Source organism: Janthinobacterium leeuwenhoeki (genome assembly GCF_051380795.1).
Taxonomy (GTDB): Bacteria; Pseudomonadota; Gammaproteobacteria; order Burkholderiales; family Burkholderiaceae_D; genus Janthinobacterium.
Window position 1 is genome coordinate 1 of sequence record NZ_JBNYXT010000025.1, and the last position, 57,468, is coordinate 57,468.

51 protein-coding genes (1 of these 51 only partly in view) are annotated in these 57,468 nt (G+C 61.4%); 43 read left to right on the top strand and 8 right to left on the bottom strand.

Annotated elements, in window-relative coordinates; translation table 11 throughout:
• Positions 1-133: 133 nt before the first annotated feature.
• Positions 134-796: a TetR/AcrR family transcriptional regulator gene (locus ACQ4WS_RS18065; RefSeq protein WP_436478471.1), complete on the bottom strand. Its 663-nt coding sequence runs from the start codon at positions 794-796 to the stop codon at positions 134-136.
• Positions 797-1,098: 302 nt separating this feature from the next.
• On the opposite strand from ACQ4WS_RS18065, the gene ACQ4WS_RS18070 reads away from it, so the two are divergent.
• Complete coding sequence (locus ACQ4WS_RS18070; RefSeq protein ID WP_436478473.1) at positions 1,099-2,220, top strand: M14 family metallopeptidase; 1,122 nt, start codon at positions 1,099-1,101, stop codon at positions 2,218-2,220.
• A gap of 12 nt (positions 2,221-2,232) precedes the next feature.
• A complete protein-coding gene (locus ACQ4WS_RS18075; RefSeq protein WP_436478475.1) occupies positions 2,233-2,697 on the top strand; it encodes a CYTH domain-containing protein in 465 nt (154 codons plus the stop codon).
• On the opposite strand, the gene ACQ4WS_RS18080 is transcribed toward ACQ4WS_RS18075, so the two are convergent.
• The 6 genes from ACQ4WS_RS18080 to ACQ4WS_RS18105 all read right to left on the bottom strand — a co-directional run bounded on the left by ACQ4WS_RS18080 (position 2,686) and on the right by ACQ4WS_RS18105 (position 10,466).
• Positions 2,686-3,453, bottom strand: coding sequence for a CPBP family intramembrane glutamic endopeptidase (locus ACQ4WS_RS18080; protein ID WP_436478477.1), 768 nt, complete (start codon positions 3,451-3,453; stop codon positions 2,686-2,688). The two genes, ACQ4WS_RS18075 and ACQ4WS_RS18080, sit on opposite strands and share 12 nt — an antisense overlap.
• Positions 3,454-3,509: 56 nt before the next feature.
• A complete protein-coding gene (locus ACQ4WS_RS18085; RefSeq protein WP_436478479.1) occupies positions 3,510-4,763 on the bottom strand; it encodes a DUF2863 family protein in 1,254 nt (417 codons plus the stop codon).
• Positions 4,764-4,976: 213 nt separating this feature from the next.
• Positions 4,977-7,697, bottom strand: coding sequence for an aconitate hydratase AcnA (gene acnA, locus ACQ4WS_RS18090; protein ID WP_436478481.1), 2,721 nt, complete (start codon positions 7,695-7,697; stop codon positions 4,977-4,979).
• An 88-nt stretch (positions 7,698-7,785) separates the two neighbouring features.
• Entirely contained in the window at positions 7,786-8,340 is a 555-nt protein-coding gene (locus ACQ4WS_RS18095; protein ID WP_436478483.1) for a hypothetical protein, read from the bottom strand.
• Between the two features lie 13 nt (positions 8,341-8,353).
• Complete coding sequence (locus tag ACQ4WS_RS18100) at positions 8,354-9,352, bottom strand: HpcH/HpaI aldolase/citrate lyase family protein (RefSeq protein ID WP_436478485.1); 999 nt, start codon at positions 9,350-9,352, stop codon at positions 8,354-8,356.
• A 124-nt stretch (positions 9,353-9,476) separates the two neighbouring features.
• A complete protein-coding gene (locus ACQ4WS_RS18105; protein WP_034789110.1) occupies positions 9,477-10,466 on the bottom strand; it encodes a malate dehydrogenase in 990 nt (329 codons plus the stop codon).
• Positions 10,467-10,770: 304 nt separating this feature from the next.
• On the opposite strand from ACQ4WS_RS18105, the gene ACQ4WS_RS18110 reads away from it, so the two are divergent.
• The 27 genes from ACQ4WS_RS18110 (at position 10,771) to ACQ4WS_RS18240 (ending at position 42,251) form a co-directional block, all read left to right on the top strand.
• Positions 10,771-11,679: a GntR family transcriptional regulator gene (locus ACQ4WS_RS18110; RefSeq protein ID WP_436478486.1), complete on the top strand. Its 909-nt coding sequence runs from the start codon at positions 10,771-10,773 to the stop codon at positions 11,677-11,679.
• 306 nt (positions 11,680-11,985) lie between these two features.
• Positions 11,986-12,408 (top strand): succinate dehydrogenase, cytochrome b556 subunit, encoded by a 423-nt coding sequence (gene sdhC / locus ACQ4WS_RS18115; RefSeq protein WP_034752080.1) that lies wholly within the window; start codon positions 11,986-11,988, stop codon positions 12,406-12,408.
• Between the two features lie 2 nt (positions 12,409-12,410).
• Positions 12,411-12,776 carry a succinate dehydrogenase, hydrophobic membrane anchor protein gene (sdhD, locus tag ACQ4WS_RS18120; protein WP_071076254.1) on the top strand — a complete coding sequence of 122 codons (366 nt, stop codon included), beginning with the start codon at positions 12,411-12,413 and terminating at the stop codon, positions 12,774-12,776.
• 2 nt (positions 12,777-12,778) lie between these two features.
• The gene (gene sdhA / locus ACQ4WS_RS18125) at positions 12,779-14,560 is read left to right on the top strand and encodes a succinate dehydrogenase flavoprotein subunit (protein WP_436478487.1); all 1,782 of its coding nucleotides are present in this window, start codon (positions 12,779-12,781) and stop codon (positions 14,558-14,560) included.
• A gap of 9 nt (positions 14,561-14,569) precedes the next feature.
• Positions 14,570-15,280, top strand: a complete 711-nt coding sequence (locus tag ACQ4WS_RS18130) for a succinate dehydrogenase iron-sulfur subunit (RefSeq protein ID WP_034752075.1) — start codon at positions 14,570-14,572, stop codon at positions 15,278-15,280.
• Between the two features lie 115 nt (positions 15,281-15,395).
• Positions 15,396-15,677 (top strand): FAD assembly factor SdhE, encoded by a 282-nt coding sequence (locus tag ACQ4WS_RS18135; RefSeq protein ID WP_034752073.1) that lies wholly within the window; start codon positions 15,396-15,398, stop codon positions 15,675-15,677.
• 121 nt (positions 15,678-15,798) lie between these two features.
• Positions 15,799-17,100, top strand: a complete 1,302-nt coding sequence (gene gltA / locus ACQ4WS_RS18140; RefSeq protein WP_071076256.1) for a citrate synthase — start codon at positions 15,799-15,801, stop codon at positions 17,098-17,100.
• A 98-nt stretch (positions 17,101-17,198) separates the two neighbouring features.
• Positions 17,199-17,540: a winged helix-turn-helix transcriptional regulator gene (locus ACQ4WS_RS18145; protein ID WP_436478488.1), complete on the top strand. Its 342-nt coding sequence runs from the start codon at positions 17,199-17,201 to the stop codon at positions 17,538-17,540.
• Positions 17,541-17,755: 215 nt separating this feature from the next.
• Entirely contained in the window at positions 17,756-18,298 is a 543-nt protein-coding gene (locus ACQ4WS_RS18150; protein WP_436478489.1) for an NAD(P)H-dependent oxidoreductase, read from the top strand.
• A gap of 208 nt (positions 18,299-18,506) precedes the next feature.
• The gene (locus ACQ4WS_RS18155) at positions 18,507-19,481 is read left to right on the top strand and encodes a LysR family transcriptional regulator (protein ID WP_436478490.1); all 975 of its coding nucleotides are present in this window, start codon (positions 18,507-18,509) and stop codon (positions 19,479-19,481) included.
• Between the two features lie 257 nt (positions 19,482-19,738).
• Positions 19,739-22,591 carry a 2-oxoglutarate dehydrogenase E1 component gene (locus ACQ4WS_RS18160; RefSeq protein WP_436478491.1) on the top strand — a complete coding sequence of 951 codons (2,853 nt, stop codon included), beginning with the start codon at positions 19,739-19,741 and terminating at the stop codon, positions 22,589-22,591.
• An 87-nt stretch (positions 22,592-22,678) separates the two neighbouring features.
• Entirely contained in the window at positions 22,679-23,935 is a 1,257-nt protein-coding gene (gene odhB / locus ACQ4WS_RS18165; RefSeq protein ID WP_436478492.1) for a 2-oxoglutarate dehydrogenase complex dihydrolipoyllysine-residue succinyltransferase, read from the top strand.
• 94 nt (positions 23,936-24,029) lie between these two features.
• Complete coding sequence (locus ACQ4WS_RS18170) at positions 24,030-24,401, top strand: PspC domain-containing protein (RefSeq protein WP_436478493.1); 372 nt, start codon at positions 24,030-24,032, stop codon at positions 24,399-24,401.
• Positions 24,391-25,821: a dihydrolipoyl dehydrogenase gene (gene lpdA, locus ACQ4WS_RS18175; RefSeq protein ID WP_436478494.1), complete on the top strand. Its 1,431-nt coding sequence runs from the start codon at positions 24,391-24,393 to the stop codon at positions 25,819-25,821. Before ACQ4WS_RS18170 ends, lpdA begins: the two co-directional genes overlap by 11 nt.
• A gap of 70 nt (positions 25,822-25,891) precedes the next feature.
• Positions 25,892-26,989 carry a cell division protein ZapE gene (zapE, locus tag ACQ4WS_RS18180; protein WP_436478495.1) on the top strand — a complete coding sequence of 366 codons (1,098 nt, stop codon included), beginning with the start codon at positions 25,892-25,894 and terminating at the stop codon, positions 26,987-26,989.
• A gap of 16 nt (positions 26,990-27,005) precedes the next feature.
• Positions 27,006-27,725 (top strand): hypothetical protein, encoded by a 720-nt coding sequence (locus ACQ4WS_RS18185; RefSeq protein ID WP_436478496.1) that lies wholly within the window; start codon positions 27,006-27,008, stop codon positions 27,723-27,725.
• Between the two features lie 136 nt (positions 27,726-27,861).
• A complete protein-coding gene (locus ACQ4WS_RS18190; protein WP_034752051.1) occupies positions 27,862-28,062 on the top strand; it encodes a YdcH family protein in 201 nt (66 codons plus the stop codon).
• Positions 28,063-28,105: 43 nt separating this feature from the next.
• A complete protein-coding gene (yoaA, locus tag ACQ4WS_RS18195) occupies positions 28,106-30,148 on the top strand; it encodes a DNA repair helicase YoaA (RefSeq protein WP_436478497.1) in 2,043 nt (680 codons plus the stop codon).
• A 271-nt stretch (positions 30,149-30,419) separates the two neighbouring features.
• Entirely contained in the window at positions 30,420-31,025 is a 606-nt protein-coding gene (locus tag ACQ4WS_RS18200) for a toll/interleukin-1 receptor domain-containing protein (protein WP_436478498.1), read from the top strand.
• A 19-nt stretch (positions 31,026-31,044) separates the two neighbouring features.
• Positions 31,045-33,525: a tetratricopeptide repeat protein gene (locus ACQ4WS_RS18205; RefSeq protein ID WP_436478499.1), complete on the top strand. Its 2,481-nt coding sequence runs from the start codon at positions 31,045-31,047 to the stop codon at positions 33,523-33,525.
• 94 nt (positions 33,526-33,619) lie between these two features.
• Positions 33,620-34,357, top strand: coding sequence for a 5'/3'-nucleotidase SurE (surE, locus tag ACQ4WS_RS18210; RefSeq protein WP_436478500.1), 738 nt, complete (start codon positions 33,620-33,622; stop codon positions 34,355-34,357).
• A gap of 9 nt (positions 34,358-34,366) precedes the next feature.
• Positions 34,367-35,257: a protein-L-isoaspartate(D-aspartate) O-methyltransferase gene (locus ACQ4WS_RS18215; RefSeq protein WP_436478501.1), complete on the top strand. Its 891-nt coding sequence runs from the start codon at positions 34,367-34,369 to the stop codon at positions 35,255-35,257.
• 42 nt (positions 35,258-35,299) lie between these two features.
• The gene (locus tag ACQ4WS_RS18220; RefSeq protein WP_436478536.1) at positions 35,300-36,211 is read left to right on the top strand and encodes a peptidoglycan DD-metalloendopeptidase family protein; all 912 of its coding nucleotides are present in this window, start codon (positions 35,300-35,302) and stop codon (positions 36,209-36,211) included.
• 8 nt (positions 36,212-36,219) lie between these two features.
• Positions 36,220-37,251 carry an RNA polymerase sigma factor RpoS gene (gene rpoS / locus ACQ4WS_RS18225; protein ID WP_436478502.1) on the top strand — a complete coding sequence of 344 codons (1,032 nt, stop codon included), beginning with the start codon at positions 36,220-36,222 and terminating at the stop codon, positions 37,249-37,251.
• A gap of 131 nt (positions 37,252-37,382) precedes the next feature.
• Positions 37,383-38,723: a 23S rRNA (uracil(1939)-C(5))-methyltransferase RlmD gene (rlmD, locus tag ACQ4WS_RS18230; protein WP_436478503.1), complete on the top strand. Its 1,341-nt coding sequence runs from the start codon at positions 37,383-37,385 to the stop codon at positions 38,721-38,723.
• Positions 38,724-39,205: 482 nt separating this feature from the next.
• Positions 39,206-41,128: a glycosyl hydrolase family 18 protein gene (locus tag ACQ4WS_RS18235; protein ID WP_436478504.1), complete on the top strand. Its 1,923-nt coding sequence runs from the start codon at positions 39,206-39,208 to the stop codon at positions 41,126-41,128.
• Between the two features lie 76 nt (positions 41,129-41,204).
• On the top strand, positions 41,205-42,251 hold the full coding sequence (locus ACQ4WS_RS18240) for a cupin-like domain-containing protein (protein ID WP_436478505.1): 1,047 nt from the start codon (positions 41,205-41,207) through the stop codon (positions 42,249-42,251).
• A 111-nt stretch (positions 42,252-42,362) separates the two neighbouring features.
• Here the strand turns inward: ACQ4WS_RS18240 and ACQ4WS_RS18245 are convergent, their stop codons facing one another.
• The gene (locus tag ACQ4WS_RS18245; protein ID WP_411268305.1) at positions 42,363-43,037 is read right to left on the bottom strand and encodes a Bax inhibitor-1/YccA family protein; all 675 of its coding nucleotides are present in this window, start codon (positions 43,035-43,037) and stop codon (positions 42,363-42,365) included.
• A gap of 233 nt (positions 43,038-43,270) precedes the next feature.
• On the opposite strand from ACQ4WS_RS18245, the gene ndk reads away from it, so the two are divergent.
• From ndk to ACQ4WS_RS18315, 14 genes are all read left to right on the top strand, one after another.
• On the top strand, positions 43,271-43,687 hold the full coding sequence (gene ndk / locus ACQ4WS_RS18250) for a nucleoside-diphosphate kinase (protein WP_034752036.1): 417 nt from the start codon (positions 43,271-43,273) through the stop codon (positions 43,685-43,687).
• A 125-nt stretch (positions 43,688-43,812) separates the two neighbouring features.
• Entirely contained in the window at positions 43,813-44,988 is a 1,176-nt protein-coding gene (gene rlmN, locus ACQ4WS_RS18255) for a dual-specificity RNA methyltransferase RlmN (protein ID WP_436478506.1), read from the top strand.
• Positions 44,989-45,044: 56 nt separating this feature from the next.
• Complete coding sequence (gene pilW / locus ACQ4WS_RS18260; protein ID WP_436478507.1) at positions 45,045-45,776, top strand: type IV pilus biogenesis/stability protein PilW; 732 nt, start codon at positions 45,045-45,047, stop codon at positions 45,774-45,776.
• A 13-nt stretch (positions 45,777-45,789) separates the two neighbouring features.
• Complete coding sequence (locus ACQ4WS_RS18265; protein WP_436478508.1) at positions 45,790-46,758, top strand: helix-turn-helix domain-containing protein; 969 nt, start codon at positions 45,790-45,792, stop codon at positions 46,756-46,758.
• Positions 46,759-46,796: 38 nt separating this feature from the next.
• On the top strand, positions 46,797-48,059 hold the full coding sequence (gene ispG / locus ACQ4WS_RS18270; RefSeq protein ID WP_436478509.1) for a flavodoxin-dependent (E)-4-hydroxy-3-methylbut-2-enyl-diphosphate synthase: 1,263 nt from the start codon (positions 46,797-46,799) through the stop codon (positions 48,057-48,059).
• Between the two features lie 51 nt (positions 48,060-48,110).
• The gene (gene hisS, locus ACQ4WS_RS18275) at positions 48,111-49,472 is read left to right on the top strand and encodes a histidine--tRNA ligase (protein WP_436478510.1); all 1,362 of its coding nucleotides are present in this window, start codon (positions 48,111-48,113) and stop codon (positions 49,470-49,472) included.
• Between the two features lie 54 nt (positions 49,473-49,526).
• Entirely contained in the window at positions 49,527-50,195 is a 669-nt protein-coding gene (locus ACQ4WS_RS18280; RefSeq protein ID WP_436478511.1) for a YfgM family protein, read from the top strand.
• Between the two features lie 85 nt (positions 50,196-50,280).
• On the top strand, positions 50,281-51,426 hold the full coding sequence (bamB, locus tag ACQ4WS_RS18285; protein ID WP_436478512.1) for an outer membrane protein assembly factor BamB: 1,146 nt from the start codon (positions 50,281-50,283) through the stop codon (positions 51,424-51,426).
• A gap of 4 nt (positions 51,427-51,430) precedes the next feature.
• A complete protein-coding gene (der, locus tag ACQ4WS_RS18290) occupies positions 51,431-52,777 on the top strand; it encodes a ribosome biogenesis GTPase Der (RefSeq protein WP_034752028.1) in 1,347 nt (448 codons plus the stop codon).
• 241 nt (positions 52,778-53,018) lie between these two features.
• Positions 53,019-53,255 (top strand): RNA chaperone Hfq, encoded by a 237-nt coding sequence (gene hfq / locus ACQ4WS_RS18295; protein ID WP_008450615.1) that lies wholly within the window; start codon positions 53,019-53,021, stop codon positions 53,253-53,255.
• 114 nt (positions 53,256-53,369) lie between these two features.
• Positions 53,370-54,593, top strand: a complete 1,224-nt coding sequence (gene hflX, locus ACQ4WS_RS18300; protein ID WP_436478513.1) for a GTPase HflX — start codon at positions 53,370-53,372, stop codon at positions 54,591-54,593.
• Positions 54,594-54,595: 2 nt separating this feature from the next.
• Positions 54,596-55,888, top strand: a complete 1,293-nt coding sequence (gene hflK, locus ACQ4WS_RS18305) for an FtsH protease activity modulator HflK (protein ID WP_436478514.1) — start codon at positions 54,596-54,598, stop codon at positions 55,886-55,888.
• The gene (gene hflC / locus ACQ4WS_RS18310) at positions 55,888-56,775 is read left to right on the top strand and encodes a protease modulator HflC (protein WP_436478515.1); all 888 of its coding nucleotides are present in this window, start codon (positions 55,888-55,890) and stop codon (positions 56,773-56,775) included. The genes hflK and hflC overlap by 1 nt, the downstream gene beginning before the upstream one ends.
• A gap of 271 nt (positions 56,776-57,046) precedes the next feature.
• A protein-coding gene (locus ACQ4WS_RS18315; RefSeq protein WP_436478516.1) for an ATP phosphoribosyltransferase regulatory subunit crosses the window boundary here: on the top strand, positions 57,047-57,468 show its beginning. Its footprint extends 751 nt past the window's final position; 422 of the gene's 1,173 nt are visible here — the first part of the coding sequence; the start codon lies at positions 57,047-57,049; its stop codon lies off the right edge, out of view.

Below are 57,468 nucleotides of genomic sequence, written 5' to 3' on the forward strand. Positions count from 1 at the left end.
TTCGCTGCTGGACACCCAGCAGCGCTTCCAGCTTGTGAAATGAACCGCCGTATGCGGAACCGCACGTACGGTGGTGTGAGAGGGCGGCTGAGGTAACTCAGCCCCCTACTCGATTCGGTTTCGAATGGTGTTGTCAGGCGCCCGGCGCAAAGCGCAGGCGGATGCCTGCCGTGACGACGGCCAGCAAGTCGTCGATATGCGCGTGCATTTCCGGCTGCGGCGTCCATGGGTCGCCCGCATCCATGACGATGCGCAGCGACACGAGGCCGTGCAGCGATTGCCAGAAGATTTGCGTCATCGTGTGCAGCGCCAGCTCATCCTGGCGCACCTGGCCCGCCTGTGCCAGTTCGCCGAACAGGTGCAGCGCGTAGGCGTATGGGTCTTGCTCGATATTGCCGTGTTCCACTGCGACGGCGTCGATTTCCGCATGCGGACGCAGCTCCATGAAGATCAGCGAATACTCGTCGGGATGCTGGAAGCCGTATTCGATGTAGGCGCGGCCGGCCAGCGCGATGCGCTGCCACGGATCGTCGCTGGTGGCGCAGGCCGTGCGCATGGCGCGCACCAGCTCCAGCAAGTCCTTGTCCATGGCCTGGGCGATCAGGGTGGCCTTGTCGCGGAACAGGGCGTACACGACGGTGGTGGAAAAGCCGGCCGCCTCGGCCACCTTGCGGATGGAGACGGCGCGCGCGCCGCCTTTCTTGATGAGCTCTTTGACGACGTCGATGATGTGCTCGCGCCGCGCCTGAGCCTCGCGTAACTTTCTTTCCTGGATATTAGTTAACTTCTTGTCCACGACTCTTTCCTGGCGACTCTATGAAAGCAGGAATTATAGGGGGGCGGCCGGGCGCCAATGTGTCAGCGGCTGTTACAAATCAGTTTTTTGTCCGGCAGAAGCAACAGCTGACCGATTTTTCGCGCTTTTGCCCGGCACTTTTCCATCGATGCCACGCATTGGTGCATAAATCGCCGGGCCAGGCTTTGCGAACGGGGCCAAAGGGCGGAAAATAGCGGGATAGCTTACACTGCGTTTTTTAGCGCAACGGCGCTAGCCCACGAGGCAACGCCGGAACACTTACATTCGGACGGGATCACTACATGACCATTAAAATCAGCCAGAACTTCGACTCGGGCGCCATCGACGTGGTGAGCGCCACCAGTGCCGGCGCCATCGACCTGAACTTGCGCAAGGATAGCCACGCCGACATCCACCAGTGGTTCCATTTCCGCCTGCAGGGCGCGCGCGACCAGGCATGCACGCTGCGCATCCTGAACGCGGGCCAGGCCACCTATCCGGCCGGCTATGAAGATTACCAGGCCGTGGCCAGCTACGACAGCGAAAACTGGTTCCGCGTGCCGACCTCGTTCGATGGCCAGGTCATGACGATTTCGCACACGCCGGAACTCGACAGCGTGTACTACGCCTACTTCGAGCCGTATTCGTGGGAACGCCATCTGCGCCTGCTGGGCGAAGTGGCCGAGCACCCGCTGGCGCGCGTGTCCGACCTGGGCAGCACGGTCGATGGCCGCGACATGAACATGGTGACCATCGGCAACCCGCAGGCGGAAAAGAAAATCTGGGTCATCGCGCGCCAGCATCCGGGCGAATCGATGGCCGAATGGTTCGTCGAAGGTCTGATCGATTCCCTGCTGGACGACGCCAACCCGATCGCGCGCAAACTGCTGCAGCGCGCCGTGTTCCACATCGTGCCGAACATGAATCCGGACGGCTCCATCCGCGGCAACTTGCGCACGAATGCGGCAGGCGCCAACCTGAACCGCGAATGGATGACGCCATCGCTGGAGTCCAGCCCGGAAGTGCTGTGCGTGAAAAACAAGATCCACGAAACGGGCGTCGACATGTTCTTCGACATCCACGGCGATGAAGCGCTGCCGTACAACTTTGTGGCCGGCAATGAAATGCTGGAAAACTTTACGCCGGCGCAAGCGGCGCACCAGAAGGCTTTCATCGAGCGCTACAAGCAGGCCAGCCCCGACTTCCAGGACAAGTTCGGCTATGCGGCCAGCAAGTACAAGTCGGACATGCTGACCCTGGCGTCGAAATACATCGGCCACCACTTCGGTTGCCTGGCGCTGACCCTGGAAATGCCGTTCAAGGAAAACGCCGACTTGCCCGATCCGGCCGTAGGCTGGAACGGCGCGCGCAGCGCGGCGCTGGGCGCGGCCATGCTGCAGCCTATCCTGCTGTCGCTGGATTGAACGGCGTTGTTCATGGGTATCGAGATCGAGCGTAAATTTTTGCTTGCCGGCGACGCCTGGCGCGGCCTGGGCCAGCCGGTCCTGCTGCGCCAGGGCTATCTGTCGTCTGCGCGCGAGCGCGTGGTGCGCGTGCGCATCGAGGGTGAACAGGCGATGCTGACCATCAAGGGCGCGAACGTGGGCGCGACGCGCGGCGAGTGGGAGTATCCGATCCCGCTGGCCGACGCTGCCGAACTGCTGGACGGCCTGTGCGAACAGCCGCTGATCGAAAAGTATCGCCACCGCATCGAACACGCGGGCATGGTATGGGAAGTCGACGAGTTCCTAGGCGCCAATGCGGGCCTGGTGGTGGCCGAGATTGAACTGGCCTCGGAAGACCAGCCCTTCGATAAGCCCGACTGGATAGGCGCGGAAGTGTCGGGCGATGCGCGCTACTACAATGCGAACCTGATCCGCCACCCGTTTTCACAGTGGTGATGTTGGCCACAGGAACTGGAAAATCACGGCATTCATCGTCAGATTGAATGCCGCGTGCGCCGCCATTGCTGGCCAGAGCGAAGCATGGCGGCGCCGTAACCACGCGAACAGGCAGGCTGTCGCAAACATCAGCGCCACCCACACTGCCGCCGGGACCACATTCAGCGATACGTCGGTAGCCGTCACGCTCAAGCCATGATGGCACAGGTGTACCAGGCCGAACAGCCCTGCTTCCACGCAGGTGCTGCTGCGCACAGACAGTTTTTCCTCCAGTGCATTTTGCAGCACGCCCCGAAAAAATATTTCCTCACCGATAGGACTGAAGATGCAGGCCGGCACGGTGATCATCAGGTGCAGCATCCAGATGCTCAGCCCGGCCGTGGGCGCCGTGCGGCGAAAGCTGGTCGCTATGCTGACAAACCAGTTGTCCATCGTGGCGCCATACAGCAGCATGCCCAGCGTAAAGCACAGGAGTGCGGCTGCCACACCGCAGGTCAAGGCCAAGGCATAGGGCGCTTTGCCAGAGGGTACTTGCAGGCCGATGCTGCGCCGTCCGTACGGCGACAGTAATATCCATGGCAAGGCGGCCATCATGCTGAAGCTCAGTGGCAGCATCCAGAACAAACTCAAGGGCCCCAGCGTGCCCATGACGCGCATGGCGATGAATGCGCACGCCAGCAACAGTGCCAGCATGGGGAATGACAGCGCCTGCAATGCTGGTCGCAGGGGAGAGGGCGAGGCGGGGCTGGAGTGCATCGGCGGTCGGGGCGAAAAAAAGGCCGGAAGAAACTTCCGGCCCTATGCGGCATCAATTAATGAAAGTGTTCGGTACCCTGTGGCGTATCCTCGGGCATTTCCGCATGCGCCAGCTCACCGACCGGATCGGCAAACAAAGGGGCGCCGCAATCGTCGCAGTACTCACCGACAAAGCGTTCCGCGTGGCGCTTGATCTGCGTCACGCCGGCCGCGTTCAGGTGCTCGATGATTTCATCAACGGGCGTCTTTTGCTTGTCCAGCGCGGCGATGCCGACCTGGATCAGGCCTTCGATCGGCGTGCCATCCTCGTCTTCCTGGCCATATAAAGGCCAGACGATGCCGTAGATGACGTCCGGCGCCTGGCGCAGGGTGAAGGCGATGCGGTATTCGTCCACCTGGCCATCGGCCGCTTCTTCGCCGAAACCGGCGATGACGGCGCGCAGTTCCGACGGCTCGATGGCCAGCGTGTGCGTCAGGTAGTGCACGGCGGCGCGCACGGAGACGGGACGGATCAGCTTGTCCGCCTCGCGGCAGGCCACGTAATACGCTTCCGGCAGCAGCAACTCCAGGCCGCAGCCGGGCAGCAGGCGGGTGATCGTTGGCGTCGCCTGCTCGCGCCATTGTTCCAGGGCGGCGCTGCGCTCGGCGATGAAGTCGAGCTGGTTCGACGGCGTCTGCCAGCGGAACAGCGGCGCGCCAGCAGGGGCCACCACGGCCACCAGCAGGTAGCGCGTGTCGGCCAGGAAGGGCGCCGTTTCCGCCTCTTTGCTTGAGGGCTTGACGGCGGTGCCTTTCAGGGCGGCCAGTGCCAGCTTTTGTGTCTTGGCATAGGTCTCGACGTGGCTGCGCGGCAGCTGGTCGATCGAGTACAGGGTCGGCGCCATGGCCACCTTGGTGCCATCGGCCAGCAGGTGGGCGGCAAAATGCGCCGACAGCACACCGTGCGCATCGCCGGCCATGGGGCCGGAAGCGATGGAAAAGCGCGTCCACGCGAGGATGGGCACGGCGACCAGCAGCGCGTCGTAGCGCACTTCTTCATGCGTGATGACGGTCGATTCACTGACGGCTTCAACGCAGTCCATCAGCACGTCGTAGGCGTTCAAGTCTTCCTTGAACAGGCTGCCCAGGGTGTTGTCGATGGTGTCCTGGTGGCCGGTTTTGAGTAATTTCTGGAGCTGCGTATCCAGGCTGTGTTCCCAGGACCGCTCTTCGAGACGGCTGGCTGCCTGTACGATCGCCTGGGCAAAGGTGACCAGGCGCTGGCTGTCGGCAGTCAGTTTATGGGATGAATCTTTGGAAGGACGACGCATAGCGGGATAAGAGTCTCGGAAAGTGAAAAAAATGGATCAGGCTAACAATGATAAACCCTTATAACCGTATTGTAGAGGATTCAGCCGCACGCAATACGTAAGCTCTCCCCATATCATGCCAATAGTCGAAATTTCAAGGAAAAACGGGTGCCAGGGACGAAAAAAAGCGCCGGTCGAAGCCGGCGCTTTTATCTTACATCACAGCTGGGCTGATTACTCGGCCAGCAGTTGACGCAGCACGAATGGCAGGATACCGCCATGTTTGTAGTAATCGACTTCGATAGGCGTATCGATGCGCAGCAGCACTTTCACGTCGACGCTGCTGCCATCGGCGCGGTGGATCACCAGGGTGGCCAGTTGCTGTGGCTTGATTTCGCCTTCGAGGCCTTTCAGGTCGAAGGTTTCATTGCCGGTGATGCCCAGGGTTTGCACGCTGTCGTCGCCGATGAATTGCAGTGGCAGCACGCCCATGCCCACCAGGTTCGAGCGGTGGATGCGCTCGAACGAACGGGTGATCACGGCTTTTACGCCCAGCAGTTGCGTACCTTTTGCTGCCCAGTCGCGCGACGAGCCCGTACCGTACTCTTCGCCGCCGAAGACCATGGTTGGCGTGCCTTCAGCAACATATTTCATCGCTGCGTCGTAGATCGACATTTCTTCGCCGGAAGGCTGGTGTATCGTGATGCCGCCTTCGACTGCCGAACCATCTGCCTTGGCAGGGATCATGCGGTTTTTGATACGCACGTTGGCGAACGTGCCGCGCATCATGATTTCATGGTTGCCGCGACGCGAGCCGTAGGAGTTGAAGTCCGCTTTCAGGACGCCGTTTTCCTTCAGCCATTTGCCTGCAGGACCGTTTTCCTGGATCGAGCCGGCTGGCGAGATGTGGTCGGTGGTGATGGAATCGCCGAACACGCCCAGTGCGCGCGCGCCTTCGATGCCGGTGGCCACTGCCGCTGGCGTCATCGAGAAGTTGTCGAAGAACGGTGGTTCCGCGATGTAGGTCGATTTCGGCCAGTTGTAGACTTGACCGGAGACGGTCGTGACTTTTTCCCACAGCTTGCCGGGTGCGCCCTTGACGTCGGCGTAGTTGTCCTTGAACACCTTGGCGTTCATGGCGAACTTCATCATGGCCGAGACTTCAGCCGAGGTCGGCCAGATGTCGCCCAGGTAGACGTCCTTGCCGCCCTTGCCCTTGCCGACAGGTTCCGTCATCAGGTCGCGCGTCATGTTGCCGGCGATGGCGTAGGCGACGACCAGCGGTGGCGAAGCGAGGAAGTTCGAGCGGATGTTCGGGTGAATACGCGCTTCGAAGTTACGGTTGCCCGACAGTACGGCCGAGGCGACGATGTCGTGCGTGGCGATGGCTGCGTTCAGCTCAGGCGTCAGGTCGCCCGCATTGCCGATACAGGTGGTGCAGCCGTAGGCGGTCACGCCGAAGCCCAGTTTTTCCAGATACGGCAGCAGGCCGGCAGCGGTCAGGTACTCGGTCACGACGCGCGAGCCGGGAGCCAGCGAGGTCTTGATATGTGGTGCCACTTTCAGGCCGGCTTCCACGGCTTTCTTGGCCAGCAGGCCGGCAGCCAGCATCACGCTCGGGTTCGAGGTGTTGGTGCACGAGGTGATCGCGGCGATCAGCACGTCGCCGTTCGACACTTTCACGCCATTCGTCGTTTCGTACACGGCGTTCAGGTCGGCTGGATTCTTGTTGAAGCCGTTTTCCGAGGTTGGCTTGGCGAACAGCTCGGCGAAGTTCGCCTTGACGTTGCCGATTTCGATACGGTCTTGCGGGCGTTTCGGGCCGGCCAGCGACGGAGCAACCGATGCCAGGTCCAGTTCCACCACGCGGGTGTAGTCGATGTCGCCGGCCTTTGGCACGCCGAACAGGTTCTGCGCCTTGAAGTAGCCTTCGAACGCGGCGATTTCAGCTTTGCTGCGGCCGGTGCCCTTGAAGTAATCGATGGTTGCTTCGTCGACTGGGAAGAAGCCCATGGTCGCGCCGTATTCCGGTGCCATGTTGGCGATCGTCGCGCGGTCGGTCAGGGTCAAGGACTCGGTGCCTTCACCGAAGAACTCGACGAATTTGCCGACGACTTTCTCTTTGCGCAGCAGTTCGGTGATGGTCAGGACCAGATCGGTGGCGGTGCAGCCTTCGCGCAGTGCGCCCGACAGGTTCACGCCGATGACGTCTGGCGTCAGGAAGTAGACCGGCTGGCCCAGCATGCCGGCTTCCGCCTCGATGCCGCCCACGCCCCAGCCGACCACGCCGATGCCGTTGATCATGGTGGTGTGCGAGTCGGTGCCGACCAGGGTGTCAGGGTAGTACACGTCGCCGGCTTTCTTGCCTGCGTGGTGCACGCCGCGCGCCAGGTATTCCAGGTTGACCTGGTGGACGATGCCGAAGCCCGGTGGTACGACGCCGAAGGTGTCGAAGGCTTGCATGCCCCATTTCATGAACTGGTAACGCTCGTTGTTACGCGAGAATTCCAGTTTCATGTTCAGGTCCAGCGCTTTCTTTTCACGGTAGTGATCGATGGTGACCGAGTGGTCGACCACCAGGTCGACCGGTACCAGCGGTTCGATCTTCTTGGCGTTGATGCCCATCTTGGCGGCCACGTTGCGCATCGCTGCCAGGTCGGCCAGCAGAGGTACGCCGGTGAAGTCTTGCAGCACGACGCGCGCCACTACGAACGGGATCTCGTCGGTGCGCTCGGCGGTCGGGCCCCAGCTCGCCAATTGCTTGACGTGTTCTTCGGTGACTTTTTTGCCGTCGCAGTTGCGCAATACCGATTCGAGCACGATACGAATCGACACTGGCAGGCGGGAGACATTGATGCCCAGGCTTTTTTCCAGCGCAGGCAGGGAATACAGCTTGCCCTTCTTGCTATCCGAAATATTAAAGTCCTTGAGCGTGTTCAGAGTGTTGCGGGACATGACCTCTCCTTGTTGGGTATCGTCTATTTATTGATTATTCAAATTACAAAACATGACTGAGCCCCCGAAGAGGCCCTTGCTGCTCACATCAGCCGCCGGTCGCCGGCAGCACGCCCAGCGATGGCGCGGCTTCCACCATTGCTGCCGGCTTGGCTTGCTCTGCATCCTTGCATTCATTGGCCAGCTGGCGGCCCTGCTTGGAATCGAGCAGCATGCCTTTGGCCGGGATGCCGATCCAGACGAGACCATACAAACGGTTCTCGAAGCGGTTGGCGCCGGTGGTGGTGCCAACGCGGCTCAGGCGGTGCAGGCGCTTCTTCCAGCGCAGGGCGATGTGTTTGTCGTCAGTAGCATTGGTGTAGATGGTAATTTTATTACCAAGTTCGCAATTGAAATCGGTGGAGGCCGAGCCTGCGGTGTCCGGCTCATCGGATTCTTCCTTGTCGACCACCGACATGGCGAGCGGATGCGCTTCCTTGGCGGAAGCCTTGGCCTTGGTGGCCTTGGCTTTCGGCTTGGCCTTGACAGCCTTGGCTTTTGCCGGCTCCTTGGTATCCGTGGCGGCGAAGCTGGCTGGCGCCAGCGTGAGGGTCATGGCGCCCAGCGCGACGCTGCAGGCAATGGCTAATTTGGAGAGGGACATCGTGTAATTCCTGTCAGTTTTCAGTGGTGCTGGAAGAGGGGGTGTTGAGTAATGCCGCGGCCGCCTCGGGCAGGCCCAGGCCTGCCAGTTTGGCGCGTTGCAAAACGGTCCAATAATATCGGTAGCTGGCGCGGTCGTGCAAGCGGCCATTTTGCGCAATCGGTCCCCAGTTGGCGCGCAGCGCCTCATTCAGGATGTTGCTGGCCTCGTTGACTTCGGACAGGCGTGGCGTGAACGCCTTGATGATGGGCTTGATCTGGTCCGGGTGGATGCTCCACATGCGCGTGTAGCCGAACTCGGCTGTCGCGCGCTGGGCGTCATTCGCCACCACGGCCGAATCGCGCACGTCCGTCGTCACGTTATGCGATGGCACCTTGCCGTGCGCGTGGCAGGCGGCCGCCACTTCCAGCTTGGCGCGCACCACCAGCGGGTGCGTGAACTGGCCCGGCGTGCGCATGGCGGCGGCGGGAATGGCGCCGTAGTGGGCCGAGACGAAATCCATGATGCCGAAGGACAGGCATTCGACCTGAGGCAGGGCGGCGATGGCGTAGGCGTCGCGCAGCGCGCCATGCGTCTCGATCAGGATGTGCACGGGCAGGTTGTCGCGGCCTGCGCGGCGCGCGTGCAGGTTGATCAGGTCGATGGCCAGCATGGCATCCTGCACGCCGCCCACCTTGGGTACGGCGATGTAGGCCAGGCGGGACGCGGCGCTGCAGATGATTTCCACGTCGCGCGCGAAAAACGGGCTGTCGACGTCGTGCACGCGCACGCCGATGCGGTTGAACTGGTTCTCGTCGCTGGCCAGCAGGCCGGCGATCATGTGCGCGTGCGCCTCTTCATTGCCGGCGCTGGCGCCGTCTTCGCAGTCGAACGTGATATCGAACAGGGGGCCAAGCTCTTGTTGCAAAGCAATCGATTTACGCATCAGCTTTTCAGAGCCGGCGTAGTGGTCGCAAGCGGCGAGCAACAGCGGCTGGCGTTTGCCTTGGAATAAAACCTCGGAAGGGTGCATGCTTAAGGCATTTCTGCAGGTAAAAACTACTTGATAAACAGTCGGGCCGCGCAGGCCGCGCCGCGAATCTCGCGGGACGGCCTTCTTTGGCAGGCGGCGCATTGCCGCGCCGCCAAAACTGGACTTAGGCCAGCAGGTGTTTCACGCCTTCGCGCTCTTCGGTCAGCTCTTTCAGGGTCAGGTTGATGCGCTCTTGCGAGAATGCATCGATTTCCAGACCTTGAACGATGGTGTACTCACCGTTGTCGGTGGTGACAGGGAAGCCGAACACGGTGCCTTCAGGGATGCCATACGAGCCATCGGAAGGCACGCCCATGGTGGTCCACTTGCCGGCGGTGCCCAGCATCCAGTCATGGATGTGGTCGATGGCGGCGTTCGCTGCCGATGCTGCCGACGACAGGCCGCGCGCTTCGATGATGGCGGCGCCGCGCTTGCCGACGGTTGGCAGGAAGGTGTTGGCGTTCCATTCCTGGTCGTTGATCAGGTCTTTCACGGCCTTGCCGTTCACGGTGGCGAAACGGTAGTCCGCGTACATGGTGGGCGAGTGGTTGCCCCAGACGGTCAGCTTCTCGATGTCTTTCACGGCGGTGCCGGTCTTGGCAGCGACTTGCGACAGCGCGCGGTTGTGGTCCAGGCGCAGCATGGCGGTGAAGTTTTTCGCTGGCAGCGACGGTGCCGATTTCATGGCGATGTAGGCGTTGGTGTTGGCCGGGTTGCCGACCACCAGCACTTTGACATTGCGCGAAGCGACGGCGTCGAGCGCCTTGCCTTGCACCGTGAAGATCTGGGCGTTCGCTTCCAGCAGGTCCTTGCGTTCCATGCCTGGGCCGCGTGGACGCGCGCCAACCAGTACGGCCACGTCAACATCCTTGAATGCGGTCAGCGGATCGGAGTGGGCGGTCATTTCCGTCAGCAGCGGGAAGGCGCAGTCGTCGATTTCCATCATCACGCCCTTGAGCGCTTTCTGGGCTTTTTCGTCCGGGATTTCAAGCAGTTGCAAGATGACAGGCTGGTCTTTGCCGAGCATGTCGCCATTGGCGATGCGGAACAACAGGGCGTAGCCGATCTGGCCGGCGGCGCCGGTCACTGCAACACGCATTGGGGTTTTAGCCATGATGAATCTCCAAAGTGGGAAAGAAAACGGGCTTGAAGCTGGGCTTACGCTTATCCGGAAAAACTATAATGATACCAAAACCGGCCCGCGCCACCGAATTGCTGGTGTACGCTGCCGTCACGCTTGTGCTGTACGAGGCCAGAGTGGCTGGCCGACAACATAAAACGCTGGCTCACAAGTTTTATCGAGGGCAGTTTAGGCCTCCGATCTGTATCTGTCAATCATATCTTATGTCTTATATAAGACAGATAACTACGAGTCTTTTACTGGACGCGGGCAGTGATTTGTGTTGAAATGTCGGACTATGAATTCCGCCTCGTCCAATCTGACCAACAATGCCACTGCTGCAAGCGGGGCGGTCAGTCCGACCGCGGGCGCCCCGGCTACGCCCGTTGCCGCAGTGGCTAGCGCCGCGGTCATGCCGGCGGCCAACGCCAATACCACTGCAGCGACCAGCGCGCCGGCCATGGCCGTCAGCACGCCTGTCGTCACGGCATCGCCCACCTTCAGTCCCCTGTACCAGCAGATCAAGGCGCTCATCACGCAGAGCCTGCAATCGGGTGAATGGAAGCCGGGCGAACTGATTCCCAGCGAAGTCGAGCTGGCAGGGCGCTTCAAGGTCAGCCAGGGCACGGTGCGCAAGGCCATCGATGAACTGGCTGCCGAGAATCTCGTCATGCGCCGCCAGGGCAAGGGCACCTTCGTTTCCACCCACCATGAGGCGCGCGCGCATTTCCGCTTCCTGCGCCTGGTGCCGGACGAAGGCGTGCCGCATTATCCCGAAAGCAAGTTTATCGAAGTCAAGCGCGTGCGTGCGCCGGCCGACGTGGCGCGCCTGATGGACCTGAAGTCCGGCGACGCCGTCATCTTCATCAAGCGCGTGCAGTATTTCGACGGCGTGCCGACCATCGTCGAGGAGCTGTGGCTGCCCGGCCTGATCTTCAAAGGCCTGACGGCCGAGCGCCTGGTGGAATACAAGGGTCCCATGTATGGCCTGTTCGAAACGGAATTTGGCACGCGCATGATACGCGCGTCCGAGCAGATCCGCGCCGTCTGCGCCGATGCGGGCGCCGCGCAACTGTTGAATATCGACCTCGGCACGCCCTTGCTCAGTTCTGAGCGCGTGTCGTTTACCTACGGCGACAAGCCGGTCGAACTGCGCCGGGGCTTGTACCTGACCAGTCGCCATCATTATCAGAATGAACTCAGCTGAAGCGGCGGGGCGCCCTTGGGTGCCCGAACAAGCAGCAAGGCCGAAGTACATCGCTTGCAAGATGCCTGCCGCAAGGCGGGCAACGGAGACAACGGAAAGCGCAGCGACAGCATGGCCCGCCCCGGCGGGCCGTGTTTTGCCGGTGATTCTGTAATTAAATTACGTGAACTACGGAAAGTAGCGCGGTATTTTGTAGTAAAAAACCATTTTGGTTATATGTAACAATAGATATTGGTATGGGTTGCGAAAATCGGCGAAAATCGCGGCTTCAATATTTAGTTGAAATTCAAAGGGGAGGTTTTTGTTATGTCTGAAGCCGTAAGAGAAGTACCAAAAAAAGAACGGCCGCAATTCCGTAACATTCATGTTACCGAATTGTCGAACTACCGCATGGCTGTCGGCGCCATCGTCTCGATCCTGCATCGCATCAGCGGTTTCATCATTTTCGCCTTGCTGCCATGTATCCTGTACATGCTGGAACTGAGCCTGCGTTCCGAAATGTCCTATGCCTACTTCCAGGGCATCGCCTCGCACTGGTTCGTCAAGCTGATCACCCTGGGTCTGGTCTGGGCTTTCCTGCACCACTTCTGCGCCGGTATCCGCCACCTGTTCATGGATGTGCACGTTGCCATCGAGAAAGATTCGGCACGCAAGACCGCGTCGTCCGTGCTGGTCGTGAGCCTGGTGTTGACGGCCCTGGTCGCTTTGAAACTGTTTGGAGTATTTTAAACATGGCAGACAATAATATCGGACCGAAGCGCCTCGTCGTCGGTGCCCACTACGGCTTGCGCGATTGGCTGGCGCAACGCGTTACCGCCATCGTCATGGTGGCCTATGTTGCCATCCTGCTTATTTCTTTCCTGACCGGCAGCAACTTCAGCTATGAAGGCTGGGCTGGTCTGTTCGCACAGCAGTGGTTTAAATTGTTCAGCCTGGTGACTTTCGTCGCCCTGTTCTACCACGCATGGGTCGGCGTACGCGACATCTGGATGGACTACGTGAAAAGCGCTGGCCTCCGTTTGACGCTGCAAATTGCCACCATGCTGTGGTTGATCGCTTGTGCCGCTTGGACGGTACAGATACTCTGGAGTGTGTAATCGTGGCAGCATATAAATCCGCAATCCCTACCCGCCGCTTTGATGCGGTAATCGTTGGCGCCGGCGGTTCCGGCATGCGCGCGTCGTTGCAACTGGCTGAAGCCGGCCTGAACGTCGCAGTTCTGTCGAAGGTATTCCCGACCCGCTCGCACACCGTGGCGGCGCAGGGTGGTATCGGCGCGTCGCTCGGCAACATGGCCGAAGACAACTGGTTCTGGCACATGTTCGACACCGTCAAGGGTGGCGACTATCTGGGCGACCAGGATGCCATCGAATTCATGTGCCGCGAAGCGCCGAAGGTCGTGTACGAACTGGAACACTTCGGCATGCCATTCGACCGCAACCCTGACGGCACCATCTATCAGCGTCCATTCGGCGGCCACACGGCCCACTTCGGCGAAAAGCCGGTGCAGCGCGCTTGCGCGGCAGCCGACCGTACCGGTCACGCCCTGTTGCACACCCTGTACCAGCGCAACGTGCGTGCGCGTACGCACTTCTTCGTCGAATGGATGGCAATCGACCTGATCCGTGACGCCGAAGGCGACGTGGTCGGTGTTGTTGCGCTGGAAATGGAAACCGGCGAATGCATGATCCTGGAAGCAAAAACGACGGTCATGGCAACGGGCGGCGCAGGCCGCATCTTCGCCGCGTCGACGAATGCCTTCATCAACACGGGCGACGGCATGGGCATGGCGGCACGCGCCGGCTTGCCGCTGCAAGACATGGAATTCTGGCAGTTCCACCCGACCGGCGTGGCCGGCGCGGGCGTCTTGATCACCGAAGGCGTGCGTGGCGAAGGCGGCATCCTGATCAATAGCGAAGGCGAACGCTTCATGGAGCGCTATGCGCCTACCCTGAAGGATCTGGCGCCGCGCGACTTCGTGTCGCGCTCGATGGACCAGGAAATCAAGGAAGGCCGCGGCTGCGGTCCGAACAAGGACCACGTGATGCTGGACCTGCGCCATATCGGTGCCGACACCATCGCCAAGCGCCTGCCGTCGATTCTGGAAATCGGCCACAAGTTCGCCAACGTCGATGCCACCAAGGAACCGATTCCTGTCGTGCCGACGATTCACTACCAGATGGGCGGCATTCCAACGAACATCCACGGCCAGGTCGTCACCCCGACCGGTCCGGATAATTCGGCGAAAGTCGTCAACGGCCTGTACGCGATCGGCGAATGCGCCTGCGTGTCCGTGCACGGCGCCAACCGCCTGGGCACGAACTCGCTGCTCGACCTGGTGGTCTTCGGCCGCGCGGCCGGTAACCACATCGTGGGCAGCGGCCTGAAAGCCAAGGAAAACAAGCCTTTGCCAGCCGATGCGGCCGATTTTGCCATGGGCCGCCTGGCGCGCCTGGAAAACTCGACCGGTACGGAAACCGTGCAGGGCGTGGCGAACGACATCCGCGCAACGATGCAGAAGTACTGCGGCGTGTTCCGTACCGACGAGATGCTGAACAAGGGCGTCGAAGAAATCATGAAGCTCGACGAGCGCCGCAAGCACGTCTCCTTCAAGGATAAATCGATGGTCTTCAACACGGCCCGCGTGGAAGCGCTGGAACTGGACAACCTGATCGAAACGGCGAAAGCGACCATCGTTTCGGCAGCAGCCCGCAAGGAATCGCGCGGCGCCCACGCCCAGGATGACTATCCGCTGCGTGACGACGACAACTGGATGAAGCACACTCTGTGGTATTCGGAAGGCAACCGACTGGAATACAAGCCAGTCGTGACCAAGCCGCTGACGGTTGATACCTTCAAACCGAAACCACGTACTTTCTAAGGCTATACCATGGCACGCACTCTTAAATTCAAAATCTACCGCTACGATCCTGACCAGGATGCCAAGCCGTACATGCAAGACCTGACGGTCGAACTGAAAGACACCGACAAGATGCTGCTCGATGCGCTGCAGCGTATCAAGGCGGACGTCGATGACTCGCTGGCCCTGCGCCGCTCGTGCCGCGAAGGCGTGTGCGGTTCGGACGCGATGAACATCAACGGCAAGAACGGCCTGGCATGCACCACCAACCTGAACGAACTGAGCGAGCCTATCGTGCTGCGTCCGTTGCCAGGTTTGCCGGTCATCCGCGACCTGATCGTCGACATGACGCAATTTTTCAAGCAGTACGATTCGATCAAGCCTTTCCTGATCAACGATTCGATCCCGCCTGAAAAAGAGCGCCTGCAGTCGCCGGAACAGCGCGAAGAACTCGATGGCCTGTACGAGTGCATCCTGTGCGCATGCTGCTCCACGTCGTGCCCGTCGTTCTGGTGGAATCCGGACAAATTCGTCGGCCCGGCCGGCCTGCTGCAAGCCTACCGCTTCATCGCCGATTCGCGCGACGAAGCCACCGGCGCGCGTCTGGACAACCTGGAAGACCCGTACCGCCTGTTCCGCTGCCATTCGATCATGAACTGCGTCGACGTCTGCCCGAAAGGGTTGAACCCGAACAAGGCGATCGGCAAGATCAAGGAATTGATGGTCCGCCGCGCGATCTGATCCTCCTGAACGCGTCCGCCGGGCGCCGTTTGCGGGAAGAGGGTATCCTCTCGCCTGCAGGCGGCGCCTGCATAGCAGCACCGTGCCGCAAGGCACACGTAAAGTGGTAAACCAAATGACAGAATCAATTTTGTCCTCGCATCAGGCCGACCCGGCAAACCGCGCCCGCCTGCGCTGGCGTTCACGCCGTGGCCTGCTGGAAAACGACATTATCCTGACCCGTTTTCTCGATGCGTATGAAACCGAATTGACCGATGAAGAAGTTGACGCGCTGACGCGTTTGCTGGATTTATCGGACAATGCGTTAATGGATCTGGTACTGGCCCGTAAAGAGCCGGAAGGCGAAGTCGATCTGCCGCATGTGCGCGCACTGCTGCAACGACTGCGCATTGCCTAGACGCCTGGGCGATATATTGCAAACGGTGCGAGTGGCGCGCTGTAGCACTGCCGAGTGCGGTGCGAATTGCAGCCAGAATTTTTGATTTTAATTTCGACTCACTCCCGAGAAGGAAGAGCCCATGAATATCTCTGACACAAAAGCTACCCTGTCGTTCTCCGATGGCAGCCCATCGCTTGAATTTCCAATCTACAAAGGCACGGTTGGCCCGGACGTCATCGACATCCGCAAACTGTACGCCGGTAGCGGCAAGTTCACCTACGACCCAGGCTTTATGTCGACGGCCGCCTGCAACTCGTCGATCACCTACATCGACGGCGACAAGGGCGAGCTGCTGTACCGTGGTTACCCGATCGAACAGTTGGCCGTCAACGCCGACTTCATGGAATCGTGCTACCTGCTGCTGAACGGCGAACTGCCGAACGCGGCGCAAAAAGCCAAGTTCGTCGACACCGTCACCAAGCACACGATGGTGCACGAACAGATGCAATTCTTCTTCCGTGGCTTCCGCCGCGACGCGCATCCGATGTCGGTCCTGGTGGGCACCGTCGGCGCGCTGGCATCGTTCTACCATGACTCGCTGGACATCAACGACCCGCATCACCGCGAAGTATCGGCCATCCGCCTGATCGCCAAGATGCCAACCCTGGTCGCCATGACCTACAAGTACTCGGTCGGCCAGCCGTTCGTGTACCCACGCAACGACCTGTCGTACAGCGCCAACTTCATGCACATGATGTTCGCCAATCCGTGCGAAGAGTACAAGGTCAACGACGTGCTGGTGCGCGCTCTGGACCGTATCCTGATCCTGCATGCGGACCACGAGCAAAACGCATCGACATCGACCGTCCGTCTGGCCGGTTCGTCGGGCGCCAACCCGTTCGCCTGTATCGCTGCCGGTATCGCCTGCCTGTGGGGCCCTGCCCACGGCGGCGCCAACGAGGCGGCACTCAATATGCTGAAAGAAATCGGCACCGTCGAGAACATCCCTGCCTTCATCGAGCAAGTCAAGGACAAGAACTCCGGCGTCAAGCTGATGGGCTTTGGCCACCGCGTGTACAAGAACTTCGATCCACGCGCCAAGCTGATGCGTGAAACCTGCTACGAAGTGCTGCAAGAACTGGGTCTGCAAGACGACCCGCTGTTCAAGCTGGCGATGGAACTGGAAAAGATTGCACTGAACGACGACTACTTCGTTTCGCGCAAACTGTACCCGAACGTCGACTTCTACTCGGGCATCGTGCAATCGGCGCTGGGCATCCCGGTATCGCTGTTCACCGGTATCTTCGCCATGGCCCGTACGATCGGCTGGATCGCCCAGTGGAACGAAATGATCGCCGATCCGGAACAGAAAATTGGCCGTCCGCGCCAGCTGTTCGTCGGTTCGACCACGCGCGAAGTACTGCCACTGGACAAGCGTTAATCCAGAGCGGTATCGCGCAAACAAAAAACGGGCTTCGGCCCGTTTTTTTACGCCATGCTGTTATGCTCGGAGCCTGGTTCAACAGCAAGCACAACGCGATGAATGAAGAAACCTGCGCCCCCGGCGGCGTGGCCCTGGGCGACACGGCATTTGGCTACACCTTGTCGCTGATCGGCGGCAAGTACAAGATGCTGATCCTGTATGCGCTGGCGGAAAACACCGTGCTGCGGCATAACGAACTCAAGCGCCATCTCGGTGGCATCGCCTTCAAGACCCTCAGTGTCGTCCTGAAGGAACTGGAAGCCGATGCGCTGATCATCCGCAAGGAATATGCGCAAGTGCCGCCCAAGGTCGAATATTCGCTTTCAGGCAAGGGCGCCTCGCTGATCCCCGTCCTGCATACCCTGTGCGAGTGGGGCGAACGGCACCAGCCAGTCTGATCCGAAAGTGCATGGCAAGGAGGCTTTCTGTGGTCGAGTAGCTTACTTTTAATATGGTATGGGTAGTCAATGTGCGTACTTGTGAAAAATACTCGTGATGGCTATGCTGTTTCTGCCTCTGGGGTCGCGGCCACGCGCCACGGGGCAGGGTACCGGCTTGCCTGCTTTTCTGTGCATGCGGGCCGGTGCATCCATCCCACTCTCAGGAATGCAGCATGAAGAAAACCCTCGTTATCGTCTTCCATCCCTCCATCGCCACCTCGGTGGCCAACAAGCGCTGGCTGCAGGAACTGGCGTGGTATCCCGACCGCTACACTATCCACGACGTGCAGCAGGCTTATCCTGATGGCAACATTGATGTGGCGCGTGAGCAGGCGCTGGTGGAGGCGCATGGCAATGTGGTGTTGCAGTTCCCTGTCTACTGGTTCAACTGCCCACCCTTGCTGAAGCGGTGGCTCGACGAGGTGCTTGCATATGGCTGGGCTTACGGTGCGGGCGGCGATGCCTTCAGGGGGAGGAAGGTGGCGCTGGCCGTCACGGCGGGCATACGCGAGGAAGACTTCACGCCGCAAGGCAGGTGGAACGTCACCCTGGCGCAGCTGCTGGCACCGTTCGATGTCACCCTGGCGTATATCGGCGCCGACAACCGCCGCTTCTTTGCCTTCTATGGTGCGGAAGACGGGCCGAAAGAAACTGGCTATGCCGAGCGGCTGGCGCGCAGCGCACAAGAGTATGCGCGCTTCCTGGCCGCCCTGTAGGGCGAGCTGTGTCGGCGCTTGCCGCTGGCAGCGATGGTGTGCGCTAACTGCGCCGCATCGCCCCGCAGCAACTTGGGTGTTGATACGGGTGGCGAGGGCGGCGCGTGCAAGCATATTGTTGGACGCTTTCGTCGCATATTGCCCTTTCGACCAGGCGCGAGAAATAGGGTAGATTGCAATAATCGAACGAATCAATGGAGAGTCGCAGATGGACCGCATCACCGCCGCACAAGTCTTCGTCGCCATCGCCGAGCGTGGCAGCATGGTGGCCGCCAGCGAGGCGCTCGATATGTCGCGCGCCATGGTGACGCGCTATCTGGCCGAAATGGAGCAGTGGGCGGGGGCGCGCCTGCTGCATCGCACCACGCGCCGTTTGAGCCTGACGGATGCGGGCGAGGCCACCCTGGCGCGCTGCCGGCAGATGCTGGAAGTGGCCGGCGCCATGGCCTTCACCTCGCCCGAGGGCCTCGACACGCCACACGGCTTGTTGCGCATCACCTGTTCGCAATCTCTGGCGCAGACAGCGCTCGCTGGCGCAGTAACCGCTTACCTGCGGCGCTATCCGCGCGCCGCCGTCGACCTGCAGATGGAGAACCGCGCCGTCAACCTGGTGGAGCAGCGCATCGACCTGGCGATCCGCATCACCAACGCGCTCGAACCGAACCTGATCGCGCGCCAGCTGGCCAGCTGCGCGTCGGTGGTGTGCGCCGCACCATCGTACCTGGCGGCGCACGGCACGCCGCGCCGGGCGGAAGACCTGGCCCTGCACAACTGCCTGACGTACACGTATTTCGGCAAGAGCCTGTGGCAGTTTACGCATGACGGGGAAGCGCTCACTGTCCCCGTCAGCGGCCGCCTGTCGGCGAATGAGTCGCTGGTCCTGCTGGTGGCGACGGTGGCGGGGGCGGGCATCGCCATGCAGCCGCGCTTTTCGGCCGCGCCGCTGATCGCCAGCGGCCAGCTGGTGGAGCTGCTGCCTGAATACGTGCCGCAGGATATGGGCATCTATGGCGTCTACACCTCGCGCCAGCACATGTCGCCCCTGCTGCGCACCATGCTCGACTTCCTGGTGGAGTGGTTTGCCGGCGATGCCGACTGGCTGGCAGCCATCGCCGCGCCAGCGTTGCCGGGCAGACCAGTTGCGCGCAAGCGGCACGCCGGCAGGGCCGCCGATGTGTTGTAAGCATAACAGTGACAGGCTTGCAAGCCCGGGAAAATCAACAACACAGCTTACATTTGCTTGCCAAATAAAATTCAACTTGCAGTTGTTGCGTTACAATACCGCGTGCTATTCTAAATGACGGTATGCAGAATGCTGGTGCAATAAAAAAGCCCTTCCCCACAACTTGATGTGCAATCCGCTAACCGGTCAGGCCGTGTCGCGGAAGGTTAGATTAACCCGCTAATTCCTCGCGAAGCGCGAAGAAAGGTGAGCAATATATGCAGCAATTAACGACCAACTCCTACCTGTTTGGTGGGAATGCTCCGTACGTGGAAGACCTGTACGAGGCCTATCTGAACAATCCAGGCTCGGTACCCGATAACTGGCGTTCCTACTTCGACGCGATGCAGCACGTGCCTGCCGTCGATGGCACCAACAAGCCTGACGTGGCGCATGCCTCCGTCGTCGCCTCGTTCGCCGAGCGCGCAAAAGCTGGTCCGATCCGCACAGTGACCGCTTCCTTCGATGCTGAAATGGGCCGCAAGCGCGTCGCCGCCACGCAGCTGATCGCCGCTTACCGTTACCTCGGTTCGCACTGGGCCAACCTGGATCCGCTGCAACGCCAGGAACGTCCGATGATCCCTGAACTTGAGCCGAGCTTCTACGGTTTCAGCGATGCGGACATGGATACCGTGTTCAACATCAGCAATACCTATTTTGGCCCCGAGACCGCCACCCTGCGCGATCTGCTGAACTATCTGCGCGATACCTACACGCGTTCGATCGGCGCCGAATTCATGTACATCTCCGACCCGGCCGAAAAGCGCTGGTTGCAAGAGAAACTGGAATCGATCCGCTCCACCCCGAATTTCACCCCAGAGAAAAAAATCCACATCCTCGACCGCCTGACCGCGGCTGAAGGCCTGGAACGCTATCTGCACACCCGTTACGTGGGCCAGAAGCGCTTCTCCCTGGAAGGCGGCGAAACCTTCATCGCCTCGATGGATGAAACCATCCAGCGCGCCGGCGAAAAAGGCGTGCAGGAAATCGTGATCGGCATGGCCCACCGCGGCCGCCTGAACGTGCTGGTCAACACCCTGGGCAAGGCGCCGCAGGAACTGTTCGAAGAATTCGAAGGCAAGCATGGCGACGACCTGCCTGCCGGCGACGTGAAGTACCATCAAGGCTTCTCGTCGGACATCTCCACCGCAGGCGGCCCGGTCCACCTGTCGCTGGCGTTCAACCCGTCGCACCTGGAAATCGTCAACCCTGTGGTCGAAGGTTCCGTCAAGGCCCGCATGGATCGCCGCGGCGACGCGCAGGGCGCGCAAGTGCTGCCTATCCTGGTGCACGGCGATGCCGCTTTCGCCGGCCAGGGCGTGGTCATGGAAACGCTGAATCTGGCGCAAACCCGTGGCTACCATACGGGCGGCACGGTGCATATCGTGATCAACAATCAGATCGGTTTCACCACCTCGGACCCGCGCGATGCCCGCTCGACCCTGTACTGCTCGGACGTCGTCAAGATGATCGAAGCACCGGTCCTGCACATCAACGCCGATGATCCGGAAGCCGTGGTACTGGCGACGCAGATCGCGCTCGACTACCGCATGGAATTCAAGAAGGACATCGTCCTCGACATCATCTGCTACCGTAAACTTGGCCACAACGAGCAAGATACGCCGGCACTGACGCAGCCACTGATGTACAAGAAGATCGGCCAGCATCCAGGCACCCGCAAGCTGTACGCGGACAAGCTGGTAGCGCAAGGCGTGATCCCTGCCGATGGCGGCGACAAGATGGTGGCCGCTTTCCGCGACGCCATGGACGCCGGCAAGCATACCGTCGATCCGGTCATCTCGAACTTCAAGAACAAGTACGCCGTCGACTGGCTGCCGTTCCTGAACAAGAAATGGACCGATTCGGCCGACACTGCCGTGCCGATGACCGAACTGAAACGCCTGGCCACCCGCATCACCACTGTGCCGGAAGACTTCAAGGTCCACTCGCTGGTGGAAAAAGTACTGGGCGACCGCGGCACCATGGGTCGTGGCGAAATGAACCTGGACTGGGGCATGGGCGAACACCTGGCCTACGCTTCGCTGGTATCGTCCGGCTACGCCATCCGCCTGACGGGCCAGGACGCCGGCCGCGGCACCTTCGTGCACCGCCACGCCGTCTTGCATGACCAGAACCGCGAGCGTTGGGATGCAGGTACCTACATTCCGCTGCAAAACGTCTCGGACAACCAGGCGCCGTTCACCGTCATCGACTCGGTGCTGTCCGAAGAAGCCGTACTGGCCTTCGAATACGGCTACTCGACCGCTGAACCGAACACCCTGACGATCTGGGAAGCCCAGTTCGGCGACTTCGCCAACGGCGCGCAAGTGGTGATTGACCAATTCATCAGCTCCGGCGAAGTGAAGTGGGGCCGCGCTTCGGGCCTGGTCATGATGCTGCCGCACGGTTACGAAGGCCAGGGTCCTGAGCACTCGTCCGCGCGTCCTGAGCGTTTCCTGCAGCTGTGCGCAGACAACAACATGCAAGTGGTGCAGCCGACGACGGCTTCGCAGATCTTCCATTTGCTGCGCCGCCAGATGGTGCGCCAGTTCCGCAAGCCGCTGGTCATCCTGACGCCGAAGTCGCTGTTGCGCAACAAGGATGCCGGTTCGCCGCTGACCGACCTGGCCAAGGGTGGTTTCCAGACCGTCATCGGCGAAGTCGACGACAAAATCGACGCCAAGAAAGTCAAGCGCGTGGTCGCCTGCTCGGGCAAGGTCTATTACGACCTGGTCAACGCACGCAAGACCCGTGGCCAGACCGACACGGCCATCGTGCGCCTGGAACAGCTGTATCCGTTCCCGCACAAGTCGTTCGCTGCTGAACTGAAGAAGTTCCCGAACCTGGTCGAAGTCGTCTGGACGCAGGACGAGCCGCAAAACCAGGGCGCCTGGTTCCAGATCCAGCACAACATCTTCGAAGGCCTGGAATCGGGTCAACGTCTGGCCTACGCCGGCCGTCCTGCTTCGGCGTCGCCTGCTGTCGGTTACTATGACAAGCACTACGCCCAGCAAAAAGATCTGCTGGAAACGGCATTCTCGAAGCTGAAGGGTTTTATCCTGACCAAGTAAGTGGCAGGAGCTCGCATACATCATGACGGAGCGCCGCCCTTGCTACGCAGGGGCGGCGCCGCAATAACAAAATAAACGGAGTTTTACATGGCACAAATCGAAGTCAAAGTTCCCCAGTTGTCGGAATCGGTTGCAGAAGCGACCCTGCTCGCATGGCACAAGAAAGTCGGCGAGCCAGTCGCGCGCGACGAAAACATGATCGATATCGAAACCGATAAAGTAGTGCTGGAACTGCCGGCACCTGCCGCTGGCGTGATCGTGCAAATCATCAAGGCTGACGGCGCCACCGTCGTCGCCGGCGAAGTCATCGCCATCATCGACACCGACGGTTCGGCCAAGGTCAGCCCGATGGAAGTGTCCGCTGTTCCTGCGCCAGCCCTGGCGGCCGCTGCGCAAGACACCGCTAACGCTACGGCGCCTGCCGCTGCGACCAAAGGCGATGTCGCCATGCCTGCCGCTGCCAAGATACTGTCCGAAAAAGGTCTGTCCGCTGGCGACGTCGCCGGTTCCGGCAAAGATGGCCGCGTGACCAAGGGCGACGCCCTGGCTGCTTCCGCCAAGCCAGCTGTCGCGCCACTGGCGCCAGCCGCTGCCAAGCCAGCGCTGCAACAAGTTGCCACGCCGTCGGCCGCCAGCCTGGGTGACCGCCCTGAAGAGCGCGTGCCGATGAGCCGCCTGCGCGCACGTATCGCCGAGCGCCTGCTGCAATCGCAATCGACGAACGCCATCCTGACCACGTTCAATGAAGTGAACATGCAGCCGGTCATCGATCTGCGCAACAAGTACAAGGACAAGTTCGAGAAAGAGCACGGCGTCAAGCTGGGCTTCATGTCCTTCTTCGTCAAGGCAGCCGTCGCCGCCCTGAAAAAGTACCCGATCATCAATGCCTCCGTTGATGGCAACGACATCGTCTACCACGGCTACTTCGACATCGGCATCGCTGTCGGTTCGCCACGCGGCCTGGTCGTGCCTATCATCCGCAACGCGGACCAGCTGTCGATCGCCGACATCGAGAAAAAAATCGGTGAATTCGGCGCCAAAGCCAAGGAAGGCAAGCTGACCCTGGACGACCTGACGGGCGGCACGTTCTCGATCTCGAACGGCGGTACCTTCGGCTCCATGCTGTCGACCCCGATCATCAACCCGCCGCAATCGGCCATCCTGGGCGTGCATGCGACCAAGGACCGCGCTGTCGTGGAAAACGGCCAGATCGTGGTGCGTCCGATGAACTACCTGGCCATGTCCTACGACCACCGCATCATCGACGGCCGCGAAGCCGTCCTGGGCCTGGTGGCGATGAAAGAAGCGCTGGAAGATCCTGCACGCCTGCTGCTGGACCTGTAAGCACCGTAGTCCCCCGGCGTTGCCGCCGGGGCAATGTAGCTGATACCCCTTGCCAGAAGACGCAGCTGGCTGATCTCAATGAAAGAGGATTCCCATGAACATCTCTGAAGAAATCAAGCGTCTGCACGAGTTGCACCTGGCGGGCGCCCTGAGCGACGCGGAATTCGCGCAAGCGAAAGCCAAGCTCCTGAGCAATATCAACCTGGACAAATCGGACAGTCCATCCGACTCCGGCCCGGCGAACGACCTGGTGCAGGAATTCAGCCGCCTGCGCCGTTCGCGCAACGACCGCTGGCTCGGTGGCGTGTGTGGCGGCCTGGGCCGCGCTTCCGGCATGGAAGCGTGGATCTGGCGCCTCGTCTTCGTCCTGTTTACATTGACCTTCGGCTTCGGCGTGGTGATTTACCTTCTATTGTGGATTTTCGTACCAGACGAAGAGATTGGAATAACAAAACATGAGTACTAAACAATTTGACGTAGTTGTCATCGGTGCGGGCCCTGGCGGCTACATCGCCGCCATCCGCGCAGCGCAGCTGGGCTTTTCCGTCGCTTGCGTCGACGAGTGGTCGAATGCCAAGGGCGGCGCCGCGCCTGGCGGTACCTGCACCAACGTCGGCTGCATCCCGTCGAAAGCACTGCTGCAATCGTCCGAGCATTTCGAACACGCGGGCCACAGCTTCGCCGAGCACGGTATCGACGTCGCCGGCCTGAAGCTGAACCTGGGCCAGATGCTCAAGCGCAAAGACACCGTCGTCAAGCAAAACAACGACGGCATCCTGTACCTGTTCAAGAAGAACAAGATCGCCTTCTTCCACGGCCGCGCCGCTTTCGCTGCTGCCGCCGCTGGCGCGTATGAGATCAGCGTGACGGGCGAAGCCAACGAAACCTTGACGGCCAAGCACGTGGTCATCGCCACGGGTTCGAACGCACGCGAACTGCCGGGCGCACCTTTCGACGAGAAACTGATCCTGTCGAACACGGGCGCACTGGCCATCGACGCCGTACCAGCCAAGCTGGGCGTCATCGGTGCCGGCGTGATCGGTCTGGAAATGGGCAGCGTCTGGCGCCGTCTGGGTTCCGACGTCACCGTGCTGGAAGGCCTGCCGGTCTTCCTGGGCGCCGTCGACGAGCAGATCGCCAAGGAAGCGTCGAAGCTGTTCACCAAGCAAGGCTTGAAGATCAACCTCGGTTGCAAGATCGGTGCGATCACGCCAGGCAAGAAAGACGTCACCGTGGAATACGTGGACGCCAAGGGCGAAGCGCAAAAAGCCGTGTTCGACAAACTGATCATTTCGATCGGCCGTACGCCGAACACGAATGGCCTGGGTGCCGATAAAGTCGGCCTGCAGCTGGACGAACGCGGCTTCATCGCCGTCGACGGCGACTGCAAGACCAACCTGCCGAACGTGTGGGCAGTGGGCGACGTCGTGCGCGGCCCGATGCTGGCGCACAAGGCGGAAGAAGAAGGCGTTGCCGTGGCCGAGCGTATCGCTGGCCAGCACGGTCACACCAACTTCAACACGATTCCCTGGGTGATCTACACCTCGCCGGAAATCGCGTGGGTCGGCAAGACCGAGCAAACCCTGAAGGCCGAAGGCATCGCCTACAAGGCAGGCACCTTCCCGTTCATGGCCAACGGCCGTGCGCGCGCGCTGGGCGACACTTCGGGCATGGTGAAATTCCTGGCCGATGCGACGACCGATGAAATCCTCGGCGTGCATATCGTCGGCCCTATGGCGTCCGAACTGATTTCCGAAGCCGTCGTGGCGATGGAATTCAAGGCCTCGGCCGAAGACATCGCGCGCATCTGCCACGCTCACCCATCCCTGTCGGAAGCGACCAAGGAAGCGGCACTGGCTGTTGACAAGCGCACGTTGAACTTTTAATTGTAGTTAGTCCTACAGGGGCGCTCGCGGATTTTTTCCGCCGGCGCCCTTGTGCGTTAAAGCGAATCCCATGAACGTAGAAGAGTTTTACCAGCACGCGTTGCAGAAGCGTGATTTCAAGGCCGATGCCGCCCAACGGCGCGCGGTCGACCGCCTGCAGCTGTGCTATGACGAGTGGGTGGCCTACAAGGGCCAGCGCTCGAGCACCTTCAAGCGCCTGCTGAACCGTCCCGCCGTGCCGAAAGGCGTGTACATGTGGGGCGGGGTGGGGCGCGGCAAATCGTTCCTGATGGACAGTTTTTACTCGGTCGTGCCCCTGGTGCGCAAGACGCGATTGCACTTCCACGAATTCATGCGCGGCGTGCACCAGCAGCTCGATGAATTGAAAGGCGTGGCCGACCCGCTCGACGAGGTGGCCAAGCGCATCGCGAAGAAATACCGCCTCATCTGTTTCGATGAATTCCACGTCTCCGACATCGCCGACGCGATGATCCTGTACAACCTGCTGTCGGCCCTGTTCGCCAATGGCGTGTCTTTCATCATGACCTCGAATTACGATCCGGACCTGCTGTACCCGGACGGCCTGCACCGTGACCGCATGCTGCCGACCATCGCGCTGCTCAAGGACAAGCTCGACGTGATGAACGTCGACGCGGGCGTCGATTACCGGGGCCGCGCGCTGGAACAGGTGGAAAGTTACTACACGCCGCTGGGCGCCGCCACCGACAAAGCCTTGCGCGACGCTTACACGCGCATCGCCGAGACGGCGGACGAAGACGCGCGCATCCGCATCGAGAGCCGCGAAATCCACTGCCTGCGCCGCGCCGGCGGCATCATCTGGTTCGATTTCGCCACCTTGTGCGGCGGTCCCCGCTCGCAAAATGATTACCTGGAAATCGCCAGCCGCTTCCATACGGTGATATTGTCCGGCATACCGGCCATGTCGGCGGCGCAGTCGTCCGAGGCGCGCCGCTTTACCTGGCTGATCGACGTGTTTTATGACCAGAAGGTTAAGCTGATCATGTCGGCCGAAGTGGCGCCTGATGAGTTGTACACGAACGGCATGCTGGCCAACGAGTTTCACCGCACCGTTTCGCGTATCATCGAGATGCAATCGCGCGAATACATGGAAAAAGAACAGCGCGGCGCGGCCGATGCAATCGTTTGAGGCAGGGATAATGAACATGATGGCAAATACACTATATAAGCTGGGCGCGGCGCTGGGCCTGGTCCTGGCGTTGTCCGCCTGCGCGCACCAGGGTGCCGCGGCATTGGATGAGGTCGGAGCGCCGCAGGTGCCCGCCACCTTGTCGGTGGAAGAAGCGGACGCCAAGCTGAAGCAGTCGGCCCGCGAGCGCGAGGCGGCGGAAAACGAGTTTGCCGCGCGCGAACTTGCGTGTTACGACAAGTTTTTCGTGAATAACTGCCTGGATCAGGCCAAGGAAAAGCGCCGCGTGATCCTCGTGCGCCTGCGCGCCGTCGACGCGGAAGCGAACTACTTCAAGCGGGCCGAGTCCGTGCGCCTGCGCGATATCGACCTGGCCCGGACGCAGGAAAGTGCGCGCCTGGACGCCGAGCAGCGGGCCGCGGCCTTGCCCAAGCCCGTGAAAGTGGTCGCGCCCGAGCCGGCGCCGCCCAAGCCGGAAGGCAAGAGCGTTGCCGAGCGCGAGGCTGCGCAAGCGGCGAAGGTGGCGAAACAGGCTGCCGCCGATGCCGCCGAAGCCCCGCGCCGCGCGGCCCGTGAAGCGGCCTATGCGCGCAAGCAGGCGGACGCCGTGGCGCGCCAGAAACGCGTGGCGCAACGCCTGGCCGAGCGCCAGGCCGAAGCGCAGGCCAAGGCGGCCAAGGCGGCCGCTGCTGCCAGCACGCCGGCCGTTGCTGTGCCTGCGCCGCCTGCGAAATAACACCGCCGCGCAGGGGCAGGCCGGAAATGGCGTGCCCTAAGGCGCGCGGCAGGTTAAACTACGCCAATGGCTGCCTGCGTACGCTGCGCGCGCCGGTTTACCAACACTGTTACCAACACTGCCTGGAACGCAATACATGAGCGATGCACAGCAAATAGAGCGGCGCCTGATTGAACTCAACGTGGAACACCGCGACCTTGATGCCGTCATCGAGTTGCTGATACTCGATGGCCACCATGACGAGCTGCAACTGCGGCGCCTGAAAAAGCGCAAATTGCAATTGAAGGATCACATCACCTTGCTGAAAATGCAGTTGGTGCCCGACGTTCCCGCCTGAGGGGCGCCAGTAGCGTCCAGTCCAGCCTTCACCTAAGTATATTTTGACCGATCACAATTTATTGCCAGTAAACCCAGATGGCCAGCCTGCCGATCTGCCAGCCGAACCGCAGGCGGCGCCTGGCAAGCACGATGCCGACATCGAACGCCTGTTCGGCGCCGGCGGCCCGCTCGGCCCGGCCGTGGGCAGCTACAAGCCGCGCCGTTCGCAAACGGAAATGGCGAAAGCCATCGCCAGCGCCATCGACAGCCAGACGACCTTGATCGCCGAGGCGGGTACGGGCACCGGCAAGACCTTCGCCTATCTGGTGCCGGCCCTGATGTGGGGCGGCAAGACCATTGTATCTACCGGCACGAAGAACTTGCAGGACCAATTGTTCCTGCGCGATATACCCACCGTGCGCGCCGCGCTGCAGGCGCCGGTTTCCGTCGCCTTGCTCAAAGGCCGCTCGAACTACGTCTGTCATTACCACCTGGAACGCACCCTGCAGAACGGGCGCATGACGTCGCGCGACGACGTGGGCCATTTGCGCGAAATCTCGCGCTTCATCAAGATGACCAGCTCGGGCGACAAGGCCGAGCTGACCAAGGTGCCGGAAAACGCCATGATCTGGAACCTGGTGACGTCCACGCGCGACACCTGCATGGGCGCCGAATGCCAGTATTACCAGGATTGCTTCGTCATGAAGGCCCGCAAGGAAGCCCAGCAGGCCGACGTGGTGGTGGTCAACCACCATTTGTTCTTTGCCGACGTGGCCCTGAAGGACACGGGCGTGGCGGAATTGCTGCCTTCGGCCAACACCATCATCTTCGATGAGGCGCACCAGCTGCCCGATACGGCGACCTTGTTCTTTGGTAATACGGTGTCCACCTCGCAAATCCTGGAACTGTGCCGCGACGTGCTGGCCGAGGGCCTGGCGCACGCGCGCGGCATCGACTGGGCCAAGACGGTGACGGTGGTGGAAAAGGCGGCGCGCGACCTGCGTTTGACCTTCCCGCAGGATATCGTGCGCCTGTCCTTGCCGCAGATCGCCCCGTCGAGCGACTTTTTCCCCGCACTCGACACCCTCAAGGATGAGCTCGACGGCATGGTCGCCGTGCTGGAAACCCAGGCGGAACGGGCAGAAACCCTGGAGCAGTGCAGGGTGCGCGGCGTCGAGCTGGCGCAGCAGCTGAGCGGCTGGAAGTTCGATCCGAAGGCGAAAGTGGCGGCTGGCGAAGAAGCCGTGTTCTGGGTGGAAGCGTTTTCCAGTTCCTTGCAGTTGCATAAAACGCCATTGTCGATCGCGCCGATCTTCAATAACCAGCGCGAAGGCACGCCGCGCAGCTGGATTTTCACGTCGGCCACCCTGGCCGTGAAAAACGACTTCAAGCATTTTTCCGAACAGATGGGCTTGACGGGCGAACCGTCGCATACGTGGCCGAGTCCGTTTGACTATGGCCAGCAAGGCTTGCTGTTCGTACCGCAAAACCTGCCGCAGCCCAATTCGCTGGGCTATACGGATGCCGTCATCGACTGCGCCCTGCCCATCATCGAGGCGGCGGGCGGGCGCACCTTCTTCCTGTGCACCACCTTGCGCGCCGTGAAGCGCGCCGCCGAGCGCCTGGCCGACGAGTTCAAGCAGCGGGGCCTGAACTTCCCCCTGTTCGTGCAGGGGGAAAAGGGTCGCACGGAATTGCTGGACCAGTTCCGCGCGGCCGGCAATGGCGTGCTGATCGGTAGCCAGAGCTTCTGGGAAGGCGTCGACGTGCGCGGCGATGCCTTGTCTCTGGTGATCATCGACAAGCTGCCGTTTGCGCCGCCCGACGACCCGGTGCTGGCGGCGCGCATCGAAGTGATGGAAAAACAGGGCAAGAATGGTTTCATGCACCATTCGCTGCCGGAAGCCATCATTAACCTGAAGCAGGGCGCGGGCAGGCTGATCCGCGATGAGGGCGACCGGGGCGTGCTGATGATCTGCGATCCGCGCCTCATTTCCAAGCCGTACGGCAAGCGCATCTGGCAAAGCCTGCCACCGTTCAAGCGCACGCGCGATACAAACGAAGTGGTGGAGTTCTTCCGCAACCTGCCCGCCAAGGGCGCTTAAGTCTTCGTTGCCGGCGCCATCCGCGCGCCGGCTTATTTTCCTTTGTTATCAAGCGAGTAGCGCTTTTTGCGCGGCGCCGGCTTGCGCACCTGACATGCCAAAAAGCGGCATGAACGCGCCAGTTTCTGGCATTGTGACGCATGTCCAGGACGCCAGACACATCTTTGCGCCAGCGCAAACAGGGCTGTTGCCGAGCGGTCTACAGTGAGCTCATGCCTTGCAGGATCAAGGCGCGGCGATGGCAGGGCCGCACGGGGACCAGGGGGATGCCATGGAGATCCGCTACGGCTGTTTCTTGAGCTATGCACACGGCCAATATGCGTTCATGAACAAGTTCAAGAATGACCTCATCGAGGCGCTTGCTTGCTATCTGGAACCGCATCTTGACCGCGAGGAAGTCCTGTTCATCGATAGCGAACAGCTGGGCGGCGGCGACGATATCGACCTGCGCGTGGCGCGCGCCATGTGCCAGAGCGTTTGCATGATCGTGCTGTACACGCCCAAATATGAAGCACATGGCTATACGCGGCGCGAATTTGCCGCCATGCAGCTGATCGAGCAGGAGCGGCGCGCCTGGTATGCGCTGCCCAGCCACCTGATCATCCCCATCATCATGACGCGCCATCCGGACGGCTTGCCGCCGCAAATCACGGAGTCGGGCCTGTACGTCGATTTTTCCGGCTATACCCTGGCCAGCGGCGACCTGAAATCGAATCCGCAATACCTGCCCGATATTGAACGCATCGTGCAGCGCATCGCCACGCATTACCACTTGCTCAAGCGCTCAACACCGCCCGGCCACGATTGCAGCCGTTTCGTGTTGCCCGCCATCCCGCCGGAATGGCGCGCCGTTCCGCCTCCCCACTTTCCCCGTTAATCACGTAAAAGGTCCCGTCATGGAATGCCAACGCCTCTCCCTGCCGCCTTTGAGCGCCCCTGGCGAAGTCGTCACCTTCTATTCCTACAAGGGCGGCACCGGCCGCAGCATGGCGCTGTCGAACATCGCCGTGCTGCTGGCGCGCCGTGAAAACGCCAGCGTGCCCGTGCTGATGCTGGACTGGGACATGGAAGCGCCGGGCCTGCACCATTATTTCGAGCAGCACGAGGAGCGGCCGGGCGTGCTCGAGTTCTTCGAGGCGTGCCGCCAGCAGATCGAGCGCATCAGCCTGGAAACGGCGGGCGCGCGCGCCGGCGGGCAGGCCAGGGGGCGCGAAGATGGGGGGCGCGAGGACGCGGCGCTGGCCCAGCGGGTGCTCGACGCCATCGACTGGCAGCAGTACGTGGTGCGCGTCGATCAGGGCAGCCCGCTGTACCTGATGCGCGCCGGGCGCTTCGACGCCAGCTACAGCGAGCGCCTGGCGCAAATGCGCTGGGATCAGCTGTTCGACACTTGCCCGGCCCTGTTCCGCTGCTTCGCCGATACCCTGGCCCAGCACTTCCGCTACGTGCTGGTCGATTCGCGCACGGGCCGCACGGACAGCGCCGGCATCTGCGCCACTTTGCTGCCGAGAAAGCTGGTGGTGGTCTTCACGCCGAACCGGCAAAGCCTGGAAGGCGTCGATGCGCTCGTCAGGCGGGCCATCGAGTACCGCCGCAGCCATGAAGACGAACAGCGTCCGCTGCTCGTGTACCCCTTGCCTTCGCGCATAGAAATGGGCGACGGCGCGCAGCGCGCCGAGTGGCGCCGCGGCGATGCGCACAAGGGCATCGCCGGCTTCCAGCCCATGTTCGAGCGCCTGCTGCGCACTTCCTACGGCTTGCCGCAGATCGCCCTCGACAGCTATTTCGACGAAGTCCAGCTGCAGCAGACGAAAACCTTTGCCTATGGCGAACAATTGGCCGTGCGCATAGACCAGGGCGGCGACCGCTTTTCCCTCACGCGCACCTTTGAAGCGTTTTTGCACTGGCTGACGGGCGGCTATTTTCCATGGCAATCGAGCCTTGAAATCGCCTTGCTGGGCGCTATCGGCGAAGCGCGCCAGGCCTTGCTGCTCGAACCGGGCCGTGCCGTGGCCCTGCCGCTGGCGCGCGACCTGGCCCGCTTGGGCGAGCTGTACCGCAAGGACGGGCGCAGCGCGCAGGCGCTCGATGCCTACCGCCAGAGCGTCGAGATCCGCGTGCGCCTGCTGGGCGAGGAACATCCCGACAGCCTGGCCTGCAAGAGCGGCATGGCGCGCCTGCTGCGCCAGCTGGGCAAGCTCGATGAAGCCCGCTTCCTGGAAGAAGACGTGCTCGACGTGCGCGAGCGCGTGCAGGGCAGCGAACATCCCGACACCCTGGCCGCCGGGGCTTGCCTGGCGAAAACCCTGTTGCTGCAGGGGGAACTGGCGGCGGCGCTGCTGCTGCAGGATGCGGTGCTGGCAAGTTACGCGCGCCAGCTGGGCGGCGAGCATCCGCTGACCCTGGAAGCGATGGATGGCCGCGCCGCCACCTTGCTGCGCATGGGCCGGCTGGCGCAGGCGCAGCAAGTGCTGGCCACGGTGGTGGCGGCGCGCGAGCGCCTGTTCGGCGCCGAGCATGGCGATACTTTGCGCAGCAAGCTGGCCCTGGCGCAGGCGCTGGGGCACGAAGGCGACCTGGAAGGCGCGCGGCGCATGTTCGTTGCCGTGCTGCAGGCGCAGGAGCGGCGCCTGGGCAACGACCATGCGGCCACCCTGGCCACGCGCGACTTGCTGGCCGATGTCGTGGCCGGGCAGGGCGACTGGGCCGGCGCGCGCCAGTTGCATGAAGATCAGGTGGCGGCGCGCGAGCGCACGCGCGGGCTCGACCATCCGGAAACCCTGATGAGCCAGCGCAAGCTGGCCGAGGCGCTGCTGCGGCGCGGTGAGCTCGATGCGGCGCGCAGCGTGCAGGAACAGGTGCTGGAAGTGCATGCGCGCCTGCTGGGCGAAGACCACCTCGATACCTTGCACAGCAAGACGCAATTGGCCAGCACCTTGCAGCAGCAGGGCGACAGCGCGGCGGCACGCCTGCTGGAAGACGCCGTGCTCAGCGGCAGCGATCGGCTCTTGAATGCGCCCGTCACGGGACATGCGGACAGCGTGCTGGACGGCGCGCGGCATTTGCAGGCAACCATCCTTGCCGGCCGCGTCAACGAACACGAAGGGGCCGAACCGGACACCCTGGTCAGCATGATCTCGATGTTGCAAGGCATGATAGAGCGCGAACAGTATGCGCAGACGGGTGAACTGGCTGAGCATTTGAAGTCTTGCCTGCTGCGCCCGGGCGTGCCGGGCAAGCTGCGCAGGCGCGGCATGGCGCAGCTGAAAAGAATGTACAAGTTGCAAGGCAACCTGAACGCCTTGCTGGCCTTGCAAGAGGATGAAGTGCAGGCGCTGGAAGGGGCATTGTCGGAGGCGCGCATCGAACAGCGCTGACGCCGCGCGCCATGTCCGCGTGGCGGCACAAATAATGCTGACTATCGGCGCGCGGTACGCGCAGTGTTGGCATTGCTTCGGGTAAAATCTCGATATGAGAATTCTTATCAGTAACGACGACGGTTACCTGGCGCCTGGCCTGGCGGCCCTGGCCGACGCGCTCGCACCCATTGCCGAGATCGTCGTGGTGGCGCCCGACAGCAACCGATCGGGCGCGTCCAATTCGCTGTCCCTGGACCGGCCCTTGTCCGTGCACAAGGCCGCCAACGGCTTTTATTTTGTCAACGGCACGCCCACCGACTGCGTGCACGTGGCGCTGACGGGCATGCTCATCGAGCGTCCTGACCTGGTGGTGTCCGGCATCAATAATGGCCCCAACATGGGCGACGATACCCTGTATTCGGGCACCGTGGCGGCCGCCACGGAAGGCTATCTGTTCGGCATTCCCGCCATCGCCTTTTCCCAGTCGCAGTTCGGCTGGGCCAACCTGGATGCGGCCGCCCGCGTGGCCAGGGAAATCGTCGAGCGCCAGTTTGACGCCCTGCAGAAACCGTATCTGCTGAATGTGAATATCCCCGCCATTCCTTACGCGCAATTGCAAGGCGTGGTGGCCACGCGCCTGGGCAAGCGCCATTCGGCCGAGCCCGTGATTCGCGCGCTCGACCCCCGCGGCCGTGAAATCTTCTGGATCGGGCCGGCCGGCGCTGCCAAGGAAGGCGGCCCGGGCACGGACTTCCATGCCGTTGAACATGGACAAGTATCGATCACGCCGCTGCAGATCGACCTGACGCATACCACCCAACTCGATGCACTGGCAAAAGGCCTGGCATGACCGCTCACGATGACCGATAAGCCGCGTACCTTCCCCCTTACCCTCGATTCGCTGGCCGGCAAGCCCGCCAGGCAGGGCGGGGGGCAGTCGCTGGCCCAGTCCAGGATCGCCACGCCGCAGACGGCCACGCAGAATGCGGCGCAAAACGCGGCGCGCGGTGTTGCGCAGCCGTACGGCGCGCACGCGGCCATTGCGCCGTCGCGCGCCCAGGCCATTGCCAATGAGCGGGCGCAGCCGGCGGTGATCTCGCCGCCACGCCAAAACCCGCTCGTTTCGGAGGCCGTGCGCCGGGCCATGGTGGCCCGCGTGGCGAAGCAGGGCGTCAAGGACCAGGTGGTGCTGGACGCCATGCAAGCCGTGCCGCGCCACCTGTTCATGGACGAGGCACTGGCGTCGCAGGCGTATATCGATGCCTCCTTGCCCATCGGCCACCACCAGACCATTTCGCAGCCGTACATCGTGGCGCGCATGATCGAAGTGATGCGCCAGGGTGGCAGCTTGCAGCGCGTGCTGGAAATCGGCACGGGTTGTGGCTACCAGGCGGCAGTGCTGTCGCTGGTGGCGAAAGAGGTGTATTCGATCGAGCGCATCCGGCCCTTGCACGAGCTGGCGAAGGCCAATCTGCGTCCGCTGCGCGTGTCAAATCTGCGCTTGCAGTATGGAGATGGTATGCTTGGCCTGCCGCAGGCGGCGCCCTTCGACGGGATCATCCTTGCCGCAGCCGGCCTGGAAGTCCCGCAAGCCTTGCTGGAACAGCTGGCGCCCGGCGGGCGTCTGGTTGCGCCAGTGGGAGCTAAATTGCAACATTTACAACTCATTACCCGGGTGGGGAAAATGGAATGGACCAGCCAGACCCTGGAAGATTGCCATTTCGTGCCTTTGCGCCCGGGCACCATATGATCCCCGGATCAGCTAGCAAGCAGGACATACAATTACATGCGAATGATTAAGAAAAGTAACATACTTCTATGTAGCATCACCTTGGCCGCACTGTTGAGCGGTTGCGGCACCACGGGCGTCCAGGCGCCCGTGGTGGAGCGTCACCCATCGAGCAGCAGCGCCGCCGCCAGCGATCCGCGCGACCGCGACCCGGCTTATTACACGGTCAAGCGTGGCGATACCCTGTTGCGCATCGCCCTCGAACACGGCCAGAATTACCGCGACCTGGTGGTCTGGAATGATTTGAGCAACCCGAATGACATCAAGGTCGACCAGGTGCTGCGCGTGTTGCCGCCAAATGGCGACACGGGCGGCGCGCAAACGTCGGCTATCGTCATGCCGCCGGTGACGGAAGTCAAGCCGGCCGCGCCTGTCGTGCCGAAGAAAACGGGCCCGCGCGGCGAAAAGCGCGCGTATTCCGACGCCACCCTGGCCGAGCTGCGCGCCGATGGCGGCAGCGGCGACGTCAAGCCAGCTCCGGCAGCAGCCGTCGCCACCGCACCGGCCGCCGCCGCGGCAGCCCCAGCGGCATCGGCGCCTGGCGACGAGAAAATCAGCTGGATGTGGCCTTCTGAAGGCAAGGTCATCGGCACTTTCGACGAAGGCAAGAACAAGGGCGTCGATATCGCCGGCAAGGCGGGCCAGCAAGTGGTGGCCGCCGGTGCGGGAAAAGTCATGTATGCCGGGAGCGGAATCCGTGGTTATGGTAATCTTGTTATCGTGAAGCACAGTAATAGCTTATTGTCGGCTTATGCGCATAACCGCAGCATTCTGGTGAAGGAAGGGCAGAACGTCAACAAAGGCCAGGCCATCGCCGAAATGGGCGATTCCGATGCCGACCGCGTGAAGCTGCACTTTGAAATCCGCCAGCAGGGCAAGCCTGTCGACCCTTCGAAATTCCTGCCTAACCGTTAGGTAAAGCAATGACACACGCGCCGCACGACCAGCTGGACGATGACCCGGAACTGCCGGAAGATGGGGCAGACGAAGTCGTGATGGACGATGCCGGCGAACTCGACGGTATTGACGCCGTCGATGCGGTCGAGGGCGTCGAGGTGGCCAGCGTCAGCGTGCTGGTCGAAAGTGTCGATGAACTGAAAAAAGTGCTGGCGGCCGAGCTGTCGACCGATACCACACAGCACTATCTGAACCAGATCGGCACGCGGCCACTGCTGACGGCGGCGCAAGAGGTGCATTACGCCACCCTCGCCAAGCAGGGCAATTTCGAAGCCCGGCAAACCATGATCGAGCACAACCTGCGCCTGGTCGTGTCGATCGCCAAGCATTACATCAACCGTGGCGTGGTCTTGCTCGACATGATCGAAGAGGGCAACATCGGCCTGATGCGGGCCATCGACAAGTTCGAGCCCGAGCGCGGTTTCCGCTTTTCCACCTACGCCACCTGGTGGATACGCCAGAGCATCGAGCGCGCCATCATGAACCAGGCGCGCACGGTGCGCCTGCCCGTGCACATGGTGCGCGAACTGAACCAGATCCTGCGCGGCAAATACCACCTGGAAGCCCAGCACCACGATGGCAAGGATGCCACTGCGGAAGACATCGCCCACCTGGTGGGGCGTCCTGTGGAAGAGGTGCAGGATATCCTGGCCCTGTCCGAGCACGCCACTTCGCTCGACGCACCGCTCGACAACGACCCGCAATCGTCGCTGATGGACATGCTGCCCGGCGCCAGCGAAGACAGCCCCGACGCGCGCGCCGAACACCATGAAATGACGGTGCTGGTGCGCGACTGGCTGACCAAGCTGCCCGACAAGCAGCGCGTGGTGATCATGCGCCGTTTCGGCCTCGACAATGACGACCCGGCCACCCTGGAAACCCTGGCCGAGGAAATGGGCGTGACGCGCGAGCGCGTGCGCCAGATCCAGCAGGAAGCGCTAATTAAACTGAAGCGCGCCATGGCCGCACGCGGCGTCGTGCGCGATTCCCTGCTTTAGGGCACCCGGTCCCGCTATCTCCGGGGCCGCATCTGCTATCATACGCCCCGCTCGCGGCGCCTGACCTTTCCCCATTCTTTCAAGTTCCAGCGCGGCCCTGCGTCCTGGCCCACTCTTACCTATTGATCGCTATGCAAGAAAATATCATCGAAATCAAATCGCTCGACATGGACGCCCGTGGCGTTGGCCATATTGAAAACGAAGACGGCTCGCCGGGCAAGGTCGTGTTTGTCGAAGGCGCGTTGCCGGGTGAGCGCGTCAGCTTTGTGACCTACAAGAAGAAGAAGAACTGGGAAATGGCCCGCATGACGGCGCTGCACCGCGAATCATCGATGCGCGTGACGCCCAAGTGCAAGCATTTCGACAATTGCGGCGGCTGCTCGATGCAGCATCTGGAACCATCGGCGCAGGTGGCGATCAAGCAGCGCGTGCTGGAAGACAACCTGTGGCATATCGGTAAGGTGCGTCCGCAAAGCATCATGCGCCCCATGTATGGACCGACGTGGGGTTACCGCTACCGCGCGCGCCTGTCCGTGCGCCACGTCAAGAAGAAGGACGCCGTGCTGGTGGGTTTCCATGAAAAGAAATCGGCTTTCGTTGCCGACATGGATAGCTGCGAGATCTTGCCGCCACACGTGTCAAACATGCTGCTGCCCCTGCGTGCGCTGATCGGTTCGCTGTCCATTTTCGACCAGATGCCGCAGATCGAGCTGGCCGTGGGTGAAGACGTGACTGCCATGGTCTTGCGCATCATGGTGCCGTTGACGGCGGACGACGAAACGAAATTGAAGGTTTTTGCCGACGAATACGGCGTGCAATGGTGGTTGCAAGTCAAGGGGCCGGAAACGGCTGTGCCGTTCTATCCGCTGGACAAGCAACTGCACTACCTGCTGCCGGAATTCGGTGTCAAGATGCCGTTCAAGCCCGTCGATTTTACGCAGGTGAACCACCACATCAACCGCGTGCTGGTGTCGAAAGCCCTGCGCCTGCTGGAAGTGCAGCCGACGGACCGCGTGGCCGACCTGTTCTGCGGCCTGGGCAATTTCACCTTGCCGCTGGCCACGCAAGGCAGCGCAGTGGTGGGTATCGAAGGCAGTACCACCCTGACGGAGCGGGCGCTGGAAAACGCGCTGGCCAATGGTCTGGCGGAAAAAACATCGTTCTCGACGCGCAACCTGTTCGAAGTGACGACGGACGACCTGATCGCGCTGGGCAAGTTCGACCGCATCCTCGTCGACCCGCCGCGCGATGGCGCCATGGCCCTGTGCCAGGCACTGGTCGGCCTGTCGCAAGTGCGTCCGGACCTGCTGCCGAAACGCATCGTGTACGTTTCGTGCAGCCCGTCGACTCTGGCGCGCGACGCCGGCATCCTGGCGCTGGAAGCGGGTTATGTGCTGAGCAAGGCGGGCGTGGTGAATATGTTCCCGCACACTTCGCACGTCGAATCTATGGCAGTGTTTGATTTGGTCTGAGGGCACACCTGAGAAAACGTCCATAGCTGCGTTGCCTTGCCTAGCCGTACTATTCGTACTGTCTTCGGCAAGGCGCCTTGCTCTGAACGTTTTTCAGGCGCGCTGAGGCTATCCATGGGCTGGCGCAGATTCGGCCTTTTCGCATGGATCCATCCTAATACCACTTACACCGTATTATAAAATTGGTCTGTTTTTTCTTGATCAATCTCTTCTGTTTGCCCTCCCTTTGCTGTTTTTTCATTGCCCAGTAGGACAACACGCCACCTGCATATGCTGCCGTGCTTTTTGCACGAAGTGGTATTGCCCACTTTGAGGCCACTTCAAAACCACTTGACCGCCTATTTTTTCAGCAGCATGCTGTTCTTGCAACTGCAAAAAAACAAAATCACAGGGTAGCTTTTTATTGAAGCAGAGTGGTATTTCCGCAAACCTGAACAGGAGACAGCGTGGAAAATTTAATACTCAAAAAAACGATCAGGAACATGATGGTATGTCTGGCCAGCGGTGGCGTGCTGGCGGCATGCGGTGGTGGCGGCGACGCCGGCGCGCCGGCTGGCGCGCAATTGCTGGCGGCCAGCACGGTGGTCGCCTGCGTGCCATGGCAAGAGGGCGGCACCTACAACGCGGGCACGGTGGTCACTTACCTGGGCGCCAATTACACGGCCCTGGTGACGCAGACCGATCACGTGGGCTCTGGCTGGAATCCCGTTTCCACGCCGAGCCTGTGGAGCGCCGGCGGCACCTGCGATGGCGGCACGACGCCGACACCGACTCCCACCCCAACGCCAACGCCAACGCCGAATCCAACCCCGACACCCACTCCGACCCCGACACCGACGCCCACCGGCGGCACCTGCGCACTGGCGTGGGTGGCCGGGACGGCTTACAGCGCGGGCGCCACCGTCAGCTATGCAGGCACGAATTACCGCGCCAACTATTGGACGCAGGGCGACAACCCATCGACCAGTAGCGGCGCCGCCGGCACGGGCAAGCCGTGGACCAGCCTGGAAATCTGCAGCACCACGCCGACGCCAACGCCGACGCCTACTCCAACACCGACGCCAACACCGACGCCTACTCCAACACCGACGCCGACACCGACACCGACACCTACTCCGACCCCAACGCCAACGCCAACGGGCCGCGAAGTCGGTTCCTATTTCGCGCAGTGGGGCGTGTATGGTCGCGACTATGAAGTGGCGAACGTGCACACCAGCGGCGTGGCCGACAAGCTGACCTTCATCAACTACGCCTTCGGCAATATCTATCCGAAAAATGGCGGCTACGAATGCGCCATGATCACCAAGGCGGAGCCGGGCGCGACGAATCCGAATTCGCCGGATGCGGGTACGGGCGGCGATGCCGAGGCCGACTACATCCGCACGCCGAAGCGCACCGTCGATGGCCAGGCCATCCCGTGGGACGCTCCCCTGTCGGGCAACTTCCTGCAGCTGAGAAAGCTGAAGGCGGCGCACCCGAACCTGAAACTGTTCATCTCGCTGGGCGGCTGGAGCTGGTCGAAGAATTTCTCCGTCGGTTCCGCCACGGACGCCCTGCGCAAGCAGATGGTGCGCTCCTGCATCGATATCTACATCAAGGGCAACTTGCCGGTGCAGGGCGGGCGCGGTGGCGTGGGCGCGGCGGCCAACATCTTTGACGGTATCGACATCGATTGGGAATATCCGGTCGGCGGAGGCCAGCCTTACAACACGGTCAGCCCGAACGACAAGCGCAACTTCACCTTGCTGATGGCGGAATTCCGCAGTCAGCTCGATGCGCTGGGTGCCGCCAACGGCAAACGCTACCTGTTGACGGCCGCTGTCGGCGCCGGCAAGGACAAGATCGACAATACGGAACCGGCCCTGTACTCGCAGTACATGGACTGGATCAACCTGATGACCTACGACTTCCACGGCGGCTGGGAAGCGAGCACCAACTTCAACGCCCAGCTGTTTGCCGACCCTGCCGATCCGTCGACAGGCATGGTGCGCGAATACGTGGGCGACAAGGCGGTGCAGTACATGATTGCCGCCGGCGTGCCGCGCGACAAGCTGCTGCTGGGCATCCCGTTCTATGGCCGCGGATGGACGGGCGTGGCGCCGGGGCCGAATGGCGATGGCCTGTACCAGGCGGCCACGGGCACGGCGCCAGGCACGTACGAATCGGGCATCGAGGACTATAAAATCCTTGTGGCCAAGGCCGGCACGCGCTACTACCATCCCGTGACCAAGCAACTGTACCTGTACACGGGCGCGGGCGGCCAGTGGTGGAGCTATGACGATCCGACCGTCATCGGCACCAAGGTGAAATACGTCAAGGACCAGGGCTTGCGCGGCGCGTTCTCGTGGGAGCTCGATGGCGACGCGAATGGTGTGCTGGCGACCGAGGTGTGGAAGGTGCGGTAATGTTGATGTAGCGTAAGACGCGGCCGGATAGCCATGCTGTCCGGCCGCTTGTTCACATAAAAACAGGAGACGGGCGATGGCGGCGGTATCGACATTCGGAGTCAAGCAGCAGAAGCAGCAGCCGGAACAGGAGCTGAGCCGCGAATGGCGCAGCTGGATCGCGGAAAACCTCATGCTGGGCAGCCATCCGTCGGCCTTGATGCCCGTGCTGCAACAGGCTGGCATCGCGGAGAGCCTGGCGCGCCGCGAAGTGGGGTTGGCGCTGCACAGCCCGTATCTTGCCGGTGCCGTGCGCCTGTCGAACCGCCTGGCCAAGCGCGACTGGGTGATCGATATCCAGCGCAAGCTGAACCAGCTGCGTCCGCCCGAGATTCCCCGTCGCGAGAGGCTTTCCGCGCAAGCGTTTCTGGACGAATACTATTCCACCAACCAGCCCGTCATCATCACGGGCATGATGGACGACTGGCCCGCCATGGCCAAGTGGAGTCCGGCCTACTTCCGCGAGCATTACGCGCAGCGCGAGGTGGAAGTGCAGTTTGGCCGCGAAGCGGACGCGCAATACGAGATGAACAGCGTGGCACACAAGCGCAAGATGGCCTTTGGCGAGTACGCCAGCCTGGTCGAGGGCAGTGGCGCGAGCAACGACTTCTATATGACGGCGAACAACAATTCGCAGAACCGGCAAGCCTTGCGCGAGCTGTGGGACGATATCGGCCAGCTGCCCGAATACCTGGAGCAGGAGGGCGGCCGCACGGGCTTTTTATGGTTCGGCCCGGCCGGCACGGTGACGCCGTTCCACCATGATCTGACGAACAACTTCATGGCGCAGGTACAAGGGCGCAAGCGCCTGCGCATCATGGCTGCCTGCGAGGTGGCGCGCGTGTATAACCAGCGCCACTGTTTTACCCCCGTCGACGGGCGCGCCATCGACCTGCAGCGCTACCCGCTGATGGCTGACGTGCAGGTGCGCGAATGCATACTGGCGCCGGGCGAGATATTGTTCCTGCCCGTCGGCTGCTGGCATTTCGTCGAAGCGCTCGACATATCGATGACGGTGGCGTTTACCAACTTCAAATGGGATAACGATTTTTATAGCAAGTATCCGCCGAATCACGACTTTTGATCGCGGTGCCGCATGGCGTGAACTTGCCGCGAACAGCCGCCGTGCAGGCGGCTTTTTTCACAGACGTAAAAAAGCCGACCCGAGGGTCGGCTTTTTGTTTAAGCGCCATGCTTAGTCGCGGCTGCCGCCGGCGAAGCCCAGCAAAGACAACAGGCTGGTGAAGATGTTGTACACGTCCAGGTAGATGCGCAGGGTGGCCGAGATGTAGTTGGTCTCGCCACCGTTGATGATTTGCTGCACGTCATACAGGATGTAGGCCGAGAAGATGGCGATGGCGACCATGGAGATCACGATCGACAGCGCCGACAGGCCCAGGAAGATGTTCGCCACCGATGCCAGGATCAGCACGATCACGCCGGCGAACAGCCATTTTCCCATGGCCGAGAAGTCGCGCTTCGAGACCGTGGCGATGGTTGCCATCACGGCCAGGATGGTGGCCGTGCCGCCGAATGCCGTCATGATCAGCATGCCGCCGTTCGAGTAGCCGAGCGTGCGCGTCAGCAGTGGCGTGAGCATCAGGCCCATGAAGAAGGTAAAGCCCAGCAGGACGGCGACGCCGAGGCCCGAGTTCTTGGTTTTTTCAATCGCGTACATGAAGCCGAATGCGACGGCCATGAAGATGATGAAACCCATGCCGCCGGTCAACATCGGCAAATGCATTTGCACGCCGATGAAGGCGCCCAGCACGGTCGGGATCATGGACAGCGCCAGCAGCCAGTAAGTGTTGCGCAAGACCTGATGGCGGACTTGCTGCATGCCCCCCGACAGATCAAAGGTGCGTTGCATGTTCTGATTCATAGTGCCTCCGTGTTGTCAATTCAAATTACTGCTTTACCTAAGGATAGCATGAGGGCCGGAATTTGCCAAAAAAGCAGCTTAAGATTTCATTAAACGGGGGCAGGGCCGCAAGATGCCCCCTGCCTGTCTGGGTGATATGGGGTGGAGTATGGTAAAATCAAAGGTTGATTGAGTTATCAATTTACCGTTTTAAACCTTACTTTTTATTGGAGTTTTCACACATGGCAATCGAACGCACCCTGTCGATCATCAAACCAGACGCAGTTGCAAAAAACGTAATCGGTCAAATCTACTCCCGTTTTGAAAACGCTGGCCTGAAAATCGTTGCAGCACGCATGACCCAGCTGTCGCGCGAACAAGCTGAAGGCTTCTACGCAGCGCACAAAGAACGCGGCTTCTTCAAGGATCTGGTCGACTTCATGGTTTCCGGTCCAGTCATGATCCAGGCCCTGGAAGGCGAAAACGCCGTTCTGGCCCACCGTGACCTGATGGGCGCGACCGATCCGAAGAAAGCAGAAAAAGGCACGATCCGCGCCGATTTCGCCGATTCGATCGACGCCAACGCCGTACACGGTTCCGACGCTGTCGAAGCTGCTAAAGTGGAAATCGCTTACTTCTTCCCAGAACTGAAGGCTTAATTGCCTTAGATAACGTTATTTCCTGGCGTTATCTGTGAAATAACTTATCACCCCCTGTTCCCGCTGCGCTGTGGAGTTTTCGCTCCTGATGCGCGCGGGGACGGATTTTTAGAATAGACATGATCATGAATACGACGACCCTCACCAACTTGCTGGACCTCGATCCCGCGCAACTCATCGCCTACTGCGCCGAGTTGGGAGAGAAACCGTTTCGTGCGAAACAATTGCAACGTTGGATACACCAGTTCGGCGCCTCCGATTTCGACGCCATGACGGACCTGGCCAAGTCGCTGCGCGACAAGCTGGCTACACGCGCCGAAGTGCGCGCCCCGGCCATCATTAGCGACCACACGTCGACGGATGGCACGCGCAAGTGGCTGGTCGACGTGGGCAATGGCAATGCCGTGGAAACCGTGTTCATTCCGGAAGAAAACCGCGGCACCCTGTGCATCTCGACCCAGGCCGGCTGCGCCGTGAACTGCCGTTTCTGTTCGACGGGCAAGCAAGGCTTCAACCGCAACCTCAGCGTTGGCGAAATCATCGGCCAGTTATGGATGGCCGAATTCGAATTGCGCCGCACCAAGGGTATCGAGCCGGGCCCGAAAGGCGAGCGCCAGATCACCAACGTGGTGATGATGGGCATGGGCGAACCCCTGCTGAACTTTGAACCGACCGTCACGGCCTTGAAATTGATGCTCGACGACAACGCCTACGGCTTGTCGCGCCGCCGCGTGACCCTGTCGACCTCGGGTGTGGTGCCGATGATGGACAAGCTGTCGCAGGAAGTGCCGGTGGCCCTGGCCGTCTCGCTGCACGCCTCGAACGACGCCTTGCGCGATGGTTTGATTCCACTGAACAAGAAATATCCGCTGAAGGAATTGATGGCGGCCTGCAAACGTTACCTGGAATTCGCCCCACGCGATTTCATCACGTTTGAATACTGCATGCTCGACGGCGTCAACGACAGCGACGAGCACGCGCGCGAACTGCTGGCGCTGGTGCAAGACCGCGAGTTCGGCGTGAACTGCAAGTTCAACCTGATTCCTTTCAATCCCTTCCCCGAGTCGGGCCTGTTCCGCTCGAAAAACCCGCGTATCAAGGCGTTTGCCCAGGTGCTCATGGATGGCGGCATCGTCACCACCGTACGCAAGACGCGCGGCGACGATATCGATGCTGCCTGTGGCCAGCTGGCCGGCGAAGTGAAAGACCGCACGCGGGTGCAGGAACGCATGGAAAAGATGACTGAGTATCAACAGAAATTTGGCGCCAATTTCGGCAAGATCGTGGAGATACGCTCCTGATGCGGGGAAGCATGGCTTATTCTGGCGCACTTGCCGTGGCTGTTGTCAGCCTGGGCGTGCTGCTGGCCGGCTGTGCTTCCACCGCAGACAAGGAGCAAGCTGCATCTGTCGAGCAGCGCGCCGCCTTGCGCTTGCAGCTGGCCAGCGCCTATTATATGCAAGACCAGTTTGTGGTGGCTTTGGCCGAAGCGGAGCAGGCGGTGCAACTGGTGCCGGGCAACGCCCAGGTACGCGGCATGCGCGCCCTGATTTTTGCTGCCCTGCGCCAACCTGCGGCTGCTGAAAAAGATTTTCTTTACGCATTGCGCCTCGCGCCCCACAATCCCGAGTTGAGCAATAATTATGGCCTGTTTCTGTGCCAGACCGGGCGCGAGGCGCAGTCGTTGGCGTATTTTGATGCCGCTGTGCAAGATGTCGCCTATGGCACGCCTGAACTTGCGCTGCACAATGCGGCGGCATGCAGCCTGGTCATGAAAGATTACCCGCGCGCCGCCGGCTACTGGCTCAAGGCGGAGCGCATCGCACCTGGCGCGGCAATTACCTATGCCGGCCTGGTGCGCGTGTATTACCAACAGCAAGACTACCGGCAAGCGGCTCATTACCTTGAGCGGCTCGGTAAAGTAGCGACAATGGAGAGCCAGACGGCCGATGTGCTGTGGCTCGGGATCAAGGTGCAGCATAAGCTCGGGGATGCGGGTGCGGAAGCTGGCCTGGGGGCGCTTTTGCGCCACCACCATTCCGGCTCCCCCGAATATGCTGCTTATCAAAATGGGGCGTTTGATGAGTGAGACAGGAATACCAATGAATTCAGAGCGGGCAGAAACGCCTCAGCAGCAGCCCCAGGGCAATCTTGCGTTGGCAGGCGCACAGTTGAAGGCGCAGCGCGAAGCGCTGGGCTGGCCGGTGGAACAGGTGGCCGACCAGCTCAAGCTGGCGCCGCGCCAGGTGATCGCGCTGGAAGAGGGTGACATGGCGGCCTTGCCGAACGTGGCCGTGGTGCGCGGTTTCGTGCGCGCCTACGCCAAGGTGGTGCGTCTCGACGCGGCGCCGCTGGTGGCCATGATCGAAGTCCACCCGGCGCCAGCGCAAGACCAGGCCGCGCCCGTGCGGCGTGAAATTTCCGCCACGTTCTCGGAATCGCGCTTCCCGTCGATGACGCAGCGCTCGTCGAACCAGACTCCGCTGTGGATCGCCGGCGCCGTGGCCGTCGTCGTGGCGGCCGCTGTTGGCGCCTATAAACTCGGTTATGTGCCGGCCAGCCTGCTGTCCTCGCAGGCCGGGAAAGAAAGCGCGCATGCGGACGTGGGCCCCGTGGAAACCACCCTGATCAAGCCTGGCCAGGACTTGACGCCGGTGCAGTCGCCGTCCGTGCCCCTGATTTCCGTGCCGCCGCCACCAGGCAACGATACGCAGACAGGCGCTCCCGCCGCCGCTTCGGCGCCGGCCGCCGCCGTGCCGCCAGCTGCTGTGCCAGCCCCCGCGACAGCGGCGACGGCTGGCGTCACGCCGCCCGCCGCTGAAGCTGCCGTGGGCGCGAATGCGCTGGTGCTGAAGGTAGAGCAGGATTCCTGGGTGGAAATCCGCCGCCCTGGCAGCACGCCGCTGATTTCGCGCATGGTCAAGGCGGGCAGCACGGAGACATTCGATATCACGGGACCGGCCACCCTGGTGGTGGGCAAGCCGGGTGTGGTGCAGGCAACCTTGCGCGGCGCCAAGCTGGATCTGCCGACCGTTGCGGGCGGCACGATTTCGCGCGTCAGCATCAAATAATTGCAGTAATCGTTCAAGCAAACTTAGAAGATAATATTATGGCTACCTCGAAAACAGCGATCGGCTCCGGTCCATCCGGCCGGCGCGACAGCCGCAAGGTGCTGATCGCGCACGGCCAGCGCCAGATCTGGGTGGGCGGCGACGCCCCCGTAGTGGTGCAGTCGATGACGAACACGGATACGGCCGACGCCATCGGCACGGCGATTCAGATCAAGGAACTGGCGCGTGCCGGTTCGGAACTGGTGCGCCTGACGGTGGACCGTCCCGAGGCGGCTGCGGCCGTGCCCTACATCCGCGAGCAGCTCGACAAGATGGACATCGACGTGCCGCTGGTGGGCGATTTTCATTACAACGGCCATACCCTGCTCAACGATTACCCCGATTGCGCGCGCGCGCTGTCGAAATACCGCATCAATCCCGGCAACGTGGGCAAGGGCGCCAAGCGCGACACGCAATTTGCGCAAATGATCGAAGCGGCTTGCCGCTACGACAAGCCGGTGCGTATCGGCGTGAACTGGGGCAGCCTGGATCAGGCCTTGCTGGCGCGCATCATGGATGAAAACGCAGGCCGCACCGACCCATGGCCGGCGCAAGCCGTCATGTATGAGGCGCTGGTGACGTCGGCGATTGAAAACGCCGTGCGCGCCGAAGAGCTGGGCCTGGCGCGCGACAAGATCATTCTGTCGTGCAAGGTCTCGGGCGTGCAAGACCTGATCGCCGTGTACCGCGAACTGGCGCAGCGCTGCGACTATCCGCTGCACCTGGGCCTGACGGAAGCGGGCATGGGCAGCAAGGGCATCGTGGCGTCCACCGCGGCGCTGTCCGTGTTGCTGCAAGAAGGCATCGGCGACACCATCCGCATTTCGCTCACGCCCGAACCGGGCGGCGACCGCACGCGCGAAGTCATCGTCGGCCAGGAAATTTTGCAAACCATGGGCTTGCGCAAGTTCGCGCCCATGGTGATTGCTTGCCCGGGCTGTGGCCGCACGACGTCGACCACCTTCCAGGAGCTGGCCGACAACATTCAGACGTATTTGCGCGAGCAGATGCCGGAATGGAAAAAGTCGTATCCGGGCGTGGAAGCGATGAATGTGGCCGTCATGGGCTGCATCGTCAACGGTCCCGGTGAATCGAAGCATGCGAACATCGGCATCAGCCTGCCCGGCACGGGCGAGTCGCCTGCCGCGCCCGTGTTTGTCGACGGCGAAAAAGTCGTCACCCTGCGCGGCGAACGCATCGTCGAGGAATTCCAGGACATCGTCCTCAATTATGTTAAAAGCCATTATGGCGCAGCAGCGTAGGTCGGATTAGCGCTACGCGCGTAATCCGACAATCAAGTTAAAGAGAACACTATGTCCGAAAATAAAAAAGCAGATAAGATCACCGGCGTGAAAGGCATGAACGACGTGCTGCCAGCCGATGCCCCGCTGTGGGAATTGTTTGAAAACACGGCGCAATCCGTGCTGCAAAGCTATGGCTTCCAGCAGATCCGCACGCCGATCGTGGAAGAAACGAAATTGTTCGCGCGCGCCATCGGCGCCGTGACCGATATCGTGGAAAAGGAAATGTATTCGTTCACCGATTCGATGAACGGCGACAACCTGACCCTGCGCCCTGAAGGCACGGCTGGCGTGGTGCGCGCCGTGGTCGAGCACAACCTCGTCTACGAAGGCCCGAAGCGCCTGTGGTACAAGGGCCAGATGTTCCGCCACGAGCGTCCGCAAAAGGGCCGCTACCGCCAGTTCCACCAGTTTGGCGTGGAAGCCATCGGTTTTACGGGCCCCGATATCGACGCCGAGATCATCATGCTGTCGCGCCGCCTGTGGGATGACCTGGGCCTGGAAGGCATCCGCCTGGAATTGAATTCGATCGGTGACGCGGCCGAGCGCCTGCGCCACCGCGCCGACCTGATCAGCTACCTGGAAAGTCACAGCGAGCTGCTCGACGAAGAAGCCAAGCGCCGCCTGCACAGCAATCCGCTGCGCATCCTCGACACCAAGAACCCTGCCATGCAGGATCTGGTCAACGGCGCGCCGAAGCTGCTGGACTACCTGGGCGAGGAATCGCTGGCCCACTTCCACGGCGTGCAGAAGATCTTGAACCACAACAATATTCCTTTCACCATCAATCCACGCCTGGTGCGCGGCCTTGATTACTACAACCGCACGGTGTTCGAGTGGGTCAGCGACAAGCTGGGCGCGCAAGGCACGGTGTGCGCCGGTGGCCGCTATGACGGCATGGTGGAAATGTTTGGCGGCAAATCGACGCCGGCCGTCGGTTTCGGCATGGGCGTCGAGCGCCTGGTACTGCTGATGAAGGACGCGGCCGAGCCAGAACAACCGGCCCAGTGTGACGTGTACCTGGTGCACCAGGGTGAGCAGGCAGGCTTGCAAGCTTTCGTGCTGGCCGAGCGGATTCGCGATGCAGGCCTGGACGTTGTGCTACATTGCGCAGCGAGCAACGGTGGCGGCAGCTTCAAGACGCAAATGAAAAAAGCCGATGCCAGCGGTGCGGCGTTTGCCGTGATCATGGGCGACGATGAAATCGCCAACAATGTTGCCACGGTAAAAGCCATGCGCGAAGCCGATGCCGGCGCGCAGCAGAACACGGTGCCGTTCGACGATGTCGTCGATTACGTGGTGGACCAGATCATCGGCGACCACGATTGCGGCCATGACCACGGTCCTGGCGGCCACGTGCATCATCACCATTGATTTGCAGCAAGACCGTACTACCCTCGATCAACTACTCATTAAAACTGACGACCCATGGCATACGATCACGAAGAACAAGAACAACTGGCAACCCTCAAGGCCTGGTGGCAGCGCAATGGCAATCTGACCTCCTGGGTCCTGATCGTGGCGCTGGCAGGCTACAGTGGCTGGGCTGGCTGGCAGTACTACCAGCGCACGCAGGCTGCGCAAGCGGGCCAGCTGTACGACGAACTGCAAAACGCCATCGCCGCCAAGGACACCGCCAAGGTGACGCGCGCGGCTGGCGACATGCAATCGCGTTTCAGCGGCACGGCGTATGCGCAGATGAGCGCCCTGGCCGCGGCCAAGGTGGCGTTTGACGCGAATGACCTGAAAACGGCCAAGACCCAGTTGCAATGGGTCGCCGAGCACGGTACGGAAGAATACAAGGCCATCGCCAAGCTGCGCCTGGCTGGCGTCCTGCTGGACGAAAAAGCCTACGATGAAGCACTGAAAGTGCTGGCAACGGCTTCCGTGGCGCAATTTGCCGGTGCCGTGGCCGACCGCAAGGGCGACATCCTGGTGGCGCAAAACAAGCTGGCCGATGCCCGCACCGCTTACCTGGCCGCGATAGCCGCGACGGACAAGAACAATCCAGGCCGTCAACTGATCCAGGTCAAACTGGAGGCGATTGGCGGTACGGTACCGGAAGACAAGGCCAAGGCTGACAAGGCTGCCGCCTGACAGGAACACTGATGGTGTGGCCGCGCGGCGTGGTGCGCCGCCTGCCTTGCCTTTACAAGTACAAGAAAAAGGTTGGATAACACTTATGCGTGTCACTGAAAAGCTGGTAGCTGCAAGTCTGTTGGCCCTGATGGCCGGTTGCTCGTCCTGGAACCCGTTCGCCTCGAAAGATCCGAAAGTCGAACCGGCCAAGCTGGTCGAGTTAAAATCGAGCATCGCCGTGCGCGACGCCTGGAAGTATTCGATTGGCAAGGCCGGCGTGTACGCCTTCACGCCTGCACTGGCCGGCAACAGCCTGTACGTGGTCAACGCCGATGGCGCGCTGGCGCGCCTGGATGCGGCCAGCGGCCGTGAAACGTGGCGCATCAAGGCCGGCAGCGACATCACCTCCAGTGCCGGCAGCGATGGCACGGTCGTGGCCGTGGGCGCCGCGAAGGGCGCCGTGCTGGCGTTTGACGCCGACGGCAAGCAGCTGTGGAAGGCGCAGGCGTCCAGCGAAGTATTGACGGCGCCCGTCGTAGGGCAGGGCGTGGTCGTGGTGCGCAGCGTGGACAACCGCATCGTCGGCTTCGACGCCAGGACGGGCGAGCGCAAGTGGACGGTGCAGCGCGCCACGCCGGCATTGACCTTGCGCAATGCGCCGGGCATGGTGCTGGGCGGCGCGAACATCTACGTGGCCCAGCCGGGCGGCAAGTTGCTGGCACTGACGGCGGCCACCGGTGTGGTACGCTGGGAGATCGTCGTCAGCGAACCGCGCGGCGCTACCGAACTGGAGCGCGTCTCCGACATCGCCGGCACGCCGCTGGTGTTCGAAGGCGAAGTGTGCGCCGTCACGTACCAGGGCAAGGCGGGCTGCTTCGATGCCGCCACGGGCGTGCCGCGCTGGACCAAGCCGATCTCGTCCGATGTGGGCGTGGCCGTCGACCAGCGTTTCGTGTTTGTTGCCGACGCTCAGGGCGCCGTCGTGGCGTTCAGCCGCGAAGGCGGCCAGAGCGCCTGGAAGAATGAGGCGCTGGCGCGCCGCCGCCTGTCGACGCCGGCCTCTTTCGGCCGCAGCGTCGCCGTCGGCGACTATCAAGGTTACATCCACTTCCTGTCACGGGAAGATGGCGCATTAATAGGTCGTGTCAGCACCGATGGTAGCCCGATTGTTTCGGCTCCTGTTGTTGCCGGTTCGAATTTGATTTTTCAAACCCAATCAGGGACAGTGACCGCTCTCGCGGTCGAGTAATACAATGAAGCCGGTAATTGCACTAGTAGGTCGACCCAATGTTGGGAAATCGACTTTATTCAATCGTCTGACCCGCTCGCGCGATGCGCTGGTGGCGGATTTGCCTGGGTTGACGCGCGATCGTCACTATGGCGAAGGCCGTGTCGGCGAACGTCCCTTCCTGGTCATCGATACGGGTGGTTTCGAACCCGTCGCCAAGGAAGGCATCATGCACCAGATGGCACTGCAGACCAAGCAGGCCGTGGCCGAGGCCGACGTAGTGGTATTCATCGTGGACGGCCGCCAAGGCCTGACCCCGCATGACAAGACCATCGTCGACTTCCTGCGCAAGAGCGGTCGCCCGGTCTTGCTGGTGGTCAATAAAAGCGAAGGCATGCGCTATACGGCCGTCGTGTCCGAATTCTATGAATTGGGCATGGGCGATCCGTACGCGATCTCGTCGGCGCACGGCGACGGCGTCAACGACCTCGTCGAAGTGATGCTGGACCTGGCGTTCGCGCAGCGTCCGGATGAGCCTGAAGAGCTGGAAAAGACCGACCGCGGCATCAAGATCGCCCTTGTCGGCCGTCCGAACGTGGGCAAGTCGACCTTGATCAACACCCTGCTGGGCGAAGAGCGCGTGATCGCCTTCGACATGCCGGGCACGACGCGCGATTCGATCGAAATCCCGTTCGAGCGCGATGGCCAGCAGTACACCTTGATCGACACGGCCGGTATCCGCCGTCGCGGCAAGGTGTTTGAAGCGATCGAGAAATTCTCGGTAGTGAAAACCCTGCAGTCGATTTCCGAAGCCAACGTGGTGGTGCTGATGCTAGACGCGCAGCAGGATATCTCGGAGCAAGACGCGCATATCGCCGGCTTTATCCTGGAATCGGGCCGCGCGCTGGTCGTGGCCGTGAATAAATGGGATGGCCTGCAATCGCACGAGCGCGATGAAATCAAGATCGATATCGACCGCAAGCTCGATTTCCTCTCGTTCGCGCAGATGCATTTCATTTCGGCGCTGAAGGGCACCAACATCGGTCCACTGATGAAGTCGCTCAACGCCGCGTATGCGGCCGCCATGTGCGACCTGTCGACGCCGAAGCTGACGCGCGCCCTGATCGAGGCCGTGGAGAAGCAGGAGCCGCGCCGCAAGGGCTCAATCCGTCCGAAGCTGCGCTATGCTCACCAGGGCGGCATGAACCCGCCTGTGATCGTCATTCACGGCAATGCGCTCGACGCCGTTGGCGATCCCTACAAACGCTATCTGGAAAAACATTTCCGCGATACGTTTGCGCTGGTCGGCACACCGCTGCGCATCGAGCTGCGCACGGGTAAAAACCCGTTTGCGCGCACGCCAAGCAAGTAATGATTTAACAGCTGAATTAAGTGCATATTAAGGCGCCGCAGAGATAATGCGGCGCCGACAGCCAATTCAATGGCTTTTGCACGGAAATAATAAAGTGTTAATGCGCCATGCGCGACAGCGATCGCGAAAACAGGTTACAGTAGCTATGACGCATCTTTCTTTCTTTGAAAGGTGTGAGAGCACTTGAAATCAAGCGAGTCGCCTCCAATTCTTACACAACAACATAAACAACGGAGCTGTTATGAGCAACAAAGGGCAACTGTTACAAGACCCATTCCTCAATGCATTACGCAAAGAGCATGTTCCTGTCTCGATCTACCTGGTCAATGGCATTAAATTGCAGGGCCATATCGAATCGTTCGATCAATATGTCGTATTGCTGCGCAATACGGTGACACAGATGGTGTACAAGCATGCCATCTCCACAGTGGTGCCGGCCCGTGCCGTCAATCTCAATATTGAATCTGAAGCGGAGTAAAGCGTTGAGCTTGACGGCCCAGCGCCTTTCGCCCTCCATCGCCCCCGTCCGCGCCAGCGGCGCTGATGCGTTTGCATCGGCGTCGGCGTCCGCCCCAACTCATCAGATGCCATCATGCGCGCGGCACTAGTCGGGGTTGACTTCGGTCACAGCGACTTCGCCGCCAGCATGGAAGAACTCATGCTGTTGTCGCGTTCGGCTGGTGCAGACCCGATTTCCACCATCACGGCCAAGCGTTCCAGTCCCGATTCCGCGTATTTTGTCGGTAGCGGCAAGGCCGATGAAATTGGCGACGTCGTCGTCAACGATGGCCTGGAAATCGTCATTTTTAACCATGCCCTCTCACCTGCCCAGCAGCGCAATCTGGAAAAGCGCCTGAACGTGCGCGTGCTCGACCGTACCAGCCTGATCCTCGATATCTTCGCGCAACGCGCCAAGAGCCACGAGGGCAAGCTGCAAGTCGAGCTGGCCCAGCTGCAGCATCTGGCCACGCGCCTGATCCGCGGCTGGACCCACCTTGAGCGGCAAAAGGGCGGTATCGGCTTGCGCGGTCCCGGCGAGACGCAGCTTGAAACGGACCGCCGGCTGATCGGCGACCGTGTCAAGGCCTTGCGCGCGCGCCTGGAAAAGCTGCACAAGCAGCGCGAAACGCAGCGCCGCGCGCGCGGCCGCAATCACACATTCTCGGTGTCCCTGGTCGGCTATACCAATGCCGGCAAGTCGACCCTGTTCAATGCCGTGACCAAGGCCGGCGTGTATGTCGCCGACCAGTTGTTCGCCACCCTCGACACCACCTCGCGCCGGGTTTACCTGGGGCAGGAAGTGGGCAATGTGGTGATCTCGGACACGGTCGGTTTCGTGCGCGAATTGCCGCATCAGCTGGTGGCGGCATTTCGCGCCACGCTCGAAGAAACCATCCATGCCGATCTGCTGCTGCATGTCGTCGACGCTGCGTCGCCGGTACGCATGGAGCAGATCGAGCAGGTCAACCTGGTCTTGAAAGAGATCGGTGCCGATCATATTCCGCAAATCCTCGTGTGGAACAAAATCGATGCGGCCGGGCTGGAGCCTTCGGTGGAGCGCGACGAATATGCTACGATCAGTCGCGTGTTCGTCAGTGCGCAGAAGGGCAGCGGGCTTGACCTGCTGCGCGATGCGATTGTCGAGATGGCCAGGAAGGCGCCCGGTTCGGCCCACCTGTACCAGAACGACGCAGCACCGCAGGAAGATCAGTTGGACGGTCAGTACGACCAGCACGATGGCGCCGCCCCGGACCAGGACGAAGAGCCTGGCGAGGACGATACGATTTCCACCCACTCCCAAGTCGGAACACGATAGTTATGCTTGTCTCCCTACTCAAAAAAACAGGCTTGAAGTTGTCCCTGAACGATCCCCGCTGGGGCAATCGCAAGGACGACGGCAAGAAAGCCCAAGAAGGCAAAAAGCCCGGCGAAGGTCCGCCGGACCTCGATCAGTTGTGGCGCGATTTCAATCAGCGCCTGAACGCCTTTTTCGGACAGAAGAACCGTCCCGACAATGGCGGCAATAACAACGGCGGTGGCGGTGGTCCGCGTCCCGACATGAAGGGCGCCGGCATCACCGCCGGCGTGGTCGGCGTGATCGCCGTCTTCATCTGGCTCGCCAGCGGCGCCTTCATCGTGCAAGAGGGCCAGAGCGGCGTGGTGCTGACGTTTGGCCAATACACGCGCACGGCGCCGGCCGGTCTCAACTGGCGCTGGCCGTATCCGTTCCAGAGCGATGAAACCGTCAATGTGTCGCAGGTGCGCACGGTGGAAGTGGGGTATCGCACGTCGCTGCGCAACAAGCAGGCCAGCGAGTCGCTGATGCTGACGGACGATGAAAACATCATCGACATCCAGTTCGCGGTGCAGTACACGCTGAAAGATCCGGTGGAATGGCTGTTCAGCCTGCGCGATCAGGAAGACACCTTGCGCCAGGTCGCCGAGACGGCGATCCGCGAAGTGGTTGGCCGCAGCAAGATGGACTTCGTGCTGTATGAAGGCCGCGAAAAAGTGGCCTTCGACACGCAAAAATTGATGCAGCAGATTCTTGAAGGTTACAAGGCTGGCGTGTTGATTAACAACGTGACGATGCAGGCCGTGCAGCCGCCGGAGCAGGTGCAAGCCGCCTTCGACGATGCCGTCAAGGCAGGCCAGGACCGTGAGCGCCAGAAGAATGAAGGCCAGGCCTACGCCAATGACGTCATTCCGAAAGCCCGTGGTGCCGCTTTCCGCCTGGTGCAGGAAGCCGAGGCCTACCGGGCCATGGTGACCGAGAACTCCGAAGGTAATGCCTCGCGCTTCAAGCAGGTGCTGGTCGAGTACCAGAAGGCGCCAGCCGTCACGCGCGACCGCATGTACCTGGAAACGATGCAGCAAGTGTTCAGCAGTGCCAGCAAGGTCATGGTTGACGCCAAGACGGGCAGCAATCTGCTGTATCTGCCGCTCGACAAGCTGATCGCCCAGACGGCTGCCACCGATGCTGCCGCTGCCGCCGCCCGTGCTGCCGCGACACCCGCAGCCAACACCGTTTTGCCACAGGAAGCCATGCCGACAGTAGAAGTCAATCAGCGCCGCGACAGCCGCTCTTCGCGTGAACGGGAGAGCCGCTAATGAACCGTATCGTTGCCGCCCTGATCGCGGGCTTTATCGCGATCATGCTCCTTTCCTCGACCGTGTTTGTCGTCGATCAGCGTAAATACGCCGTCGTCTTCGCCCTTGGTGAAGTCAAGGACGTGATCAGCGAACCTGGCTTGTACTTCAAGCTGCCGCCGCCGTTCCAGAACGTCATCTACCTGGACAAGCGGATCCTGACGCTCGATACGCCGGAGCCGGAACGCTTCATCACAGCCGAGAAGAAGAATATCCTCGTCGACGCGTATGTGAAGTGGCGCATCGTCAATCCGAAGACATACTTCCGCAGCTTCGGCGGCGATGAAAGTCGCGCCCGCAACCGCATGTCGCAAATCGTCAAGGCCGCCCTGAACGATGAAATCACCAAGCGCACCGTGCGCGAAGTGATCTCGGGCGAGCGCGGCAAGGTGATGCAGGCGATCAAGACCAAGGTGGCGGCCGAGGCCGAGGCCATCGGCGTGGGCATCGTCGATGTGCGCCTGAAACGCGTCGATTACGTCGAGCAGATCAATAACTCCGTGTACGAGCGCATGAAGTCCGAGCGCGTGCGCGTGGCCAATGAGCTGCGTTCGACCGGTTCGGCCGACTCCGAGAAGATCCGCGCCGATGCCGACAAGCAGCGCACGGTGATCCTGGCCGAAGCGTATCGCGAAGCCGAGAAGATCCGCGGCGAGGGCGATGCCAAGGCATCGCAGGTGTATGCGGAAGCGTTTGGCAAGAATCCGGAGTTCTACAAGTTTTACCGTAGCCTGGAAGCCTACCGCGCCACGTTCAAGGACAAGGGCGACGTGATGGTGGTCGATCCGAGTTCGGAATTCTTCAAGTACTTCAAGGGCGGCGGCGCAGCCGGTTCGGCCAAGAAGTAAGGCAGCATCGAGACTGCACCGGGCCGCAAGGTCGGGTGGCAGCAGCAGCGGGGCCGGCATCGATGCCGGCCCCGTTTTTTTGTGCCCGCCATGCTGTTGCGGGAAGGCGTAAAATGCGGGGTTTTTAGGGCTGTGCGGCAGCGTTTCGGACAACTTATCCCTAAAGGCCCGTGTTTTCGCGTAAAATATCAGGTTCGGCCTCTTGCTTGGCGCGCCCGCCGCTGTCTCGCATGATGCATTTTTTCAACTTTCTTCCGTATCTCGCTCCCTCATGCCGAATTGGCTTTTGCCCGAAAATATTGCCGATGTTCTGCCGTCGGAAGCGCGCAAGATCGAAGAGCTGCGCCGCCTCATGCTGGATAATTTCCGTCTGTACGGATATGAACTGGTCATGCCGCCGCTGCTCGAGTATCTGGAATCGCTGATGACTGGCGCTGGCAAGGATACCGACCTGCGCACGTTCAAGCTGGTCGACCAGCTGTCGGGCCGCATGCTCGGCCTGCGTGCCGACATGACGACGCAAGTGGCGCGCATCGACGCGCACCTGCTCAACCGTGCCACCGTGACCCGCCTGTGCTACGCCGGCAGCGTGCTGCATACTCGTCCGTCGGGTCTGCACGCCACCCGCGAACCGCTGCAGATCGGCGCCGAAATCTATGGCCACGCCGGCCTGGAAGCCGATGCCGAGATCCA

What these genes read in the sequence shown, in the direction of transcription:
- ACQ4WS_RS18070 (WP_436478473.1), top strand. Translation starts at nt 1,099, where the DNA reads ATGACCATTAAAATCAGCCAGAACTTCGACTCGGGCGCCATCGACGTG.
- ACQ4WS_RS18075 (WP_436478475.1), top strand. Translation starts at nt 2,233, where the DNA reads ATGGGTATCGAGATCGAGCGTAAATTTTTGCTTGCCGGCGACGCCTGG.
- ACQ4WS_RS18080 (WP_436478477.1), bottom strand. Translation starts at nt 3,453, where the DNA reads ATGCACTCCAGCCCCGCCTCGCCCTCTCCCCTGCGACCAGCATTGCAG.
- ACQ4WS_RS18085 (WP_436478479.1), bottom strand. Translation starts at nt 4,763, where the DNA reads ATGCGTCGTCCTTCCAAAGATTCATCCCATAAACTGACTGCCGACAGC.
- acnA (WP_436478481.1), bottom strand. Translation starts at nt 7,697, where the DNA reads ATGTCCCGCAACACTCTGAACACGCTCAAGGACTTTAATATTTCGGAT.
- ACQ4WS_RS18095 (WP_436478483.1), bottom strand. Translation starts at nt 8,340, where the DNA reads ATGTCCCTCTCCAAATTAGCCATTGCCTGCAGCGTCGCGCTGGGCGCC.
- ACQ4WS_RS18100 (WP_436478485.1), bottom strand. Translation starts at nt 9,352, where the DNA reads ATGCACCCTTCCGAGGTTTTATTCCAAGGCAAACGCCAGCCGCTGTTG.
- ACQ4WS_RS18105 (WP_034789110.1), bottom strand. Translation starts at nt 10,466, where the DNA reads ATGGCTAAAACCCCAATGCGTGTTGCAGTGACCGGCGCCGCCGGCCAG.
- ACQ4WS_RS18110 (WP_436478486.1), top strand. Translation starts at nt 10,771, where the DNA reads ATGAATTCCGCCTCGTCCAATCTGACCAACAATGCCACTGCTGCAAGC.
- sdhC (WP_034752080.1), top strand. Translation starts at nt 11,986, where the DNA reads ATGTCTGAAGCCGTAAGAGAAGTACCAAAAAAAGAACGGCCGCAATTC.
- sdhD (WP_071076254.1), top strand. Translation starts at nt 12,411, where the DNA reads ATGGCAGACAATAATATCGGACCGAAGCGCCTCGTCGTCGGTGCCCAC.
- ACQ4WS_RS18130 (WP_034752075.1), top strand. Translation starts at nt 14,570, where the DNA reads ATGGCACGCACTCTTAAATTCAAAATCTACCGCTACGATCCTGACCAG.
- ACQ4WS_RS18135 (WP_034752073.1), top strand. Translation starts at nt 15,396, where the DNA reads ATGACAGAATCAATTTTGTCCTCGCATCAGGCCGACCCGGCAAACCGC.
- gltA (WP_071076256.1), top strand. Translation starts at nt 15,799, where the DNA reads ATGAATATCTCTGACACAAAAGCTACCCTGTCGTTCTCCGATGGCAGC.
- ACQ4WS_RS18145 (WP_436478488.1), top strand. Translation starts at nt 17,199, where the DNA reads ATGAATGAAGAAACCTGCGCCCCCGGCGGCGTGGCCCTGGGCGACACG.
- ACQ4WS_RS18150 (WP_436478489.1), top strand. Translation starts at nt 17,756, where the DNA reads ATGAAGAAAACCCTCGTTATCGTCTTCCATCCCTCCATCGCCACCTCG.
- ACQ4WS_RS18155 (WP_436478490.1), top strand. Translation starts at nt 18,507, where the DNA reads ATGGACCGCATCACCGCCGCACAAGTCTTCGTCGCCATCGCCGAGCGT.
- ACQ4WS_RS18160 (WP_436478491.1), top strand. Translation starts at nt 19,739, where the DNA reads ATGCAGCAATTAACGACCAACTCCTACCTGTTTGGTGGGAATGCTCCG.
- odhB (WP_436478492.1), top strand. Translation starts at nt 22,679, where the DNA reads ATGGCACAAATCGAAGTCAAAGTTCCCCAGTTGTCGGAATCGGTTGCA.
- ACQ4WS_RS18170 (WP_436478493.1), top strand. Translation starts at nt 24,030, where the DNA reads ATGAACATCTCTGAAGAAATCAAGCGTCTGCACGAGTTGCACCTGGCG.
- lpdA (WP_436478494.1), top strand. Translation starts at nt 24,391, where the DNA reads ATGAGTACTAAACAATTTGACGTAGTTGTCATCGGTGCGGGCCCTGGC.
- zapE (WP_436478495.1), top strand. Translation starts at nt 25,892, where the DNA reads ATGAACGTAGAAGAGTTTTACCAGCACGCGTTGCAGAAGCGTGATTTC.
- ACQ4WS_RS18185 (WP_436478496.1), top strand. Translation starts at nt 27,006, where the DNA reads ATGATGGCAAATACACTATATAAGCTGGGCGCGGCGCTGGGCCTGGTC.
- ACQ4WS_RS18190 (WP_034752051.1), top strand. Translation starts at nt 27,862, where the DNA reads ATGAGCGATGCACAGCAAATAGAGCGGCGCCTGATTGAACTCAACGTG.
- ACQ4WS_RS18200 (WP_436478498.1), top strand. Translation starts at nt 30,420, where the DNA reads ATGGAGATCCGCTACGGCTGTTTCTTGAGCTATGCACACGGCCAATAT.
- ACQ4WS_RS18205 (WP_436478499.1), top strand. Translation starts at nt 31,045, where the DNA reads ATGGAATGCCAACGCCTCTCCCTGCCGCCTTTGAGCGCCCCTGGCGAA.
- surE (WP_436478500.1), top strand. Translation starts at nt 33,620, where the DNA reads ATGAGAATTCTTATCAGTAACGACGACGGTTACCTGGCGCCTGGCCTG.
- ACQ4WS_RS18215 (WP_436478501.1), top strand. Translation starts at nt 34,367, where the DNA reads ATGACCGATAAGCCGCGTACCTTCCCCCTTACCCTCGATTCGCTGGCC.
- ACQ4WS_RS18220 (WP_436478536.1), top strand. Translation starts at nt 35,300, where the DNA reads ATGATTAAGAAAAGTAACATACTTCTATGTAGCATCACCTTGGCCGCA.
- rpoS (WP_436478502.1), top strand. Translation starts at nt 36,220, where the DNA reads ATGACACACGCGCCGCACGACCAGCTGGACGATGACCCGGAACTGCCG.
- rlmD (WP_436478503.1), top strand. Translation starts at nt 37,383, where the DNA reads ATGCAAGAAAATATCATCGAAATCAAATCGCTCGACATGGACGCCCGT.
- ACQ4WS_RS18235 (WP_436478504.1), top strand. Translation starts at nt 39,206, where the DNA reads ATGATGGTATGTCTGGCCAGCGGTGGCGTGCTGGCGGCATGCGGTGGT.
- ACQ4WS_RS18240 (WP_436478505.1), top strand. Translation starts at nt 41,205, where the DNA reads ATGGCGGCGGTATCGACATTCGGAGTCAAGCAGCAGAAGCAGCAGCCG.
- ACQ4WS_RS18245 (WP_411268305.1), bottom strand. Translation starts at nt 43,037, where the DNA reads ATGCAACGCACCTTTGATCTGTCGGGGGGCATGCAGCAAGTCCGCCAT.
- ndk (WP_034752036.1), top strand. Translation starts at nt 43,271, where the DNA reads ATGGCAATCGAACGCACCCTGTCGATCATCAAACCAGACGCAGTTGCA.
- rlmN (WP_436478506.1), top strand. Translation starts at nt 43,813, where the DNA reads ATGAATACGACGACCCTCACCAACTTGCTGGACCTCGATCCCGCGCAA.
- ACQ4WS_RS18265 (WP_436478508.1), top strand. Translation starts at nt 45,790, where the DNA reads ATGAATTCAGAGCGGGCAGAAACGCCTCAGCAGCAGCCCCAGGGCAAT.
- ispG (WP_436478509.1), top strand. Translation starts at nt 46,797, where the DNA reads ATGGCTACCTCGAAAACAGCGATCGGCTCCGGTCCATCCGGCCGGCGC.
- hisS (WP_436478510.1), top strand. Translation starts at nt 48,111, where the DNA reads ATGTCCGAAAATAAAAAAGCAGATAAGATCACCGGCGTGAAAGGCATG.
- ACQ4WS_RS18280 (WP_436478511.1), top strand. Translation starts at nt 49,527, where the DNA reads ATGGCATACGATCACGAAGAACAAGAACAACTGGCAACCCTCAAGGCC.
- bamB (WP_436478512.1), top strand. Translation starts at nt 50,281, where the DNA reads ATGCGTGTCACTGAAAAGCTGGTAGCTGCAAGTCTGTTGGCCCTGATG.
- der (WP_034752028.1), top strand. Translation starts at nt 51,431, where the DNA reads ATGAAGCCGGTAATTGCACTAGTAGGTCGACCCAATGTTGGGAAATCG.
- hfq (WP_008450615.1), top strand. Translation starts at nt 53,019, where the DNA reads ATGAGCAACAAAGGGCAACTGTTACAAGACCCATTCCTCAATGCATTA.
- hflX (WP_436478513.1), top strand. Translation starts at nt 53,370, where the DNA reads ATGCGCGCGGCACTAGTCGGGGTTGACTTCGGTCACAGCGACTTCGCC.
- hflK (WP_436478514.1), top strand. Translation starts at nt 54,596, where the DNA reads ATGCTTGTCTCCCTACTCAAAAAAACAGGCTTGAAGTTGTCCCTGAAC.
- hflC (WP_436478515.1), top strand. Translation starts at nt 55,888, where the DNA reads ATGAACCGTATCGTTGCCGCCCTGATCGCGGGCTTTATCGCGATCATG.